This window comes from Bacillus carboniphilus (genome assembly GCF_020524035.2).
In the GTDB taxonomy this organism is placed as follows: Bacteria; Bacillota; Bacilli; order Bacillales; family JAIVKR01; genus Bacillus_CC.
Map to the genome: position 1 here is coordinate 2785001 of NZ_CP129013.1, position 57671 is coordinate 2842671.

Consider the following 57671-nt stretch of genomic DNA (forward strand, 5'->3'; position numbering starts at 1 on the left):
ACCGAAGTTCCTGATTCCACACTGCCAAGAAAAGCCTCTAACGAGGTGGGAGGTGCCCGTACCGCAAACCGACACAGGTAGGCGAGGAGAGAATCCTAAGGTGATCGAGAGAACTCTCGTTAAGGAACTCGGCAAAATGACCCCGTAACTTCGGGAGAAGGGGTGCTCTGGTAGGGTGCAAGCCCGAGAGAGCCGCAGTGAAAAGGCCCAGGCGACTGTTTAGCAAAAACACAGGTCTCTGCGAAGCCGTAAGGCGAAGTATAGGGGCTGACGCCTGCCCGGTGCTGGAAGGTTAAGGGGAGCGCTTAGCGTAAGCGAAGGTGTGAACCGAAGCCCCAGTAAACGGCGGCCGTAACTATAACGGTCCTAAGGTAGCGAAATTCCTTGTCGGGTAAGTTCCGACCCGCACGAAAGGCGCAACGATCTGGGCACTGTCTCAACGAGAGACTCGGTGAAATTATAGTACCTGTGAAGATGCAGGTTACCCGCGACAGGACGGAAAGACCCCGTGGAGCTTTACTGTAGCCTGATATTGAATGTTGGTACAGCTTGTACAGAATAGGTAGGAGCCATAGAAGCCGGAGCGCTAGCTTCGGTGGAGGCGTCTTTGGGATACTACCCTGGCTGTATTGACCTTCTAACCCGCACCCGTCATCCGGGTGGGAGACAGTGTCAGGTGGGCAGTTTGACTGGGGCGGTCGCCTCCTAAAAAGTAACGGAGGCGCCCAAAGGTTCCCTCAGAATGGTTGGAAATCATTCGTAGAGTGTAAAGGCACAAGGGAGGCGACTGCGAGACCTACAAGTCGAGCAGGGACGAAAGTCGGGCTTAGTGATCCGGTGGTTCCGCATGGAAGGGCCATCGCTCAACGGATAAAAGCTACCCCGGGGATAACAGGCTTATCTCCCCCAAGAGTCCACATCGACGGGGAGGTTTGGCACCTCGATGTCGGCTCATCGCATCCTGGGGCTGTAGTCGGTCCCAAGGGTTGGGCTGTTCGCCCATTAAAGCGGTACGCGAGCTGGGTTCAGAACGTCGTGAGACAGTTCGGTCCCTATCCGTCGTGGGCGCAGGAAATTTGAGAGGAGCTGTCCTTAGTACGAGAGGACCGGGATGGACGCACCGCTGGTGTACCAGTTGTCTTGCCAAAGGCATCGCTGGGTAGCTATGTGCGGAAGGGATAAGTGCTGAAAGCATCTAAGCATGAAGCCCCCCTCAAGATGAGATTTCCCATCTAGCAATAGAGTAAGATCCCTGAAAGATGATCAGGTTGATAGGTTCGAGGTGGACGTGTGGTGACACATGGAGCTGACGAATACTAATCGATCGAGGACTTAACCACACACATGCGATTCTTGTCACACTTCGTTATTTAGTTTTGAAAGAATGAATTTTCTTTTGAAAAAAACGCTTGATATTATCTTAAAAATAAGTATAATATATTTTGTCCCTCTAAAATGGGACAAGGGTTTTGAGAGGCAAATAGTTTGAGAAATCAACTGAGGAAACCGAGGAGCATACTCCAGTACGTGACGACGTTGACGAAAGAAGATGACAAAAAAAATGCGCCTATTCAAAAGAAACCTACATAAGAAATAAAAGGGTTTTGAGAAACAAGCAGTTTGAGGAATCAACTGAGGAAACCGAGGAGGTAACTCCAGTACGTGACGACGTTGACGAAAGAAGATGACAAAAAAATGTGCCGTTTATCAAAAGCCGTAAACCCTATGTTTGGTGACGATAGCAAAGAGGTCACACCCGTTCCCATGCCGAACACGGAAGTTAAGCTCTTTAGCGCCGATGGTAGTTGGGGGTCTCCCCCTGTGAGAGTAGGACGTTGCCAAGCATTGGAGGATTAGCTCAGCTGGGAGAGCACTTGCCTTACAAGCAAGGGGTCGGCGGTTCGATCCCGTCATCCTCCACCATTTAAAATGAAATTGTTATCTGATAATATTTAAAACAAAGACCGTAAGGTCTGGCTATATACGCCGGTGTAGCTCAACTGGTAGAGCACGACCGAATAGGCTTCATAGAGTAAGCTTCAGCATACCGACTGAACAACATCTTGAATAAACTAATAGAAGTCGGGATGACGTTTTAAGAAAGAAAAATCAAATAATAGTTCACTTTTTATACGCCGGTGTAGCTCAATTGGTAGAGCAACTGACTTGTAATCAGTAGGTTGGGGGTTCAAGTCCTCTTGCCGGCACCACGAGTTTTTTTAGAGCCATTAGCTCAGTTGGTAGAGCATCTGACTTTTAATCAGAGGGTCGAAGGTTCGAGTCCTTCATGGCTCACCATTTTGAATTTCGCGGGTGTGGCGGAACTGGCAGACGCGCTAGACTTAGGATCTAGTGTCCTTGTGACGTGGGGGTTCGACTCCCTTCACCCGCATTATGATACGCGGAAGTAGTTCAGTGGTAGAACACCACCTTGCCAAGGTGGGGGTCGCGGGTTCGAATCCCGTCTTCCGCTCCAAGATCATTCCCCATGCCGGGGTGGTGGAATTGGCAGACACACAGGACTTAAAATCCTGCGGTAGGTGACTACCGTGCCGGTTCAAGTCCGGCCCTCGGCACCATTTAGCGCCCGTAGCTCAATTGGATAGAGCGTTTGACTACGGATCAAAAGGTTAGGGGTTCGACTCCTCTCGGGCGCGCCATTAGCGGGAAGTAGCTCAGCTTGGTAGAGCACATGGTTTGGGACCATGGGGTCGCAGGTTCGAATCCTGTCTTCCCGACCATGATTAAATTATATAATGGGGCCTTAGCTCAGCTGGGAGAGCGCCTGCCTTGCACGCAGGAGGTCAGCGGTTCGATCCCGCTAGGCTCCACCAAAAATGATCTTTGAAAACTAAACAAACCAAAAGCGTCAAATTTTTTTGAAACAACCATGAGTTAGCAAACTCATAAAATGATCAGATTGAATCTGACACCATTTTATCGGAGAGTTTGATCCTGGCTCAGGACGAACGCTGGCGGCGTGCCTAATACATGCAAGTCGAGCGGACTTGATGGAAAGCTTGCTTTCCATCAAGTTAGCGGCGAACGGGTGAGTAACACGTGGGCAACCTGCCTGTAAGACGGGGATAACTCCGGGAAACCGGGGCTAATACCGGATAAACCTTAAGACTACCTAGTCTAAAGTTGAAAGGTGGCTTTTAGCTATCGCTTACAGATGGGCCGCGGCGCATTAGCTAGTTGGTGAGGTAACGGCTCACCAAGGCGACGATGCGTAGCCGACCTGAGAGGGTGATCGGCCACACTGGGACTGAGACACGGCCCAGACTCCTACGGGAGGCAGCAGTAGGGAATCTTCCGCAATGGACGAAAGTCTGACGGAGCAACGCCGCGTGAGTGAAGAAGGTTTTCGGATCGTAAAGCTCTGTTGTTAGGGAAGAACAAGTATCGTTCGAATAGGGCGGTACCTTGACGGTACCTAACCAGAAAGCCACGGCTAACTACGTGCCAGCAGCCGCGGTAATACGTAGGTGGCAAGCGTTGTCCGGAATTATTGGGCGTAAAGCGCGCGCAGGCGGTTCTTTAAGTCTGATGTGAAATCTCGCGGCTCAACCGCGAGCGGTCATTGGAAACTGGGGAACTTGAGTGCAGAAGAGGAGAGTGGAATTCCACGTGTAGCGGTGAAATGCGTAGAGATGTGGAGGAACACCAGTGGCGAAGGCGACTCTCTGGTCTGTAACTGACGCTGAGGCGCGAAAGCGTGGGGAGCGAACAGGATTAGATACCCTGGTAGTCCACGCCGTAAACGATGAGTGCTAAGTGTTAGAGGGTTTCCGCCCTTTAGTCTTTGCGACAAACGCATTAAGCACTCCGCCTGGGGAGTACGGTCGCAAGACTGAAACTCAAAGGAATTGACGGGGACCCGCACAAGCGGTGGAGCATGTGGTTTAATTCGAAGCAACGCGAAGAACCTTACCAGGTCTTGACATCCTTCGCTACTTCTAGAGATAGAAGGTTCCCTTTCGGGGGACGAAGTGACAGGTGGTGCATGGTTGTCGTCAGCTCGTGTCGTGAGATGTTGGGTTAAGTCCCGCAACGAGCGCAACCCTTGATCTTAGTTGCCAGCATTCAGTTGGGCACTCTAAGGTGACTGCCGGTGACAAACCGGAGGAAGGTGGGGATGACGTCAAATCATCATGCCCCTTATGACCTGGGCTACACACGTGCTACAATGGATGGAACAAAGGGCAGCGAAGCTGCAAAGTGAAGCCAATCCCAAAAATCCATTCTCAGTTCGGATTGTAGGCTGCAACTCGCCTACATGAAGCCGGAATCGCTAGTAATCGCGGATCAGCATGCCGCGGTGAATACGTTCCCGGGTCTTGTACACACCGCCCGTCACACCACGAGAGTTTGTAACACCCGAAGTCGGTAGGGTAACCCTTTTAGGGAGCCAGCCGCCTAAGGTGGGACAGATGATTGGGGTGAAGTCGTAACAAGGTAGCCGTATCGGAAGGTGCGGCTGGATCACCTCCTTTCTAAGGAAAACTGTCTCTTTCGAGACAAAAACGTAAGGACGCTTCTTGGTTTGTTTAGTTTTGAGAGATCATCTCTCAAACAGAAAGACTTCGTTCTTTGAAAATTAAATAACGAAATGACAAGACATCAAAATTGTGATTTATGACTTTTAAAGTCGATGTAATAAATTCTAACGGTTAAGTTAGAAAGAGCGCACGGTGGATGCCTTGGCACTAGGAGCCGATGAAGGACGGGACTAACGCCGAAACGCTTCGGGGGGAGCCTGTAAGTAAGCTTTGATCCGGAGATATCCGAATGGGGAAACCCCCTACTCGTAATGGAGTAGGATCCATATCTGAATACATAGGATATGGAAGGCACACCCGGGGAACTGAAACATCTAAGTACCCGGAGGAGAGGAAAGCAAATGCGATTTCCTGAGTAGCGGCGAGCGAAACGGAATTAGCCCAAACCAAGAGGTTTCCTCTTGGGGTTGTAGGACACTCTATACGGAGTTACAAAGGAATGAGATAGATGAAGAGGTCTGGAAAGGCCCATCAGAGAAGGTAACAATCCTGTAGTCAAAATCTCATTCTCTCCAGAGTGGATCCTGAGTACGGCGGGACACGAGGAATCCTGCCGGAAGCAGGGAGGACCATCTCCCAAGGCTAAATACTCCCTAGTGACCGATAGTGAACCAGTACCGTGAGGGAAAGGTGAAAAGCACCCCTGGCGGGGAGTGAAAGAGATCCTGAAACCGTGTGCTTACAAGTAGTCAGAGCCCGTTAACGGGTGATGGCGTGCCTTTTGTAGAATGAACCGGCGAGTTACGATCCTATGCAAGGTTAAGCTGATAAGGCGGAGCCGTAGCGAAAGCGAGTCTTAAGTAGGGCGAATAGAGTATAGGGTCGTAGACCCGAAACCAGGTGATCTACCCATGTCCAGGGTGAAGTTCAGGTAACACTGAATGGAGGCCCGAACCCACGCACGTTGAAAAGTGCGGGGATGAGGTGTGGGTAGCGGAGAAATTCCAATCGAACTTGGAGATAGCTGGTTCTCTCCGAAATAGCTTTAGGGCTAGCCTCAAGATGAGAGTTATGGAGGTAGAGCACTGATTGGACTAGGGGCCCTCATCGGGTTACCGAATTCAGTCAAACTCCGAATGCCAGAAACTTATTCTTGGGAGTCAGACTGCGAGTGATAAGATCCGTAGTCAAGAGGAAACAGCCCAGACCGCCAGCTAAGGTCCCAAAGTATACGTTAAGTGGAAAAGGATGTGGAGTTGCTTAGACAACCAGGATGTTGGCTTAGAAGCAGCCACCATTTAAAGAGTGCGTAATAGCTCACTGGTCGAGTGACTCTGCGCCGAAAATGTACCGGGGCTAAACGTATCACCGAAGGCGCGGACTGTTCCGTATGGAACAGTGGTAGGAGAGCGTTCTAAGGGCGGTGAAGCCAGACCGGAAGGACTGGTGGAGCGCTTAGAAGTGAGAATGCCGGTATGAGTAGCGAAAGAGGGGTAAGAATCCCTCCACCGAATGCCTAAGGTTTCCTGAGGAAGGCTCGTCCGCTCAGGGTTAGTCGGGACCTAAGCCGAGGCCGAAAGGCGTAGGCGATGGACAACAGGTTGATATTCCTGTACCACCTCCCCACCATTTGAGTGATGGGGGGACGCAGGAGGATAGGGTAAGCGCGGCACTGGATCGCCGCGTCCAAGCAGGTAGGCTGATGAGTAGGCAAATCCGCTCATCATGAAGGCTATTTGTGATGGCGAGGGAAATAGAGTACCGAAGTTCCTGATTCCACACTGCCAAGAAAAGCCTCTAACGAGGTGGGAGGTGCCCGTACCGCAAACCGACACAGGTAGGCGAGGAGAGAATCCTAAGGTGATCGAGAGAACTCTCGTTAAGGAACTCGGCAAAATGACCCCGTAACTTCGGGAGAAGGGGTGCTCTGGTAGGGTGCAAGCCCGAGAGAGCCGCAGTGAAAAGGCCCAGGCGACTGTTTAGCAAAAACACAGGTCTCTGCGAAGCCGTAAGGCGAAGTATAGGGGCTGACGCCTGCCCGGTGCTGGAAGGTTAAGGGGAGCGCTTAGCGTAAGCGAAGGTGTGAACCGAAGCCCCAGTAAACGGCGGCCGTAACTATAACGGTCCTAAGGTAGCGAAATTCCTTGTCGGGTAAGTTCCGACCCGCACGAAAGGCGCAACGATCTGGGCACTGTCTCAACGAGAGACTCGGTGAAATTATAGTACCTGTGAAGATGCAGGTTACCCGCGACAGGACGGAAAGACCCCGTGGAGCTTTACTGTAGCCTGATATTGAATGTTGGTACAGCTTGTACAGAATAGGTAGGAGCCATAGAAGCCGGAGCGCTAGCTTCGGTGGAGGCGTCTTTGGGATACTACCCTGGCTGTATTGACCTTCTAACCCGCACCCGTCATCCGGGTGGGAGACAGTGTCAGGTGGGCAGTTTGACTGGGGCGGTCGCCTCCTAAAAAGTAACGGAGGCGCCCAAAGGTTCCCTCAGAATGGTTGGAAATCATTCGTAGAGTGTAAAGGCACAAGGGAGTTGACTGCGAGACCTACAAGTCGAGCAGGGACGAAAGTCGGGCTTAGTGATCCGGTGGTTCCGCATGGAAGGGCCATCGCTCAACGGATAAAAGCTACCCCGGGGATAACAGGCTTATCTCCCCCAAGAGTCCACATCGACGGGGAGGTTTGGCACCTCGATGTCGGCTCATCGCATCCTGGGGCTGTAGTCGGTCCCAAGGGTTGGGCTGTTCGCCCATTAAAGCGGTACGCGAGCTGGGTTCAGAACGTCGTGAGACAGTTCGGTCCCTATCCGTCGTGGGCGCAGGAAATTTGAGAGGAGCTGTCCTTAGTACGAGAGGACCGGGATGGACGCACCGCTGGTGTACCAGTTGTCTTGCCAAAGGCATCGCTGGGTAGCTATGTGCGGAAGGGATAAGTGCTGAAAGCATCTAAGCATGAAGCCCCCCTCAAGATGAGATTTCCCATCTAGCAATAGAGTAAGATCCCTGAAAGATGATCAGGTTGATAGGTTCGAGGTGGACGTGTGGTGACACATGGAGCTGACGAATACTAATCGATCGAGGACTTAACCACACACATGCGATTCTTGTCACCCTTCGTTATTTAGTTTTGAAAGAATGAATTTTCTTTCAAACATAGCCTGGTAATAAGGGCAAAGAGGCCACACCCGTTCCCATGCCGAACACGGAAGTTAAGCTCTTTAGCGCCGATGGTAGTTGGGGGTCTCCCCCTGTGAGAGTAGGACGTTGCCAGGCAAAAATAAAAACCACTAATAACTTAACTGTTGTTAGTGGTTTTTTGTATTTATATTTTAAAGAAGTAAAAAATCTGTCCTTATTTGGAAGGTGCTTTCGAAGCACACGCCTCTAGGGTGGAGGTGGATCTATGTTGGCTACAGTACGTCGATGAAAAGGATGTTCTAGCATCAACGTTTCCACAGGACGTGTCTGTACTTAGCCCGAATTCCAATGTATGTGTCGCTAGACGGACTCATGCCTCTTTCTTGTATGGGGAACTTCATATTTATTTCACCTCAAAAAATTATCGCTATTAAAAAAGTAATGCTCCTACTATGTACAATTAATCTATTGTTTTATTTTCAGGGAAATAGAACTTAACAATCAAAATAAAACGATTGTTATAACAATGTTTAAGAGCAAAACAAGAAAGCAAAAGCTGACGATATAAAATAAGATAGAAAGGCGTTTCTTTAATATCTTCTTTTGTTGCTTATTAATAAATAGCTAGCCCTCCTCACTAAAAAAGAAATCCTTTTTCTTTAAGGATACATTTAAAACTAAGCCAAAACCGATCATTGTAGTAAGAATCGAACTTCCTCCATAACTCATTAGCGGAAGAGGAATTCCTGTTATTGGAATTAATCCAATGACCATCCCAATGTTTTGAAATACGTGGAACGAAATTAACGACATCATACCAATGCATATGAGTGACTCAAATAATTTGTCTTTGTTTTTTACAAAGATGAACACCATTCTAAAAATAATCAAAAAATATAATGAAATTAATAAGCTAGCACCTAAAAATCCAAACTCTTCTGCTACTATTGCGAAAATAAAATCAGTATGGGATTCTGGGACTTTGACTTGATTATTATCAAATCCAACCCCATTCATCATGCCTGAACCAACCGCTAAAATAGACTGCTTTAATTGATATCCAATACCTTGGGCATACGAAAAAGGATCTAACCAGGAATAAATTCGATTTAACTGATATTCATCAAAAACTTTTAGTAACAGCTGTGGATTAATCAGAAAGATACCTGTAAGTGAAGCAATAATAATTATTCCCGAGATAAAAATTAACAAGTCAATTCTCCAATTTATAGATAAAAAGATCATACCAAGAGTTATAATAACCATGACTAAAGACGTGCCAAAATCATTCTGTAAATAAGTTAAAGATATAGGTATTAATGATAGAACTCCGATTTTTAGCATGAGCTTATATTCGCTAGCTAAGATTGTCATTGAGTGGTTTTCTCTATGGCGTGCTATTACATAAGAGAGCATTAAGATTAAAAAGATTTTCATAAACTCTGATGGTTGAATCGATCCTATCCCTTTAATAACAAACCATGATTTTGCCCCATTCCTTACAGGAGCAATTGTATTAGGAGCTAATAAAACACTAATTAACATTAATATGCCAATTATATAGGCGATTGGTGTCAATTTCATAACTGCTTCAAAATCAAAATAAAAAATACACAATACAATGATTAGTCCAATAATGAACCAGGCTATTTGCTTCAATAAGTACTCATCTTTAATTAACGCATTTTGTTGAGCACTGTACATACATATACAGCTAAATATCATAAGTAAAAAGATATAAAAGAAAAGGTTATAATCAAAGTTATTTTTATGTTTAGTCAAATTAATCACCATAATATGTTTTGTAAATGCATTCTTCCCTATGTGATTGTATAACAAAGGTGAATAACATTAATTACAATATTGGAACAATCAATAATTTTTTACAAATGTATTCAAGTGAAGACTTTTAAGAATTTTGGATCTGAGTCAAATTTTCGGACACAAAAAAGTTAGTTCACTTTAATACCTATGCTCGAAGAAAACTTGTTTTATTTTGACGCTTGACAGGGTCCCTCCGCGGGCGTGATTCTGTTGCCGAGAAACCAGATGCTCCGACATCGGCATCGCCAAAGGAGGCTATCATGCCCGCTACTCCCTATAAAGCTTGATTCACACATGTTAGAGAGTCGCTATGCGCATGCCCGAATGCTGTCTTCTACTTCTTGTGGAGTTCGATACCCGATACTTCCATGGATTCTTTTTCGATTGTACCAGCCTTCAATATATTGAAATAAAGCCATGTTAGCCGATTGATAGTTCAGGTATTTAACTTGATGGACTTCTTCTTTTTTCAAAATGGCGTGAAATGATTCAATACAAGCATTATCATATGGGCAACCTTTACGGCTAAATGAATGTTTGATCCCCTTGGAACGGATGGATTCTGCAAATTCTTCACTTGTATATTGAGAGCCTAAATCCGAATGAAAGATGAGCTCCTTTTTAGGAGATTGCGTTTCATACGCATGATTCAGTGCTTTTATCACTAGGTCTGTCGTCATCGTTTTTGAAAAGGCATAACCTATGATTTTCTTAGAATGTAAATCCATCACTGAAGCTAAGTAGCACCAACCATCTTTAATCGTATGGATATACGTAATATCTCCCACCCATTTTTCATTAATCGTTGTGGTGGTAAAGTCTCGGTTTAATAAGTTTCCTTGTTCTGTTACTTGGTGCTGACTAGTATAAGGGCGATATTTCCTTTGTATAATGGAGCGGATTCCAACTTTTTTCATTAGCCTTTGAACTCTTTTTAGACTCACGGAAAATCCTTTTTTTTTTCGAGTTCCATATGAATTTTGGGTGCTCCGTACCGTTTTTTACTATCTGTATGAATTTCTATCATTTCTTTGGTTAGTTCCTTGTTCTCACGATCACGATTAGACTCTGTTTCATGTAGTGATTGATAATACGTACTTCTTGGAATATCTAAGACTTCACACAGTGCTTGTATAGGGTGTTGATCTTTATACTTTTCAATCGTAGCGGCTAACTCAGTTTTACTTACTTTTTCGCGAATATGGCCATAGCCTTTTTTAATATTTCATTCTCCTCCTGAAGGCGGCGCATTTGTTTTTTTAATTGGATTAAATCGTCCGTCGTAACGGTCGAACCATCTTCTAAATCGATTGGAGAGAATCGTTTAATCCATTTATAAATCGTTACTTCAGACACGCCATATTCGCTACTTAGATTGCTTACTGAGTTGCCAGAATGATAAAGATTAACCACCGTTTTTTTGAAGTCTTCATTGAATTTTTTATTAACACCTTGGTTACCCATCAAGGACACATCCTTTCGTTTTTTATTATAGTCAATAATTAGAAAGCTTAACTAAGGTGTGTCCATGAAACTATACTAGCATCCTTTGTTAAGACTAATTGTCGATAGAAATGATCATAATAAAAAAAGAGAAATAAAAATGTACATATAACCAGTGTTAATTAGTTGAAATTTTATTTGGAAGTGTCTATAGTAAAGATAAGGTCAAATATAGTCAAAGTCAATTGAAGGAGGGGGCTATGAGAAACATATCTGATATAATTGAACAATATTTGAAAAATGTTCTAGACACTAGTGGGAAAGAAATTGTTGAAATTAAGCGAAGTGAAATAGCGGAGCGTTTTCAATGTGTGCCCTCTCAAATCAATTATGTGATCAATACACGTTTTACTGTTGAAAAAGGGTATTTAGTTGAAAGTAAACGTGGTGTGGGGGAGGGTATATCCGTATTATTAAAGTGAAAGCACACGATCATGCCCACTTGCTATCACAACTTATTGACTTAATAGGTAACCATTTAACACAGGCAGCAGCTGAGAATATCATATTAAGAATGATTGAAGAAAAAGTGGTTACAGAAAGAGAAGCAAGACTTATGCTTAGCGTTATTGATCGATCTGTTCTATACTTGGGTATTCCTGAACGAGATGAGGCTTCGTTCTCGTATTATGAAGGCGATGCTTCATTCACTGAAATATAAATAAATGGGGTGATTTTAAATGGTTTGTCAAGAATGTAAAGAGAGACCTGCCACCTTGCATTTCACAAAAATTATAAACGGGGAGAAAACCGAAATCCACTTGTGTGAAAAGTGCGCACAAGAAAATTCTAATTTTTCCTCTATAAACAACAATGCGGGCTTTACGATTCACAATTTGCTTAGTGGTTTTTTGAACAATAACAATATGGAAATTAATCCTGTCTTTCAAGAAAAACAAGTAACAAAGTGTGAAAAGTGTAACTTAACCTTTGCACAGTTCCAAAAAGTCGGTCGTTTTGGATGTTCAAACTGCTACAAAACATTTGCGGATCAAATTCATCCAATGTTAAGAAGGGTTCATAGTGGCAATACTGTCCATGCAGGAAAGCTACCAAAAAGACTAGGTGGCAATTTAAAATTGAAGAAACAGTTAACATCCTTGAAAGAGCAGTTAAAACAGTTGATTTCAACAGAACAATTTGAAAAAGCTTCAGAAGTGAGAGATGAAATTCGTTCCCTAGAAGCAAGAATGAACAAGGGGGAATATTAAATGTCATTAAAAAAATTCATGAGTCAAGCAATGAGTGCCTGGATGAGTAACGAAGGACCTAACAGTGATATTGTGATGAGTAGCAGAATTAGATTAGCAAGGAATTTAGAGCCTTATAAGTTTCCAATCATTTCGAATGGAGACGGGGAGAAAGTAATAAATGATATTGAAGAAAAAATTGTTCCTAAACCCTTTCAAGGTAAAAAGTTAGAAATATTAAAAATGAGTGATTTAAAGCCAATTGAAAAAAAGGGTGCTGATGGAAAAACACTTAATTAGTCCTTATTTGATAGAAGACCATGCGCATAGCGCGTGTTTATTATCCGAAGAAGAAGAAATTAGCATCATGGTAAATGAAGAAGATCATATTCGTATTCAATGTCTTTTCCCAGGTTTTCAGTTACAAGAAGCATTAAACATGGCAAATGACTTAGATGATTGGATTGAAGAGGAAGTAGCCTATGCTTTTGATGAACAGAAAGGGTATTTAACGAGCTGCCCTACAAACGTAGGGACCGGTCTTAGAGCTTCTGTCATGATGCATCTTCCAGCGTTAGTCATGACAAAACAAATCAATCGAATTATTCCTGCTATCAACCAATTAGGGTTAGTTGTTAGAGGGATTTACGGAGAAGGAAGTCAAGCATTAGGAAATATCTTTCAAGTATCAAACCAATTAACGTTGGGGAAATCAGAGGAAGATATTGTAGATGACTTGAAAAGTGTAGTCGACCAATTAATTACACAAGAAAGATCAGCAAGAGAGGCTTTATATAAAACATCAAAACTACAGTTAGAAGATCGCATCTTTCGTTCATATGGTATTTTGGCAAATAGTCGTATTATTGAATCTAAAGAAACGGCCAATCGCTTATCAGATGTTAGACTAGGCATTGATTTAGGGATTATAAAAAATATGTCTAGAAATATAATGAATGAACTCATGGTGTTAACTCAACCAGGATTCTTGCGCAATATGCAGGAGGAACATTAACGTCTGATGAAAGAGATATAAGAAGAGCAACATTAATAAGAGAAAGATTAGCATTTGATAAAGAAATGGAGGATGATGAAAAATGATGTTTGGTAGATTTACTGAGCGAGCTCAAAAAGTATTAGCATTAGCGCAAGAGGAAGCTGTCCGTTTAGGTCATAATAATATTGGTACGGAACATGTATTATTAGGTTTAGTACGTGAAGGTGATGGCATTGCTGCAAAGGCACTAGACGCACTGGGTTTAAGCAATGAAAAGATTCAGTCAGAAGTTGAGAACTTAATTGGTAAAGGCGAGCAAGGGTCGCAAACCATTCACTATACACCTAGAGCTAAAAAAGTAATTGAGTTATCAATGGATGAGGCAAGAAAATTAGGTCACTCATATGTTGGTACTGAACATATTTTATTAGGACTTATTCGTGAAGGGGAAGGGGTAGCCTGCAAGAGTTTTGAACAATTTAGGAGTAAGTCTCAACAAAGCACGTCAACAAGTGTTACAACTTTTAGGGAGTAATGAGTCATCTAGTTCTCATCAAGGTGGCGCAATGAATAGTGCGAACACACCAACATTAGATAGTCTGGCAAGAGATTTGACCGTTATTGCAAGAGAGGGAACGCTTGATCCTGTTATTGGAAGAAGTAAAGAGATTCAGCGTGTAATAGAAGTGTTAAGTAGACGTACAAAAAATAACCCTGTTCTTATTGGAGAGCCAGGAGTAGGGAAAACAGCTATTGCAGAAGGGTTAGCACAACAAATTGTTCAAAACGAAGTCCCAGAAATTTTACGAGATAAGCGTGTAATGACACTTGATATGGGTACGGTCGTTGCAGGAACGAAGTATCGAGGAGAATTTGAAGATCGTTTGAAAAAAGTAATGGATGAAATTCGTCAAGCGGGCAACATTATTTTATTTATTGATGAACTTCATACCTTAATTGGAGCTGGGGGTGCAGAAGGAGCGATTGATGCATCTAACATTTTAAAACCAGCTTTAGCTAGAGGAGAGCTTCAATGCATCGGCGCAACGACTCTTGATGAATACCGTAAATATATAGAAAAGGATGCTGCGCTAGAGAGAAGGTTTCAACCAATCCAAGTAAATGAACCGACTGCGGAAGAAAGTATTCAAATATTAAATGGATTACGTGATCGTTATGAAGCACATCACCGAGTAACGATTACAGATGAAGCGATTGAAGCGGCTGTTAAGTTGTCAGATCGGTATATTTCTGATCGCTATTTGCCAGATAAAGCAATTGATCTCATTGATGAAGCTGGATCAAAAGTAAGGTTAAGATCTTTCACAACTCCACCAAACTTAAAAGAGCTTGAGCAAGATTTAGAAGAAGTGAGAAAAGAAAAAGATGCTGCCGTTCAAAGTCAAGAGTTCGAAAAAGCGGCATCACTTCGAGACTCTGAGCAACGTTTACGTGAAAAATTAGAAGCAACGAAAAAAACGTGGAAACAGAAGCAGGGACAAGAAAATAGTGAAGTGACAATTGATGATATTGCGATTGTCGTATCAAACTGGACGGGAGTACCTGTATCAAAACTTGCTCAAACCGAAACAGATAAATTATTGAAACTAGAGGAGATCCTTCATTCAAGAGTAATTGGTCAGGATGAAGCTGTAGAAGCTGTTTCAAAAGCAGTTCGCCGTGCACGAGCAGGTCTAAAAGATCCAAAACGTCCAATAGGATCGTTCATATTCCTTGGACCAACAGGAGTAGGTAAGACAGAGCTTGCTAGAGCCCTTGCCGAATCCATGTTTGGTGATGAAGATGCGATGATTCGAATTGATATGTCTGAATATATGGAGAAACATTCAACTTCTCGTCTTGTAGGGTCACCTCCAGGTTATGTTGGTCATGAAGAAGGAGGACAATTAACTGAAAAGGTGCGTAGAAAACCTTATTCAGTTGTGTTATTAGATGAAGTTGAAAAGGCACATCCGGATGTCTTTAATATTCTCTTGCAAGTTTTAGAAGATGGACGTTTAACAGATTCAAAAGGACGTTCGGTAGACTTTAGAAATACTATTGTAATTATGACATCCAATGTAGGAGCGAGTGAGCTGAAAAGAAATAAATATGTTGGATTTAACGTTCAAGATGACTCACAAAATTATAAAGATATGAAAGATAAGGTGATGGGAGAATTAAAACGTGCTTTCAGACCTGAATTCTTGAACAGAATAGACGAAATCATTGTCTTCCATTCACTTGAGAAAAAACACTTAAAGGAAATTACAACGTTAATGGTCGAGCAACTAGCGAAGAGATTGCTGGAACAAGACTTGCAAATTTCTTTAACAGATGAGGCGAAGGAAAAACTGTGTGAAGTTGGCTATGACGTTGAATACGGAGCAAGACCATTGCGTAGATCCATTCAGAAAAATGTCGAGGATCGTTTATCAGAAGAGCTACTAAAAGGGACAATTAAAAAAGGGAAACAAATTGTGATTGATATTGAAGGTGATGATTTTGTTGTGAAATCACCTGAGACAGTGAAGTGATTTTTTTTAAAAAAGTTAAGAGCTCTACCAACTTTGGTAGGGCTCTTTTAAAAATAATCGCTTGCGCTTTTCGTAAAAGTGCGTGTTCAAAAAGTAGGGGGAAAAGTGCCGAGAAGAACGAGGCGACTAGTTAAAGGATCACAGGCTAAGTTCAGCCACGTCGCGAGAGCAACGCCTGCGCTAGCCCGTCCTGGGCATCGAAGCACCACAGTGTACGTTAAGGAAAAGGATCACGAGCTAAAGGAGGAACGTCAACTAACAGCGGTCACGTCCTGTGACCAACGCTTGCGCTAGCACATCGTGTGCATTGCCATCCTAGGGACAACGCTCGTGCTAGCCAATCCTGGCGTCGGAGCTTGGAATAGCGAGACAACAAAGTTATTCGACAACAATTTTTCATGACTTTTTGAACAACCTCTAAAAGGTAAAAATGTATAAACTCTGTACTTAATGGGAAGGTGCTTTCATTGTTGTATAGCTTAAGACTCTACACCGGAGACGCCTAGAGGAATTAGGTTCACAGGACGTGGGTTTAATTAGTTGATGTTCCTTATACATGTGGTCATTAATCGTGCGCGTACGCTTTCTTAATAATTGTATGAATATTACAATGTGATAAAAATACAATATAATAGCCCACAATTTTCAAAGGTTTAGAAAACCTCTTTTTCCTCTCGTATAGTATAATCCTATACAATAACTCCAAATTCATATATTAATTAATATTGACCTTTAAAGAAATGAGGAACAACGGATGGCGAAGACGAAAGTTAAATTTATATGTCAATCATGTGGGTATGAATCTGCAAAATGGATGGGGAAATGTCCTGGTTGTGGGCAATGGAACTCAATGGTTGAAGAAAAAATAAAAACCAATAAAACGAATCGCGGGGTGTTTCAACATTCCGATAATATAAAGCTTAGTAAGCCTACCTCAATTATGACGATTGAAACAAAAGAAGAACCTAGAATTAATACAACCATAAATGAGTTAAATCGAGTTTTAGGTGGAGGGATTGTAAATGGATCACTCGTACTAATTGGCGGTGACCCAGGAATCGGGAAATCGACCTTATTACTTCAGGCATGTGCAAGACTTTCTGAAACGGAAAAAAAGGTACTTTATGTTTCAGGAGAAGAGTCTGTCAAACAAACTAAGCTTAGGGCCAATCGTTTATCGATAGCAACAAAAAACTTGTTTATTCTAGCAGAAACAGATTTAGAAAATATCACTAAAGTGATTCATGAAATGAATCCAGATTTTATTGTGATTGACTCCATTCAAACGATTTATCATAACCAAGTAACTTCAGCTCCAGGAAGTGTTTCACAAGTTCGAGAATGTACAGGCGAACTAATGAGAATTGCGAAAACGAACGGAGTTCCGATCTTTATCGTTGGACACGTGACGAAGGAAGGATCCATTGCAGGCCCAAGGCTTTTAGAACATATGGTGGATACAGTTTTATATTTTGAAGGAGAAAGGCATCATACTTTTCGTATTTTACGAGCAGTCAAGAACCGTTTTGGGTCAACAAATGAAATGGGTATTTTCGAAATGAAAGAAACGGGATTAGAGGAAGTTCTTAATCCTTCGGAAATTTTTCTCGAGGAGCGTTCACAAGGTGCAGCTGGTTCTGCCGTTGTGGCTTCAATGGAAGGTACTAGACCTGTATTAGTTGAAATTCAGGCATTAATCGCGCCCACTAGTTATGGTAACCCAAGAAGGATGGCGACGGGATTAGATCATAATCGAGTCTCTTTACTGATGGCTGTATTAGAAAAACGAGTAGGACTCTTACTACAAAATCAAGATGCTTATTTGAAAGTTGCCGGTGGAGTCAAACTGGATGAACCAGCAGTTGATTTAGCAGTTGCTATTAGTATCGCATCAAGCTTTAAAGATCTTCCTACAAGGTCTACAGATGTCTTTTTTGGTGAAGTAGGATTAACGGGTGAGATCAGGCGTGTATCTAGGGTTGAACAACGTGTGCAAGAAGCTGTGAAGCTAGGCTTTAAAAGAATTATTTTACCTAAGGCAAATATAGGAGGATGGACAAAACCAGCAGAGGTTGAAGTTATAGGAGTTGTTAATATTTCAGAAGCTCTATCCCATGCGCTAGGAGGATAGGAAATGACAAAAAAATCAATGAACTTGGAAGGCGTATTAAAGATGATCGCACCAGGTACACCTTTGAGAGAGGGAATTGATAATATTTTACGGGCTAATACGGGTGGGTTAATTGTGATTGGATACAAAGAATCGGTGAAAGGCATAGTGGAAGGAGGGTTTTATATTAACGCTCCTTTCTCACCGGCCTATATATACGAATTAGCCAAGATGGACGGTGCGCTAATATTAAATGATAGTGCAAGCAAAATACTGTTTGCAAATGTCCAATTAACTCCTAATGCTGCTGTTTCATCTAGTGAGACGGGAATGCGTCATCGAACGGCTGAGCGTGTTGCTAAACAAACAGGAGGTTTAGTTATTGCTGTATCACAAAGAAGAAATGTCATTACGTTATATTTTGGTGAACAGCGTTATGTACTCGGTGATTTAGGTGTTGTTTTAACCAAGGCCAATCAGGCTATTCAAACGATGGAGAAGTATCGATTACTCTTGATGGAGCCATCAGACACATAACGAGTCTTGAGTTTGACGGCCTTGTAACGTACGAAGAGGTGTTACAAGTTCTGCATAGAGTTGAAATGGTCTTGAAAATTAAATTAGAGATGAAACTATATATGCACGAGTTAGGCTGCGAGGGTAAGCTCATTAAAATGCAAATGGATGAGCTCTTACTAAATATTGAAAAAGAAGCTTCTTTAGTTGTGAAAGACTATAGTTTCGAAATGATCAATCAACCCCAGGAAGTTATCGAGCAACTACAACAATTATCCAATGCAGAGTTATTAGATGATACCGTTTTATTAAAGAAGCTTGGATATGACCAAGATATTAATAAAGAAGAAATGGTCATCCCTAGAGGGTACCGAATTTTAAGCAAAATACCTAGAATACCCTTTTCTGTAATGGATAATGTCGTTCGAACTTTTGGTAATTTAAAGAATATTAAGCGCTCATCTGTATCACAATTAGATGAGGTCGAAGGAATAGGGGCTGTTAGGGCGAAGAAAATAAAAGAAAGTTTAAAAAGGTTAGAACAACAGTATACAATAGATAGCAAATTTTAAAAAACAATGTATATTTGTGCTATAATAGGTGAACACTAATGATTGTTTTAGAAATACTCATAATGACTTGTCTACTGGTTGATGTGGAATTATTATTGAGATGTTCGTCGAAGTAAAAATGCTTTCATTATACCTTTTTTTGCAAATCAGTATCAATCAGGTTACAATTCATTAAAACATAATTTCACATCGTTTGTTTTTGGTAAATACGTTTATAATGATTAAGAGGAGGTGAAGGTATGCTTAAAAGAAGTATACAGGTGATTTTCTTATTATTAGGAGGTACTCTTGGAATCTTTTTTATCCCGCACTTATTACGTTTATTTAATTTAACAGACATACCTTTTATTAATACACCGTATGTGACTGCTATTTTAGGAGCTATTATATTTTATGCCTTAACCTTTTTATTTGTTGATCAAATTGTTCGATGGATCAATAGTATTGAGGAATTACTTGTTAAAAAACCAATAACCGATATTTTATTTGGTAGTTTAGGGTTAGTAATTGGACTCATCATTGCCTATTTATTAGGAATTCCGATAAAAGAACTACCGTACGCGCCATTTAATTCAATCATTCCGATCTTTTTAACCGTGTTATTAGGTTATTTAGGGTTTCAGATCGGTCATAAGAAAAAAGATGAATTACAAAATTTATTCTCGGTGCCTAATAAAAATCGAAACAAAAAAGATCTAGAAAACGAGGATGAACCATCTTCGAGTAATCGATTAAAAATATTAGATACTAGTGTGATAATTGATGGTCGTATTGCGGATATTTGTCAAACAGGCTTTTTAGAAGGGACGATTGTTATTCCGCAATTTGTTTTAGAAGAACTTCAGCATATTGCTGATAGCTCAGATGTCCTTAAAAGGAATAGGGGACGAAGAGGATTAGATGTCCTAAATCGAATTCAAAAAGAGTTAGCGAACAATGTAGAAATTTATGAAGGCGATTTTGAAGATATTCAAGAGGTTGATAGTAAATTAGTCAAACTAGGTAAAATTACATCGGGAATGGTGGTAACAAACGACTTTAATCTCAATAAAGTTTGCGACCTCCAAGGAGTTGCTGTTCTCAATATTAATGATTTAGCAAATGCGGTAAAGCCCGTAGTATTACCTGGAGAAGAGATGAATGTTCAAGTAATAAAAGATGGTAAAGAGCATAACCAAGGTGTGGCTTACCTAGATGATGGAACGATGATTGTTGTGGAGGAAGGAAGAGACTATATCGGACAGCAAATCGATGTTTTAGTCACAAGCGTTCTTCAAACATCTGCAGGTAGAATGATCTTTGCTAAACCGAAAATGTTGGAGAAAGCTTTATAAGGGGAATGCTGAATGAAGTATACTGTCGTTGTAGTAGCTGCAGGTAAAGGGACGAGAATGAAAGCAGAACAAAGCAAGCAATTGATCAAACTCAATTCAATTCCTATATTTATTCATACGCTAAATATTTTCGAGAATGACCCTAATTGTCAAAGGGTCATTCTCGTTATTAATGAAAAAGAAGAGAATGAAATTAGAAACAACCTATTAAAATTTAACATTAAAAAAGTTAAAGATTTAGTTCCTGGAGGAAAAGAGCGACAAGAGAGTGTTTATAAAGGCTTGCAGCTAGTTAATCCTGATTCAGTCGTTCTTATTCATGATGGGGCTAGACCTTTTGTGTCTATTAATAAACTTAAGGAGTTAGTAGTTAACGCTTCAGAAATAGGTGCCGCTACTTTAGCTGTCCGTGTGAAAGATACGGTAAAAAAGGTTGGAACAGAAGGTCATGTAGTTGAAACACTTGATCGATCATGCTTGTGGGCGGTTCATACTCCACAAGCTTTTACTCTCTCAAAAATACTTCACGCTCATCAATATGCTAGAGAAAAAAATATGATAGCAACAGATGATTGTAGCTTATTGGAATCAATCGGTGATAAAGTAGCTATCGTAGAAGATGATTATATGAATATAAAGATTACAACCCCGGAGGATCTTGTGTTTGCAAAGGCGATACTAGAATATAAAAGTAGCTGTCACACATGATTTTCATTTAATTCTTCCTGATATGTTTTAAATGGATTCGATGAGGGAAGAGAACTTTATTTATATTAAGAAAACAAGCATAAGGGACAGCATTTATATATACATATCCTGTTCATTGAAAAGAGAGGAGAAGATAAGGTGATGAGAATCGGACAAGGGTTTGATGTACATGAACTTGTAGAGGGGAAGACCTTTGATTATTGGAGCTGTAGAAATCCCATATGAAAAAGGCCTCATAGGTCACTCAGATGCTGATGTTTTATTACATACAGTGGCAGATGCATGTTTAGGTGCAATTGCAAAAGGAGATATAGGAAAGCACTTTCCAGATACAGATCCAGCGTTTAAAGATGCTGATTCTGCAAAGCTTCTTCAGCATGTGTGGTCTATTGTAAAAAACGAGGGCTATGTATTAACTAATATCGACTGTACAATTATTGCACAAAGACCGAAGATGGCACCATACATAGAAGAAATGAGAGTCAATATTGCGAAGTTGTTAGAAGCAAACATAGATCAAGTCAATGTCAAGGCTACGACAACGGAGAAATTGGGTTTTGCAGGGAGAGGCGAAGGGATCGCATCACAAGCTACTGTGTTGTTGCAAAAACGATAGGGAGCTTATATACTTTAGTAGACAAATTTAGCATTTGATTTATGAGGTTGTTCAAAAAAGTCCTAAAAAAATGTCGGTTGAATAACGTTGTTGGTTTGCTTTTCCGACACTCCGACGCCAGGATTGGCTAGCACGGGCGTTGTCCCTAAGATGGGGACGTTCTTAGCCCGTGAACCATACTGTACGTACACTGTGAGTGGTTCGATGCACAGGAGGTGCTAGCGTCAACGTTGCCACAGGACGTGGCGGTATTTAGTTGACGTTCCTTAAGTTCACCGCCTCGTTCTTCAGCGTCCTTTTTCCCCTACTTTTTGAACACGCACTTTATGCATTTATTATATATTTTTAAATACTTTTAGAAAAAGTGGAGGTGCCTAATCGTGGCGAAAGATATTAGAGTGCGCTATGCACCTAGTCCAACCGGCTATTTACATATTGGAAATGCAAGAACGGCTCTATTTAATTTCTTATTTGCAAGAAGTCAAAATGGGAAGTTTATCATCCGAATTGAAGATACAGACAAACAACGAAATATTGAGGGCGGAGTTGAAAGTCAACTTCAATATTTAAAGTGGTTAGGAATCGATTGGGATGAAAGTGTTGATTTAGGTGGTGAATATGGACCCTATCGTCAGTCAGAGCGCTTTGATTTATATAAAGAATATGCCGATCAATTATTAGAAGAGGACAGGGTCTATAAATGCTATTGTACTTCAGAAGAATTAGAACAAGAACGAGAGCAACAATTGGCAAAAGGGCAAATGCCTCGTTACTCTGGAAAGTGCAAACATTTAACAGCTGAAGAACAAGAAAAATTAGAACAAGCTGGTCGTAAAGCTAGTTTAAGGTTTAAGGTCCCTAGTGATAAAGTATATTCCTTTGTTGATATAGTAAAAGGAGATATTTCTTTTGAATCTAACGGAATCGGAGATTTTATTATCGTCAAAAATGATGGATCACCATTGTATAACTTTGTTGTAGCAATTGATGATCACTTAATGAAGATCTCTCATGTGTTAAGAGGAGATGATCATATCTCCAATACACCGAAGCAAATGATGATTTATGAAGCTTTAGGATGGGAGCCACCTCAGTTTGGTCATATGACGTTGATCGTTAATGAGAGTCGTAAAAAACTCAGTAAAAGAGATGCGAATATTATTCAGTTTATTGAACAGTATGCTGAATTAGGATATTTACCTGAAGCGATGTTTAACTTTATTACATTGTTAGGATGGTCGCCAGTAGGTGAAGAAGAACTCTTTAGTAAGCAACAATTAATTCAAATATTTGATCCTGAACGTTTATCTACATCTCCTGCTGTATTCGATCAGCAAAAACTTAGGTGGATGAATAACGAATATGTGAAACAGTTAGAATTAGATAGTCTTATGCAGTTAACCCTTCCTCATTTAGTGAAAGCGGGTAAGGTTAGTGAAACGATGTCAGATGAAGAGCAAGCATGGGTTTGTGATGTAATCAGCTTGTATCAAGAACAAATGAGTTACGGTGCAGAAATCGTTGAACTTACTGAGTTGTTTTTTAGAGGAGAGCTCACATTTACTGAAGAAGCAAAACAAGTTTTAGCGGAAGAACAAGTTCCAGAAGTTTTAACGACTTTTGTGAAAGAGTTAGAAACGATCGAGGAATTTAAAGCGGACTCCATTAAAAAAGCGATGAAATCTGTTCAAAAAACAACAGGTAACAAAGGGAAGAAATTGTTTATGCCAATCCGGGTAGCTTCAACCGGTCAAACACATGGTCCTGAATTACCTAAAGCGATTGAACTATTAGGCGAAGAAAAGATAAAAGAACGAATTCATCAAGCATTATCGTTAACAAATGTGTAAAAGTGTAATATGATATTATTAGCAAATCATATATGAAAGCGTAGAAGAGGATAAGTAAGGGAACCATTGTCTAAATACAGAGAAAAACCTCGTTGCTGAGAGGGGTTTTAATGACAGTTCCTTGAAATGCACCTTGGAGCCCTCTATTGAAATGGGAGTAAATAGAGGTGGTTTAGCCTACCATTATGAAGGGAAAAGTTTTGAAGAAAAGTTATTTACTTCTTCTAAAACAGAGTGGGACCGTGCGAAAGCACCTCTGTCTAAATGCAGAGGTGCTTTTTATATGGGGAAATTAATAGGGGAGAGTTTAATTCTGTCTCAAGTGTTTTCTTCATCTGTTTTCAAGCTCATCCTTCTCTAAAGATGCGCATCCGACGTACAGGAGGTGCTAGCATCATGGTTGCCCACAGGACGTGCGATGAACAGGAAGTTTTAGCGCAGGAGTTGCCACAGGACGTGGCTGAAGTTATTAGCCTGCGTTCACAATCAGTCGTCGCTAAACGGCCGCATCCGCTTTTCTTATTGTCTAGCTCCAGCGCCCAGCGACTGGTGTTGCTTTCGACGCACAGGAAGTGCTAGCATCAACGTTGCCCACAGGACGTGGGAGTCTTTAGTTGATGTTCCATGTCTCTACGATAAGTCAACGGAGACGCCTCCAGGAGGGAGGTGGATCTACGTTGCCACAGGACGTGGCTGAACTTAGTAGATCCTCCGCTTTCGGGCTTTCGTGTTTCCTTTATCTCATGCGGCGATGAACAGGAGGTTCTAGCGCAGGCGTTGCCACAGGACGTGGCTGAAGTTATTAGCCTGCGTTCACAATCAGTCGTCGCTAAACGGCCGCATCCGCTTTTCTTATAAATTGATAATGCTATATGGAGGGGTATCCCGATGTTTAGACTGTTAAAAGAAGATGTTGATGTGGTTTTTGAACAAGATCCATCAGCAAGAAGCTATCTAGAGGTTATACTGACATATTCAGGTCTTCATGCGATTTGGTCTCATCGAATTGCCCATGCTTTTTATAAAAGACGTTTTTTCTTTTTAGCAAGGCTAATTTCACAATTAAGTCGGTTTTTCACTGGGATTGAAATTCATCCTGGAGCAAAAATAGGAAAAGGTTTTTTTTATTGACCATGGTATGGGGGTCGTAATTGGTGAAACATGCGAAATTGGCAATTATGTTACCTTGTACCAAGGGGTTACTTTAGGGGGGACAGGGAAAGAGAAGGGTAAAAGACATCCAACGTTAAAGGATTACTCATTAATTGCTGCTGGTGCGAAAGTACTAGGGTTCAATAACGATTGGCGAAAATTCAAAAGTGGGTGCTGGCTCTGTCGTTTTACACGATGTCCCAGAGAACTCTACCGTTGTCGGAATACCTGGTAAGGTGGTTGTGAAAGATGGAGAAAGAGTTTCCAAAGACTTAAATCATACAGATTTACCTGACCCGATCCATGATTATTTGGAAGATTTGGAGAAACAAATAAAACAACTAAAGAAGCAAATGAACGAGAAAGAACAAGGAGGTCGCGAATGATGCTCAAGGTTTTTAATACATTAACGAGAATAAAGGAACCTTTTGAACCAATAGAAGCTAATAAGGTGAAAATGTATGTATGTGGTCCAACCGTATATAATTATATTCATATTGGAAATGCTCGTCCTGTAATCGTATATGACACAGTAAGGAAATATTTAAAGTTTCGTGGCTATGATGTTACGTATGTTTCTAATTTTACGGATGTAGATGACAAGTTAATTAAAGCTGCAAATGAATTGAAAGAAGATGTACCTACTATTGCAGAAAAATTTATTGAAGCCTTCTTAGAAGATGTTTCTGCGCTTGGATGTGACAAGGCAGACAGTCACCCTAGAGTAACAGAAAATATTGACATTATCATTGAGTTTATAAAAGAGCTCATTTCTAAAGGTTATGCTTATCATTCAGATGGGGATGTATATTATAGGACTAAAGAGTTTAATGACTATGGTAAATTATCTCATCAACCAACAGATGAACTTAAGCTTGGCACTAGAATTGAAGTAGGGGAAAAGAAACATGACCCATTAGACTTTGTTTTGTGGAAAGCAGCTAAGCCGAATGAAATTTCTTGGGATAGTCCTTGGGGAGAAGGTCGTCCTGGTTGGCACATTGAATGCTCAGCCATGGCGAAAAAGTACCTAGGGGAAACGATTGATATTCATGCAGGAGGACAAGATTTAATCTTCCCACATCATGAAAACGAGATTGCCCAATCCGAAGCGTTGACGGGTAAACCATTCTCTAAATATTGGTTGCACAACGGATATGTTAATATAAATAATGAGAAGATGTCGAAATCACTTGGGAATTTTTTGACCGTGCATGAAATGGTTCAAAGGCATAACCCAGAAGTGATCCGCTTTTTAATGTTGTCCGTTCATTATCGTCACCCCATTAATTTTTCTGATGATCTGCTAGGTCAAGCAGAGAATGGATTGGAAAGGTTAAAAACGAGTTATACAAATTTAATGCATAGATTAAAAAGCAGTACAAATTTAACAAATGACGATCAACAGTGGTTAGATAAAATTACAAAAGAGAAAGAACGTTTTATTCAAGAGATGGATGATGACTTTAATACGGCGAATGCCATTTCTGTTTTATTTGACCTTACGAAGCAAGCGAATTATTATTTGGAAAAAGGTCATACGTCTGAAAAGGTCATCCAAGCATTCTTGGATCTTTATAAGCAGTTGTTTGCCGTTCTTGGATTAACGATTGCAGAAGGACAGTTACTAGATGAGGAAATAGAGGGATTAATTCAAAAAAGAATTGAAGCTAGGAAAAATAGGGAGTTTGCCTTAGCTGATGAAATTAGAGATCTTTTGAAGGAGAAAGAAATTATTTTGGAAGACACTCCGCAAGGAACACGATGGAAAAGAGGCTAAACAGTATGAACATAGAAGCTTTTGAAGTCAAAGATGTCAACCAGTTAAATGGCTTGGCGCTAGCTTATATAGGTGATGCTGTTTATGAAATGTATGTGCGGAATTTCTTACTTTCTTTAGGAAAAGTAAAGCCAAATGAATTACATCGTATGTCCAAACAATTTGTGTCGGGTCAATCTCAAGCCGATATTTTATTTCATCTAATTAATAACAATTTCTTTACTGAACAAGAAATGATGGTGATTAGACGAGGTAGGAATGCTAAATCAGGAACGAAGCCTAAAAACTTAGATGTTCAAACTTATCGGCACAGTACAGCATTTGAAGCGATAGTAGGTTATCATTATTTAAATAAAAATGAACAAAGACTGAATGAGTTGATGCATCGTGTCATTGAGTTAATCTCTATAGAAAGGGGGATTTTCAAATGAAGAAAGAGTTTATTATAGGAAAAAATCCAATTATCGAAGCGTTAAAAACGGATCGGGATATTAACCGTATTTGGTTAGGAGAACATACGAATAAAGGTCAGGCGAAGCAACTTTTACAATTAGCAAAGGAAAAAGGGATTATTGTTCAGCAAGTTCCTAAAAAGAAGCTTGATCAAATGGTAGATGGTAATCATCAAGGGGTCATTGCACAGGTTGCAGCTTATCAATATGCTTCGTTAGACGATTTGTTTGAAATAGCTGAAAAGAGAGGTGAGTCTCCGTTTTTCCTGTTACTGGATGAAATAGAAGACCCTCATAATTTAGGATCAATCATGAGGACTGCTGATGCGGTAGGGGCACATGGTATCATTATTCCTAAAAGAAGGGCAGTAGGATTAACCTATTCCGTTTCCAAAGCTTCAACAGGAGCAATCGAGTATATACCTGTTGTGAGAGTCACTAATATAGCGAACACCATTGATGAACTGAAAGAGAAAGGGTTATGGATTGTAGGTACAGATGCGAAAGCTACTGACGACTACCGGGATATAGACGGAAATATGTCTATAGGTCTAGTGATTGGAAGTGAAGGAAAGGGAATGGGTCGGTTAATAAAAAATAAGTGTGACTTTCTCATTAATATTCCTATGATTGGAAAGGTCACTTCCTTAAATGCCTCAGTTGCAGCAAGTATTCTTATGTTCGAGGTTTTTCGTAAAAGAAATCCCCTAAGGCAGTAGAGTTCCATGGATATTCTTTTAGTGGATGGTTACAATATCATAGGTGCATGGCCGGAGTTAGAGGCATTAAAAAAACATAGTTTGGCGGATGCTAGAAGCAAGTTAATAGAAAAAATGTCAGAGTACTGTGCATACACAGGGATGAAGGTCATTATCGTTTTCGATGCACATATGGTGAAGGGTTTAGATAAAAAAAAGAAGCAAGCAGGGGTTGAAATTATTTACACAAAAGAGATGGAAACCGCTGATGAGCGAATTGAAAAGCTTGCCCAATCTCTACAAAATATTCGAACGAAAGTGTATGTAGCAACCTCTGACTATACTGAACAATGGACCATTTTTTCAAAAGGAGCTTTGAGGAAGTCAGCAAGAGAACTTTTGATAGAAATGGAGTCAATAGAAAAACGTATTGAGAAAAAAGTAAAGAAAACGCAACAAGAACGTTTTAATTCTAAGATTAAATTATCTGACGATGTAGCAGAAATGTTCGAAAAGTGGAGAAGAGGAGATAAATAGAATCTAGATAAAGTTAAATAATAACAGATTTTATTTAAATCAATTTATGTAATCTACTTTACTTTTTTTAAAAGTTAAGAAGGCATGAAAAACGTTTATTATTTAGCTTTCTTTTTTATTATTGTCCAGCTCCAGCGCCAAACGACTCGTAAGTTTTTCGACGCACAGGAAATGCTAGCATCATCGTTGCCCAGAGGACGTGGGCGCTTTTAGATGATGTTCATATGTTTGTTATCGTCGTTAAACGGGCGCTTATGCTTTTCTTACTTAGATTTCAATTGTTATAAATATAGGTTGTTGACGTTTTCCAAAAAAGTGCAGTATAATATTTCTAACTATTGCTTTATTGCGGTCGGGGGGATCGGTGTGAGCACATACGACAACAAAGGAAAATACGTAGTGGAATTAAATAAATTAAACGACGAACAAATCATTGAAATGGTTCATTTAGGAAACAGTGATGCATTGGATTTTTTAATAACGAAATACAAAAATTTTGTGAGAGCGAAAGCGCGATCGTATTTTTTAATTGGTGCTGATCGGGAAGATATTGTTCAAGAAGGAATGATAGGTCTTTATAAAGCCATCCGAGATTTTAGAGAGGACAAGCTTACATCATTTAAGGCTTTTGCAGAATTGTGTATTACCCGCCAAATTATCACTGCGATTAAAACCGCAACCCGTCAGAAACATATTCCTCTTAACTCGTACGTGTCACTAGATAAACCCATTTATGATGAAGAATCTGATCGAACATTAATGGATATCATATCAGGTGCTAAAGTCATGGATCCAGAAGAATTAATTATTAATCAGGAAGAATTCGATGATATTGAATTGAAAATGGGAGAATTACTTTCAGATTTAGAAAGGAAAGTGCTTGCTCTTTATTTAGATGGTCAGTCATATCAAGAAATTTCCAAACAATTAAATCGACATGTAAAGTCAATTGATAACGCTCTTCAGCGTGTGAAACGAAAATTAGAACGTTATTTAGAAATTCGTGAAATTACTAGTTGAGCTCAATTGAAAGTGTGCATGCACTTTTCTATTGTCTAGCTCCAGCGCCCAACGACTTGTAAGTTTTTCGACGCACAGGAAGTGCTAGCATCATCGTTGCCCACAGGACGTGCGATGAACAGGAAGTTTTAGCATCAACGTTAGCCACAGGACGTGGCTGACCTTAGTTGATGATCCTTTGTGTAGATGATGTTCCATCTCTTTGATAAGTCAACATCGAAGCCTGCGGCTATTCGTGTTTCCTTTATCTCATGCGGGGGTCTCAAGCCCCTTCGTCGTTAGTCGGGCTCTTGCGCTTTTCTTAAATACCATTGAAACCATATTGACATATTTTTCGACAATGTGATACATTTTTATTGATATAAAAACGGATGGTGTGTATATGCGTAAGAAAGTGATTTTAGCTTGTACAGCTTGTGGAAGCCGAAACTATTCAACAAATAAAAATGTAACAACAACTTTAGAACGCTTAGAAGCAAACAAGTACTGCGATAAATGTAAGTCTCACATGCTACACCGTGAAACAAAATAACAAAGGGCAAACTCTTCTTGGAGGTACGTAAAATGCAACGATTAGTTAATTTTTTTCGCGGTGTGAGTCGCGAAATGAAAAAAGTAAGCTGGCCAAAAGGTAAAGAACTTACACGCTATACGATCACGGTTATTACAACGGTGACATTTGTGGCTGTTTTCTTTGCGTTGATTGATACAGGTATTTCTGAACTTATTCGACTTATCCTTGAATAAACTAAGTAATTTCGTGCTATAATGAGTCATATCGAGATTCTCATGTGAAACCCGTTTAACGGGTTTTTTCAATGCTCAAGAAACTGAAGGTGACCTAGTCGTTATTCAAAATGTTGAGAACAGACTTGTGTTAATAATAGAGTAATTTAAAGTGATCTTCTTAGCTATAAGCCTAACCTTAACTAAGACTTTCGGATCATGCGGGGAGGGAAGGACAAACGTCCACCATTATGGAAAAGAATTGGTATGTGGTCCATACGTATTCTGGTTATGAAAATAAAGTAAAAACCAATCTAGAAAAAAGAGTAGAGTCGATGGGAATGCAAGATAAAATATTTCGTGTAGTAGTCCCTGAAGAAGAAGAGACAGAAATTAAAAATGGGAAGCAAAAGGTTAGCAAGAAAAAAGTGTTTCCTGGATATGTTATTGTTGAGATTGTGATGACGGATGACTCTTGGTATGTGGTGCGTAATACACCAGGTGTAACAGGGTTTGTAGGCTCAGCTGGTTCAGGTTCTAAGCCAACTCCATTATTACCAGAAGAGGTAGATCGTATATTAAAACGAATGGGAATGAATGAACAGAATATAGATGTTGATTTTGAAGTAGGAGAAAACGTAAAAGTGACAGAGGGTCCTTTTGCAAACTTCGAGGGAACGGTTGAAGAGATAGAATTAGATAAAAACAAAGTGAAAGTACTTGTTAATATGTTCGGTCGTGACACCCCTGTGGAGCTTGATTTTAACCAGGTTACAAAATTGTAATTTAAAACTTGAAAAAAACAATAGAAAGTGGTAACATTTCATAAGTCAGTATGTCTCTATTATATGAGACAGTTATATTGAAATGATTCTGATATTTTTAGAAGTTGTTCAAAAAGGATGAAAAAAATCTCTGTCGAATAACTTTGTTGTCTGGCTTCTTTACTCCTCATGTACTAAGAAACGTACACTGTGGTGCTCGAATCTCAGACGCCTCGTTCTTCTCGGATCTTTTTCCCTTATTGTTGAACACGTACTTTTATACAGAATGAACTGCTTATGAGTGGGAGGGGAATAACCCTATTACCACATCACGGACTTAAGGAGGTGTGTCTCGTGGCTAAAAAAGTAATTAAAGTTGTAAAACTTCAAATCCCTGCTGGTAAAGCTAATCCAGCACCACCAGTTGGTCCTGCATTAGGTCAAGCAGGTGTGAATATTATGGGATTCTGTAAAGAGTTCAACGCTCGCACAGCTGATCAAGCTGGTTTAATCATCCCTGTTGAAATTACGGTATTTGAAGACCGTTCATTTACATTTATCACAAAAACTCCACCTGCAGCTGTTTTACTAAAAAAAGCAGCAGGAATTGAGTCAGGTTCTGGAGAACCTAATCGTAATAAAGTGGCGACACTTAAACGTGATAAAGTGCGTGAAATTGCCGAAACTAAGATGCCTGATTTGAACGCTGCGGATGTTGAAGCAGCGATGCGCATGGTTGAAGGTACTGCACGTAGCATGGGTATTGTTATCGAAGACTAATTTTCGTTGTAATAGGTTGCGGGTTTAATCGTATTTAACTTCGCAACCTTTATTCGTGGGAGGTATATCCGTTACAACCACATAAGGAGGAAATAAACATGGCAAAAAGAGGTAAGAAATATGTTGAAGCGGCTAAATTAATTGATCGCTCAAAAGCATATGATGTAAAAGAAGCAATTGAACTTGTGAAAAAGACATCTACTACTAAGTTTGACGCTACTGTAGAAGTTGCGTTTCGTTTAGGGGTTGACCCTCGTAAAAACGATCAACAAATTCGTGGTGCTGTAGTTTTACCTAATGGTACAGGAAAAACTCAACGTGTTTTAGTTTTTGCTAAAGGCGATAAACTAAAAGAAGCAGAAGCAGCAGGCGCAGATTTTGTTGGTGACTCTGAGTATATTAATAAAATCCAACAAGGTTGGTTTGACTTTGATGTAATCGTTGCTACACCTGATATGATGGGTGAAGTTGGTAAGCTTGGTCGTGTGTTAGGACCTAAAGGTTTAATGCCAAACCCAAAAACAGGTACAGTAACTTTTGAAATAGAGAAAGCTGTTAAAGAAATCAAAGCTGGTAAGGTTGAGTACAGAGTAGATAAACAAGCGAATATCCATGTTCCAATTGGTAAAATTTCCTTTGAAGAAGGAAAGCTTGTTGAAAACTTTGAAACCATTTTTGATACAATCGAAAAAGCAAAACCGGCTGCAGCTAAAGGAACTTACATGAAAAACATTACGGTAACATCTACGATGGGACCTGGTGTTAAAGTGGATTCTTCTACTTTTGCAGCTAAATAAATCCAGTTGACGAAATAAACTTGAACAGATATAATATTTCTTGTTGAAAAAATAATTTAAATTACTTTACCGTAGACAGTAGGTGCTTTAAAGCTTAATTTCCTACCGAGGTGTGTATCGATATATTTAGCGTTTTCGCTTGTTCGAATATACCAACCTCTATGTCTATGTGGGCATAGAGGTTTTTTGCGCCATAAACGGTATAAGTATTCTAATTTACCCTTATGGGAGGTGTAAAGATGAGCAGTGCAATTGAAACAAAGAAAGTGATTGTTGAAGATATCGCAACAAAATTCCGTGAAAGCAAATCAGTTGTCGTTGTAGATTACAGAGGTTTAACTGTTGCAGAAGTGACGGAGTTGCGTAAAAACTTACGTGATGCAGGTGTAGAGTTCAAAGTGTTTAAAAACACAATGACTCGTAGAGCTGTAGAACAAGTTGAATTGACAGAACTAAATGATGTTTTGACTGGACCCAACGCGATTGCGTTTAGTGCTGAAGATGTTGTTGCTCCAGCTAAAATTATTAACAACTTCGCAAAAGATCATGAAGCGCTAGAAATTAAAGCTGGTGTGATTGAAGGAAATGTTGCGTCAGTTGAAGATGTTAAGGCTCTTGCTGAACTTCCTTCAAGAGATGGTTTATTATCAATGCTTCTATCTGTCCTTCAACTCCAATACGAAATCTTGCTCTTGCGACAAAAGCTGTTGCAGATCAAAAAGAAGAACAAGGTGCATAATTCAATGGATATTAGTTGCTTAAGTGGACGAAAATTAATTCAATTTTCATAATGAAAACAAGGAGGAAAAACAAATGACTAAAGAACAAATTATTGAAGCAGTTAAAGAAATGACTGTTTTAGAACTTAACGATTTAGTAAAAGCAATTGAAGAAGAATTTGGTGTAACTGCTGCTGCTCCTGTAGCAATGGCTGGTGGAGCTGCTGGTGGCGAAGCTGCTGCTGAGCAAACAGAATTCGATCTAATTCTTGAAGGTGCTGGCGGACAGAAAATTAAAGTAATTAAAGTTGTTCGTGAAATCACTGGTTTAGGCTTAAAAGAAGCAAAAGAACTTGTTGATAACACTCCAAAACCTATTAAAGAAGGTATTGCTAAAGAAGAAGCAGAAGAACTTAAAGCGAAACTTGAAGAAGTTGGTGCTTCTGTAGAAGTTAAGTAATTCTTAATAAATAAAAGCTCGCTGTATTTCATATGGCGAGCTTTTCTACATTATGACATTATAGGGGTTACATATCGCTTGCTATTTAGTGAAGGGAGACGTTTCTTTGACGGATCACTATTATTCCAGTAATCCAAACGCTAAAAGTGATAAAAGTATTTGGAATTACACCTTGTTGGGTCATTCTTTTGAATTTCATTCTGATGCAGGAGTTTTCTCAAAAAAAGAGGTTGATTTTGGATCAAAACTTTTGATTGAAACATTTTCCGTACCGCAAGTTGAGGGGGATATTTTAGATGTTGGCTGTGGCTATGGTCCTATCGGTCTATCTATTGCCAAGCTGTGCCCTAAAAGGAAACTGTATATGGTTGATGTTAACGAAAGAGCTGTAAGTCTTGCGAAAGAGAATGCATTGAAAAACAAGGTTGATAATGTTGAGATTATTCAAAGTGATTTATATGAATTGGTTGAAAGTCAACAATTTGCAGCTATATTATCCAACCCTCCAATAAGAGCTGGTAAAAAGGTTACTTATACGATCTATGAAGAAAGTGTTGATCATCTTCTTCCAGGAGGAGAACTTTGGATTGTTATTCAGAAGAAACAAGGAGCGCCATCTGTTATGAAAAAATTAGAACAACTCTTCTGTGATGTGTCGGTAGTGGCGAGAAAAAAAAGGCTATTTTATCATCTGTGCAAAAAAGGATTGACGTAGATGGTGAAGCTATGATAGCATTAAAAAATGCCAATATATTAAAGTCGGAAAGTGTGTTTGTTTATCTTGACAATGTATAAAAGATATGCATTAGGATAAACTAGTGAAATATGTAGTGTTTACTTGGTTTTGCAAAGGAAAAACCATTTTTTCTATGTTCTTAATTATTTCTTATTTAGGTAAGAAATAATCCTAGTTTATGATAGATCTGTGCTGTATTTTTAGCGCAGTTTAATAAAATGTAAATAGTATTTAATGTTACTATATAACGATTAATTATTATTTACAAGAAAATATTACGTAGGATTTGAGGGGTGAATCAGTTGACAGGTCAACTTGTTCAATATGGACGACACCGCCATCGCAGAAGCTATGCGCGTATTAGCGAAGTTTTAGAATTACCAAATCTTATCGAAATTCAAACCTCTTCTTATCAGTGGTTTCTTGATGAGGGTCTTAGAGAAATGTTCCAAGATATTTCACCTATTGAGGATTTCACTGGTAACCTCTCGCTAGAATTCATTGATTATAGCTTAGGTGAACCTAAATACTCCGTCGAGGAATCAAAAGAAAGAGATGTCACCTATGCGGCTCCACTACGAGTTAAGGTTCGACTTATCAATAAGGAAACTGGAGAAGTAAAGGACCAGGATGTTTTCATGGGAGACTTCCCATTAATGACAGATACAGGGACATTTGTCATTAACGGTGCTGAACGTGTAATTGTCTCTCAATTAGTTCGTTCACCAAGTGTTTACTATAGTAAAAAAATTGATAAAAATGGTAAGAGGGGCTTCACAGCTACCGTTATCCCTAATCGTGGTGCTTGGTTAGAATATGAAACGGATGCAAAAGATGTCGTTCATGTACGTATAGATCGAACGCGCAAACTACCAGTGACGGTTTTATTGAGAGCGTTAGGGTTCAATACGGACCAAGAAATAATTGATTTACTAGGTGAGAATGAATACTTAAGAAACACATTGGATAAAGATAACACGGAAACAACAGAAAAGGCTTTATTAGAAATATATGAACGCCTCCGCCCAGGAGAACCACCGACAGTTGACAACGCTAAGAGTCTACTTGAATCTCGTTTTTTTGATCCAAAAAGATATGATTTAGCTAATGTTGGTCGTTATAAGATTAACAAGAAGCTTCATATAAAAAATAGACTTTTTAATCAACGTATTGCTCAATCGTTAGTTGATCCTGAAACGGGAGAAATAATTGTAGAAAAAGATACGGTTATTGATCGACGAATATTAGACAAGATCTTAGACCGTATAGAAAATGGAGTGGGCTTTAAATCTTTCCAACCTAATGGTGGAGTGATTGAAGAAGAAGTCACGCTTCAATCTATTAATATTTACGCACCGAATGATCCGGATGGTGAGCAAACCATTACTCTACTAGGAAATGCTAATGTTGAAGAAGGGGTTAAAAACATTGATCCCGCTGATATTCTATCGTCTATTAGTTATTTCTTTAACTTATTGCATGGGGTAGGCGATGTCGATGACATTGATCATCTTGGGAAATAGACGACTTCGTTCAGTTGGAGAACTCTTGCAGAACCAGTTTAGAATCGGATTATCAAGAATGGAGAGAGTTGTTCGAGAACGTATGTCCATTCAGGACACGAACACAATTACTCCGCAGCAGTTAATTAACATTCGCCCAGTCATTGCGTCCATTAAAGAATTTTTTGGAAGTTCGCAGCTTTCGCAATTTATGGATCAAACAAACCCTCTTGCGGAATTGACCCATAAAAGAAGATTGTCTGCACTTGGACCTGGTGGGTTAACTCGTGAACGTGCTGGCTTTGAAGTTCGTGATGTTCACTATTCTCACTATGGACGTATGTGTCCAATTGAAACACCTGAGGGACCAAATATCGGCTTGATTAACTCACTATCATCCTATGCAAAAGTGAATAAATTCGGTTTTATCGAAACACCATACCGTCGCGTTGACCCTGAAACTGGACGCGTTACAGATCGAATTGATTATTTAACAGCTGATGAACAAGATAACTATGTTGTGGCCCAAGCAAATGCGAGACTAGGTGAAGATGGAGAATTTATTGATGACAAGGTCGTTTCAAGATTTAGAGAGGAAAACATCGTAGCAAATGCAGATCGAATTGATTACATGGATGTCTCTCCAATGCAAGTTGTTTCTGCTGCAACAGCGTGCATTCCTTTCTTGGAAAATGATGACTCGAACCGTGCGTTAATGGGAGCAAACATGCAACGTCAAGCTGTTCCTCTTTTAAACCCTGAGTCACCTATTGTAGGGACAGGAATGGAACATATGTCTGCTAAAGACTCGGGAAGCTGCTGTTATTTGCCGCCATGACGGTGTGGTTGAGAGAGTAGAAGCTCACCAAGTTTTAGTGCGTCGTTATAAAGAAGTAGATGGACAAAAGGTTAAGGGGGACCTTGATCGTTATAATATGCAAAAATTTATCCGCTCTAACCAGGGGACTTGTTATAACCAAAGACCAATTGTATCTGTGAACGATGAGGTCGTAAAAGGTGAAATCCTAGCAGATGGTCCATCTATGGAATTGGGAGAACTTGGCTTAGGTAGAAATGTCATGGTTGGATTTATGACGTGGGATGGATATAACTATGAAGATGCGATCATTATGAGTCAACGTTTAGTTAAAGATGACGTTTACACATCGATCCATATTGAAGAGTATGAATCAGAATCCCGTGATACAAAGTTAGGTCCAGAAGAGATTACAAGAGACATTCCAAACGTAGGTGAAGATGCGCTTCGCAATTTAGATGACCGTGGGATTATCCGAGTTGGTGCTGAGGTAAAAGACGGTGACCTATTAGTTGGTAAGGTTACGCCAAAGGGTGTTACAGAATTAACAGCTGAAGAACGTTTATTACATGCTATCTTTGGGGAAAAGGCAAGAGAAGTAAGAGACACTTCATTACGTGTCCCTCATGGTGGAGAAGGGATTATCCTTGATGTGAAAGTTTTCAATCGCGAAGATGGGGATGAATTACCACCAGGGGTTAACCAATTAGTTAGAGTTTATATCGTTCAGAAGAGAAAGATTTCTGAAGGGGATAAAATGGCTGGACGTCACGGTAATAAAGGTGTTATTTCTCGTATATTACCTGAGGAAGACATGCCGTTTTTACCAGACGGAACACCGATCGATATCATGTTAAATCCTCTGGGCGTTCCATCACGTATGAATATTGGTCAGGTTTTAGAGCTTCATTTAGGTATGGCCGCAAGACAATTAGGGATCCATGTAGCTACTCCTGTTTTTGATGGTGCTCGTGAAGAAGACGTATGGGCGACATTGGAAGAGGCAGGTATGGCTAGAGACGGGAAGACCGTCTTATATGATGGTCGTACTGGAGAACCATTCGATAATCGTGTATCGGTTGGAATTATGTACATGATCAAACTTGCACACATGGTAGATGATAAGTTGCATGCACGTTCAACAGGACCATATTCACTTGTTACACAACAGCCACTGGGAGGTAAAGCTCAGTTCGGTGGACAACGTTTTGGTGAGATGGAAGTTTGGGCTCTTGAAGCATACGGTGCAGCTTATACTTTGCAAGAAATATTGACTGTAAAATCCGATGATGTTGTCGGGCGCGTAAAAACGTACGAAGCTATTGTCAAAGGAGACAACGTTCCAGAACCAGGAGTACCTGAGTCCTTTAAGGTTCTTATTAAAGAATTACAAAGTTTAGGAATGGACGTTAAGATTCTCTCTGGAGACGAAAAAGAAATAGAGATGAGAGATTTAGAGGAAGATGATTCAAACCATGACGATGGTCTCTCTTTAGAAAATGAGGAACCTGAGGAATTGGAAAAGGATGTTGTAACAAAGGAATAGGTTTAAGTTTCTAAGGCAAGTTAAAACCGGAAGATTAAAAGGGAGGTAGGCCCCTTGCTAGATGTAAATAACTTTGAGTATATGAACATCGGTCTCGCATCACCTGATAAAATTCGTTCATGGTCCCATGGTGAAGTAAAAAAACCAGAAACAATTAACTATCGTACATTAAAACCTGAAAAAGACGGTCTGTTTTGTGAGCGTATCTTTGGTCCAACAAAGGATTGGGAATGTCATTGCGGGAAATATAAACGGGTTCGGTATAAGGGTGTCGTTTGTGATAGATGTGGTGTAGAAGTGACAAGAGCAAAGGTTCGCAGGGAAAGAATGGGGCACATTGAGTTAGCTGCTCCTGTCTCTCACATATGGTATTTCAAAGGAATACCTAGTCGAATGGGACTTGTTTTAGATATGTCTCCTCGAGCGTTAGAAGAAGTCATTTACTTTGCGTCATATGTCGTTACAGACATTGGTGATACACCTCTTGAGAAAAAACAGCTATTGTCTGAAAAAGAATATCGAACATACCGTGAAAAGTATGGAACGACATTCCAAGCATCTATGGGTGCAGAGGCTATAAAAAAATTATTGCAAGACATTGACCTTGAAAAAGAGGTTGATGTTTTAAAAGAAGATTTAAAGACCTCACAAGGACAAAGAAGAACTAGAGCAATTAAAAGATTAGAAGTTATTGAGTCGTTTCGTGGCTCGAGCAATGACCCTGACTGGATGATATTGGATGTATTGCCAGTTATACCACCAGAGCTCCGTCCTATGGTGCAATTAGATGGAGGTAGATTTGCGACTTCTGACTTAAATGATCTATATCGAAGGGTAATTAACCGAAATAATCGTCTAAAACGATTGTTAGATTTGGGTGCTCCAAGCATCATTGTTCAAAATGAGAAGAGGATGCTTCAAGAAGCTGTAGATGCCTTAATAGATAACGGTCGTCGTGGAAGACCTGTGACAGGACCGGGTAACCGACCATTAAAATCTCTTTCACATATGTTAAAGGGTAAACAAGGTCGTTTCCGTCAAAATCTTTTAGGGAAACGTGTTGATTATTCAGGGCGTTCAGTTATTGTTGTAGGTCCTAACCTTAAGATGTATCAATGTGGTTTACCGAAAGAAATGGCGTTAGAATTGTTTAAACCATTTGTAATGAGAGAACTAGTATCAAAACAGCTAGCTCATAACATTAAAAGTGCAAAGCGTAAAATAGAACGATTACATTCAGAAGTATGGGATGTCTTAGAAGAAGTCATTAAAGAACATCCTGTGTTGCTAAACCGTGCACCTACGCTTCATAGATTAGGGATACAGGCGTTTGAACCTACATTAGTAGAAGGAAGAGCGATTCGCCTACACCCACTTGTATGTACCGCTTATAATGCTGACTTTGATGGTGACCAAATGGCGGTTCACGTACCATTAGCTGCAGAAGCACAAGCAGAGGCTCGAATTTTGATGCTTGCAGCTCAAAACATCTTGAACCCAAAAGATGGAAAACCTGTTGTTACACCGTCTCAAGATATGGTATTAGGTAACTACTACTTAACACTTGAACGTGCTGGAGCGATTGGTGAAGGAATGGTTTTTAAAAACAGTGATGAAGCCCTTATTGCATACCAAAATGGGTATGTTCACTTACATTCTCGAATTGCAATTGCTGCTTCATCTTTACAAAATCAAACATTTACAGAAGAGCAAAACAAACAGTTGCTTGTAACAACTGTCGGAAAGCTTATTTTCAATGAAATTCTTCCTGAATCGTTCCCTTACATGAATGAACCGACGACGGGGAATATTGCTGAAAAGACGCCAGAGAAATATTTTGTTGATCCGACAACAAATGTGAAGGAATTTATTGCTGAACAAGAGACGGTTTTACCATTTAAAAAAGGTATTTTAGGTAAGATTATTGCTCAAGTATTTAAGCAGTTCCATATTACCGAAACATCTAAAATGTTAGATCGCTTAAAAGACTTAGGATTTAAATATTCAACAAAAGCAGGTATTACAGTAGGGGTTTCAGATATTATTGTTCTTGCAGAAAAACAAGAAATTATTGATGAACTCAGAAAAAAGTTGATAATATCCATAAACAGTTTAAAAGAGGTTTGATCACGGAAGATGAAAGATATGACCGAGTCATCTCGATTTGGAGTTCTGCTAAAGATAGAATCCAAAGCAAGCTGATGAAATCGTTAGATCGTACAAATCCAATCTTTATGATGAGTGATTCAGGTGCTCGTGGTAACGCATCTAACTTCACACAGCTCGCGGGTATGCGCGGATTGATGGCCAACCCGGGCTGGACGAATCATTGAGTTACCAATTAAATCAAGCTTCCGAGAAGGCTTAACAGTGTTGGAGTACTTTATCTCAACTCATGGTGCTCGTAAAGGTCTTGCAGATACAGCTTTAAAAACAGCGGATTCGGGTTATTTAACAAGACGTCTTGTTGATGTTGCTCAAGATGTAATTATCCGCGAAGAAGACTGTGGAACAGATCGAGGTCTTCTAGCTAAATCAATAAAAGAAGGCAATGAAATCATTGAAAAGCTTGAAGAAAGAATTGTTGGTAGACATGCTAGAAGAACAATCTATCATCCAGAAACGGGAGAAGTCGTTGCAGAGGAAAACGATCTTATTACTGAAGATCTAACTACACAAATCATTGACTTAGGTATTGAAGAAGTCTGGATTCGTTCTGCGTTTACTTGTAATACGCGTCATGGAGTATGTAAAAAATGCTACGGGCGTAACTTAGCAACTGGAACGGAAGTTGAAGTAGGAGAAGCTGTAGGAATTATAGCTGCTCAATCAATTGGTGAACCAGGTACACAGTTGACGATGCGTACGTTCCATACAGGTGGAGTTGCTGGGGATGATATCACCCAAGGTTTACCTCGTATTCAAGAATTGTTTGAAGCCCGTAATCCGAAAGGGCAAGCGGTTATCTCTGAAATTGATGGTGTTATAGCTGATATCAATGAAGTTCGAGATAAGCAACAAGAAATTGTTATTCAAAATGCAGTAGAAACTAGATCGTACACCGCTCCTTTTAATGCTCGTTTAAAGCTAACTAAAGGTGATGAAGTAAAGCGTGGGCAAGAGATTACAGAAGGTTCTGTTGATCCTAAAGAACTATTAAAGGTAACAGATATTACCGCTGTTCAGGAATACCTCTTGAGAGAAGTTCAAAAGGTTTACCGTATGCAAGGTGTTGAAATTGGTGATAAACACGTAGAGGTAATGGTCAGACAAATGCTGAAAAAAGTGAGAGTAATTGATCCGGGTGATACAGATGTACTTCCAGGTACTCTTTTAGATATCCATCAATTTACCGATGCGAATAGAAAAGTCCTTCTAAAAGGCGAACAGCCTGCGACAGGAAAACCTGTATTGTTAGGAATCACAAAAGCATCGCTTGAAACAGAATCATTCTTATCAGCTGCTTCATTCCAAGAAACAACACGTGTACTAACAGACGCTGCGATTAAGGGTAAACGTGATGAATTATTAGGATTAAAAGAAAATGTAATTATTGGTAAACTTGTACCCGCTGGTACAGGGATGCAACGCTATCGTAAAGCAATGCCAGTAAAAACGGATATTGAAACTGAAGATACTGTTACCGTCGACTAACAGTGGCCCTAAAAAGAGATGGATTGTTTACATGTTATCAATAGAAAGTACCATAACTTGTTGACATCCATCTCTATGGGTGATATTATATTCAAGGTGCTCAATGTAACACCTGTTACTTTGGAGGATATGCTGTGTCTTATGAAAAAGTATCACAGGCAAAAAGAATAATTATTGGTACAAAGCAAACAGTAAAAGCCTTAAAAAATAACCATGTAATAGAGTTAGTTATTGCAAGCGATGCAGATCCAAGGATTACTGTGAAAGTAGTCGAACTAGCGAAGCAGCATAACATCCCTATATCAAAGGTTTCTTCAATGAAAAAGCTTGGTAAAGCTTGTGGAATTGAAGTGGGTGCTTCTACTGTGGCAATATTAAAGTAAAATCTGTTTTTGTAGATTAAACTACAAAAACTTTGTTTTTGCTTAATTATGAACCACCTGGATGTGTGGGACTAAACAACAAGAAGGGAGGATCTTTTTAATGCCTACTATTAATCAATTAGTACGTAAGGGTCGTGTAACTAAACTTAAAAAATCTGACTCTCCTGCGTTAAACAAAGGTTATAACAGCTTCAAAAAAGCTCAAACGAATCTTTCATCACCGCAAAAACGTGGCGTTTGTACTCGTGTAGGAACAATGACTCCGAAAAAGCCAAACTCAGCGTTACGTAAATATGCTCGTGTTCGTTTAACAAACGGAATTGAAGTGACTGCATATATTCCTGGAATCGGCCATAACCTACAAGAGCATAGTGTTGTTCTTATTCGTGGAGGACGAGTAAAAGACTTACCAGGGGTACGTTATCATATTGTTCGTGGTGCGTTAGATACTGCGGGCGTTGATGGACGTATGCAAGGTCGTTCAAAATATGGTACGAAGAGACCGAAAAAAAGCAAGTAATAGATTAGATTAAAAGAAAGGAGGAAACTATTATGCCTCGTAAAGGTCCAGTTGCAAAAAGAGATGTATTACCAGATCCGATTTACAACTCAAAATTAGTAACTCGTTTAATTAACAAAATTATGATCGATGGAAAGCGCGGTAAAGCACAGACCATCCTTTATAATGCACTAGAGCTTGTTAAAGAACGTACAGGAAATGATCCGATGGAAGTGTTTGAACAAGCACTTAAAAACATCATGCCTGTTCTTGAAGTTAAAGCTCGTCGTGTAGGTGGATCTAACTATCAAGTACCTGTAGAAGTCCGTCCGGAGCGTCGTACAACTTTAGGTCTTCGTTGGTTAGTAAACTACTCTCGCCTTCGTGGTGAAAAAACGATGGAAGAAAGACTAGCAAATGAAATTATGGATGTTGCTAACAACACTGGTGCATCTGTTAAGAAACGTGAAGATACGCATAAGATGGCTGAAGCAAACAAAGCATTTGCTCACTATCGCTGGTAATAACAACTTCGTGTTCAAAAAGCTCAATCACCGTTACATGATTATTGGTCATGTTTAGAATTGATCTTTTTGAACACTTTATTAAAAAAACCTTATAGAAAGGAGAAATACATCCTATGGCAAGAGAGTTCTCCTTAGAAAAGACTCGAAATATCGGTATCATGGCTCATATTGATGCTGGTAAAACAACAACAACAGAACGAGTATTATTTTACACTGGTCGTATCCATAAAATTGGTGAAACTCATGAAGGGGCTTCACAAATGGACTGGATGGCACAAGAGCAGGAGCGTGGGATTACAATCACATCAGCTGCAACAACTGCTCAATGGAAGGGCCACCGTATTAATATCATTGATACGCCTGGACACGTAGACTTTACAGTGGAGGTAGAACGTTCCCTTCGTGTATTAGATGGCGCAGTTGCTGTTTTAGATGCACAATCCGGAGTTGAACCTCAAACTGAAACCGTTTGGCGTCAGGCTACTACATATGGCGTTCCACGTGTAGTTTTTATTAATAAAATGGATAAAATCGGTGCTGACTTCCTTTATTCAACAGGTACATTGAAAGACCGCTTACAAGCTAATGCACACCCTATTCAATTACCAATCGGCGCTGAGGACCAATTTGAAGGTATTATCGACCTAGTAGAAATGAAAGCTTATTTCTATGAGGATGACCTAGGAACACGTGCTGATGCTCGTGACATTCCTGAAGATTACAAAGAGTTAGCTGAAGAGTATCACGGCAAGCTTATTGAAGCAGTTGCTGAACTTGATGAAGAGTTAATGATGAAATATCTTGAAGGAGAAGAAATCACAGTTGATGAATTGAAAGCTGGTATCCGTAAAGGTACTTGTGATGTGGAATTCTATCCAGTAATTTGTGGTTCTGCTTTCAAAAACAAAGGTGTACAATTGATGATCGATACAGTTATTGACTACCTTCCTTCTCCAATTGATGTAAAAGATATTAAAGGAACAATTCCTGATACAGACGAAGAAGTGACTCGTCCTTCATCGGATGATGCACCGTTTTCTGCATTAGCTTTTAAAGTAATGACAGATCCGTATGTAGGAAAACTTACTTTCTTCAGAGTATACTCTGGTACATTAAGTTCTGGATCCTATGTAGTCAACTCAACTAAAGGAAAGCGTGAACGCGTTGGACGTATTCTTCAAATGCATGCGAATTCAAGAGAAGAGATTCCAGTTGTTTACTCTGGTGATATAGCTGCAGCAGTTGGTTTGAAAGAGACAACGACAGGTGACACTTTATGTGATGAGAAAAACCTAGTTATCCTTGAATCAATGGAATTCCCAGAACCTGTTATTCACGTTGCGATTGAACCAAAATCAAAAGCAGACCAAGACAAAATGGGTATCGCCTTAGGAAAGTTAGCTGAGGAAGATCCAACATTCCGTACGCACACTGACCATGAAACAGGTCAAACCATTATTGCTGGTATGGGTGAGCTTCATTTAGATATCATCGTTGACCGTATGAAACGTGAATTTAAAGTTGAGGCTAATGTAGGCGCTCCTCAAGTTGCTTACCGTGAGACTTTCCGCCAGTCAGCACAAGTTGAAGGAAAGTTTGTTCGTCAATCTGGTGGACGTGGACAGTTTGGTCACGTTTGGATTGAGTTCTCTCCAAACGATGAAGGTGAAGGCTTCGAATTTGAAAATGCAATTGTTGGAGGGGTTGTACCTCGAGAATACATCCCAGCAGTTCAAGCGGGTCTTGAAGATGCATTAGATAATGGAGTTCTTGCTGGATATCCTTTAATTGATATTAAAGCTAAACTATATGATGGGTCTTACCATGATGTAGACTCTAACGAAATGGCGTTTAAGATTGCGGCATCCATGGCGTTGAAAAATGCTGTATCTAAGTGTAAACCTGTATTACTTGAGCCTATCATGAAGGTTGAAGTTGTTATTCCAGAGGAATATATGGGTGACATTATGGGTGATGTGACATCAAGACGTGGTCGTGTAGAAGGTATGGAAGCTAGAGGAAATGCGCAGGTAGTTCGTGCAATGGTACCTCTTGCTGAAATGTTTGGATACGCAACTGCATTACGTTCTAACACTCAAGGTCGTGGTGTATTCACAATGTTCTTTGACCACTATGAAGAAGTGCCAAAGAGTGTTTCTGAAGAAATTATTAAAAAAAATAAAGGTGAATAATTGATTTCATCCTTTTATTCAAGTATAACTACTATTGAGTAAATAGAAAGAAAGAGCTTGCTTTTCCTTTCTATTACCCTATAAATTATGATCATTTAAGGAGGATTTTTAGAATGGCTAAAGAAAAATTCGATCGTTCCAAAACACATGCCAATATCGGTACAATTGGACACGTTGACCATGGTAAAACTACATTAACTGCAGCAATCACTACAGTACTTCATAAGAAATCAGGTTCAGGTACAGCAATGGCTTATGACCAAATTGATGGTGCTCCAGAAGAGCGCGAGCGTGGAATTACAATTTCTACAGCTCACGTTGAGTATGAAACTGACTCTCGTCACTATGCACACGTTGACTGCCCAGGACATGCTGACTACGTTAAAAACATGATCACTGGTGCTGCTCAAATGGACGGAGCTATCCTAGTTGTATCTGCAGCTGATGGCCCAATGCCACAAACTCGTGAACACATTCTTTTATCTCGTCAAGTAGGTGTACCATACATCGTTGTATTCTTAAACAAATGTGATATGGTTGATGACGAAGAGCTTCTTGAATTAGTAGAAATGGAAGTTCGTGATCTACTTTCTGAGTATGATTTCCCTGGTGACGATGTACCAGTAATCAAAGGTTCAGCTCTTAAAGCTCTTGAAGGAGATGCTGATTGGGAAGCGAAAATCTTTGAACTTATGGATGCTGTAGATGACTACATCCCAACTCCAGAACGTGATACTGAAAAACCATTCATGATGCCTGTTGAGGACGTATTCTCTATTACAGGTCGTGGTACAGTTGCGACTGGTCGTGTTGAACGCGGTCAAGTAAAAGTTGGAGATGAAATTGAAATCATCGGACTTGCAGAAGAGCCTTCAAAAACAACTGTAACAGGTGTAGAAATGTTCCGTAAGCTTCTTGATTATGCTGAAGCTGGAGACAACATCGGTGCTTTATTACGTGGTGTTTCTCGTGAAGATATCAACCGTGGACAAGTACTTGCTAAACCAGGTACAATCACTCCACACACGAAGTTCAAAGCGGAAGTTTATGTTCTTTCTAAAGAAGAAGGTGGCCGTCATACTCCATTCTTCACAAACTACCGCCCACAGTTCTACTTCCGTACAACTGACGTAACTGGAATCGTAAACCTTCCTGAAGGTGTAGAAATGGTTATGCCTGGAGATAACGTTGAAATGTCAATCGACCTTATCTCTCCAATCGCGATCGAAGAAGGAACTAAGTTCTCTATTCGTGAAGGTGGACGTACAGTAGGTGCTGGAGTAGTAGCAACTATTACTGAATAATATATGCATTAAAAAAAACGTACTCTTTGAAAAGGGTACGTTTTTTTATGGCTTTTTTACAGAGTAAGAAAGTATAAAAAATCTGTCCTTATTCGGAGGGTGCTATTATTTTTGTCTAGCTCCAGCGCCAGCGAAGGGTAGCGCTTTCGAAGCACACGATGTGCAAGCATCATCGTTGCCTACACGACGTGGCTGAACTTAGTAGATCCTCCGCTTTCGGGCTTTTCGTGTTTCCTTTATCTGATACGGCGATGCCCAGGACGGGCTAGCGTCAACGTTAGTTCGCGCGTCGTGACTGTACTTAGTTGACGTTCCTTTCCCCCTTCGTTGCTAAACGGACGCTTGCGTTTTTCTTATCATTAATATTTACACAAGTGAAGAAATGTTGCCTCATTATAAATTGGAAAAATAAGATTCTTGTATAGTGGTTGAAATTATCACGAAGTCATAATATACTAGGTTCCGTCATCATTATGAAAAGATTTAAGATTTTCTTGCACCAACGAATAAATTTATGTATAATATTTAATGTTGGTCTTAGACTGCGATGACGTGAGAGGTTGCTGATACACCCGGCCGCTTTGCCATGGCGGAGGTTCAGGAAATTCTCACTGAGAATTGTCTATCATAAATAGGCGTAAAGGAGGGAAAATAATGGCAAAACAAAAGATTCGTATTCGTTTAAAAGCATATGATCACAGAATCCTTGATCAATCTGCAGAAAAGATTGTTGAAACAGCAAAACGTTCAGGTGCAAGCGTATCAGGGCCAATCCCGTTACCAACTGAAAAATCTGTTTACACAATCCTACGTGCGGTGCACAAATATAAAGATTCTCGCGAACAGTTTGAAATGCGTACACATAAACGTCTAATAGATATTGTTAATCCAACACCACAGACGGTTGATGCATTAATGCGTCTTGACTTACCATCAGGTGTGGACATTGAAATCAAATTATAATTATTAATATGAAAGAATATTTAGGAGGTGTGACTCATGACCAAAGGAATCTTAGGTAGAAAAATAGGAATGACTCAAGTATTTGCTGAAAACGGCGACTTAATCCCTGTGACGGTAATTGAAGCTACTCCAAACGTCGTTCTTCAAAAGAAGAATACTGATACAGATGGCTACGATGCTGTTCAATTAGGTTTTGAAGATAAACGTGAAAAGCTATCAAACAAACCTGAACAAGGCCACGTTGCAAAAGCAAATACTGCACCTAAGCGCTTCATTCGTGAGATCCGTGAAGCTACTGGTGAGTTTGAACTTGGTCAAGAAGTCAAAGTTGATATTTTCTCAGATGGAGAAATTGTAGATGTAACAGGTGTTTCTAAAGGTAAAGGGTTCCAAGGTGCGATCAAGCGTCATAATCAATCTAGAGGACCTATGTCACACGGTTCCCGTTATCACCGTCGCCCAGGATCAATGGGTCCGACTGCACCAAACCGTGTATTTAAATCTAAAGCACTCCCAGGACGTATGGGTGGAGAAAGAGTCTCTATTCAAAACCTTGAGATCGTTAAAGTGGATGCAGAACGTAATCTTCTATTAATTAAAGGAAACGTTCCAGGGCCTAAAAAATCTTTAGTTGAAGTGAGATCTGCAACTAAAGCTAACTAATTTCATAGGAAAGGAGGAAAACAATAATGCTAAAAGTTGCATTATATAACCAAAGCGGTTCTGAAATCGGTGAAGTTGAATTAAATGATTCAGTATTTGGTGTGGAACCAAATGAATCGGTATTGTACGAAGCGATCATTATGCAAAGAGCTTCTCTACGACAAGGAACACATAAAGTTAAAAACCGTTCAGAAGTGAAAGGTGGAGGTCGTAAGCCATGGCGTCAAAAGGGTACAGGACGTGCTCGTCAAGGTTCTATTAGATCCCCACAATGGCGTGGTGGTGGTACTGTATTTGGTCCAACTCCTCGTTCATATTCATATAAGCTTCCTAAGAAAGTTCGTCGTCTAGCAATTAAATCTGCACTTTCTACAAAGGTAAATGAAAATAGCCTAGTAGTTCTTGAAGATTTAACTTTTGCTGCACCTAAGACGAAAGAAATGAAAACAGTCCTTAACAGCCTTTCAGTAGAAAAGAAAGCACTTATTGTGACTGCAGACTTCAATGAGGCTGTTTCATTATCTGCACGTAATATTCCTGGTGTTACGGTTGTAACGACAGAGGGTATTAATGTTTTAGATGTCATTAATCATGACAAATTACTAATGACTAAAGCTGCTGTTGAAAAAGTAGGGGAGGTGCTTTCATAATGAAGGACTTACGTGATATCATTAAGCGCCCCGTTATTACAGAACGTTCAAGTGATCTAATGGCTGATAGATCTTATACTTTTGAAGTGGATGTTAAAGCGAACAAAACTGAAGTTAAAGATGCGATTGAATCCATCTTTGGTGTAAAAGTTGAGAGAGTAAACATCATGAACTATAAAGGTAAGGCTAAAAGAGTAGGACGCTATACAGGTTTTACTAACAAACGTAAAAAAGCGATTGTTAAGCTTACTGAAGATAGCAAAGAACTAGAATTATTTGAAGTTTAATAATTAAAAAAGGAGGGAAAAAGGATGGCGATTAAAAAGTATAAACCAACCTCAAATGGTCGTCGTGGAATGACGGTTTCAGACTTTGCTGAAATCACTACCGACAAACCAGAAAAATCGTTACTTTCACCGCTTTATAAAAAAGCAGGTCGTAACAACCAAGGAAAAATTACTGTACGTCATCAAGGTGGCGGACATAAACGCCAATATCGTATCATCGATTTCAAGCGTGATAAAGATGGTATACCAGGCCGCGTTGCTACAATCGAATACGATCCAAACCGCTCAGCAAACATTGCATTAGTTCATTATGCTGATGGGGAGAAACGCTATATTTTAGCTCCAAAAAACATAACTGTTGGAACGGAAATTATGTCTGGTGTTGAATCAGATATTAAAGTGGGTAATGCATTACCGCTTGCGAATATCCCGGTCGGAACAGTTATTCACAACATTGAGTTAAAACCAGGAAAAGGCGGACAGCTTGTACGTTCAGCTGGAACATCTGCACAAGTACTAGGTAAAGAAGGTAAATATGTTCTTGTACGTTTGAACTCAGGTGAAGTTCGTATGATTCTTGCAACATGCCGTGCTACTATCGGTCAAGTTGGTAACGAACAGCATGAACTTATTAATATAGGTAAAGCTGGACGTTCTCGTTGGTTAGGCAAGCGCCCAACTGTTCGTGGTTCTGTTATGAACCCTAACGATCACCCACACGGTGGTGGTGAAGGACGTGCGCCAATCGGACGTAAATCACCAATGTCTCCATGGGGTAAACCAACACTTGGATATAAGACACGTAAGAAGAGCAAAGGATCAGATAAGTTCATCGTACGTCGTCGTAAAAAATAACCGTGTTGTTCTACGGTTCAAAAGGGCCGTAGCGCAATCACGAAGGGAGGTACAAACATGGGTCGTAGCCTAAAAAAAGGACCATTCGTAGATGATCATCTTATGAATAAGATTGAAAAACTAAACGAAACAGATAAAAAACAAGTAGTGAAAACTTGGTCTCGTCGTTCAACAATCTTCCCAAATTTTATCGGTCATACTGTTGCTGTATATGATGGACGTAAACATGTACCGGTTTATATTACAGAAGATATGGTAGGACACAAGTTAGGTGAATTTGCACCTAGCCGTACGTATAAAGGTCATGCAAATGACGATAAAAAAACTAGACGTTAATGAGAGGAGGCATATACATGCAAGCTAAAGCTGTCGCAAGAACAGTAAGAATTGCTCCTCGTAAAGCTCGTATTGTAATTGATTTGATTCGAGGTAAGCAAGTAGGTGAAGCTATCGCTATTTTGCGTCATACTCCAAAAGCAGCTTCTCCAATTATTGAAAAAGTTTTAAATTCTGCTATTGCAAATGCTGAACATAATTACGAAATGGACGTAAACACATTAGTGATTAATGAAGCTTTTGTTGATGAAGGACCAACACTAAAACGTTTCCGTCCTCGTGCAATGGGTAGAGCTAGCCAAATAAACAAACGTACTAGCCACATTACAATCGTGGTATCTGAAAAGAAGGAGGGATAATACGTGGGTCAAAAAGTTAATCCAGTCGGTCTTCGTATAGGTGTCATTCGTGATTGGGATTCTAGATGGTATGCTGGAAAAGACTATGCAGATCTTCTCCATGAAGACATCAAAATTCGTGAATATATCAATAAACGTTTACATGACGCTTCAGTATCTCGCGTTGAGATCGAGCGTGCGGCTAACCGCGTAAACATCTCAATTCATACTGCTAAACCAGGAATGGTTATTGGTAAAGGCGGTACAGAAGTTGAAGCTCTTCGTAAAGCTTTAAATAAATTAACCGGAAAAAGAGTTCATATCAACATTCTTGAAGTTAAGAAAGCGGATATGGATGCTAAACTAGTAGCAGAGAACATTGCTCGTCAACTTGAGAATCGTGCTTCTTTCCGTCGTGTACAAAAGCAAGCAATCCAACGTGCTATGCGTTCTGGTGCTAAAGGAATCAAAACGATGGTATCTGGTCGTCTTGGTGGAGCTGATATTGCTCGTGCTGAGTACTATAGTGAAGGAACAGTACCATTACACACTCTTCGTGCTGACATCGATTACGGAACAGCAGAAGCTGATACAACTTACGGTAAATTAGGAATCAAAGTATGGATCTATCGTGGTGAGGTTCTTCCTACTAAGAAGGAAACTAAGGAAGGAGGAAAATAATAATGTTATTACCTAAACGTGTAAAATACCGTCGTGAACATCGTGGTAAAATGCGTGGTCGTGCTAAAGGTGGAACAGAAGTTCATTTCGGTGAATATGGCCTTCAATCACTTGAAGCATCATGGATTACAAACCGTCAAATTGAAGCGGCTCGTATTGCAATGACTCGTTACATGAAACGTGGCGGTAAAGTATGGATTAAAATTTTCCCATCTAAACCTTACACTGCGAAACCATTAGAAGTTCGAATGGGTTCTGGTAAAGGAGCTCCTGAAGGTTGGGTAGCTGTCGTTAAACCTGGGAAAATTCTTTTTGAAATATCAGGTGTATCAGAAGAAGTTGCAAGAGAAGCGTTACGTCTTGCATCACATAAATTACCTGTAAAAACTAAGTTCGTAAAACGTGAAGAAATTGGTGGTGAATCAAATGAAGGCTAATGAGATCCGAGATCTAACCACTGCCGAAATTGAACAAAATGTAAAAACTCTTAAAGAGGAATTATTTAACCTAAGATTCCAACTTGCTACAGGTCAGCTAGAAAATACAGCTCGCATTCGTGAAGTTCGTAAATCGATTGCTCGAATGAAAACGATTATTCATCAACGCGAAATGGCTGCAAAATAATATGATATTGAGAGGAGGTTTGCCTCATGAGTGAACGCAATCAGCGTAAAGTTTATACTGGACGTGTTGTCTCTGACAAAATGGATAAAACCATCACGGTACTAGTAGAAACGTATAAAAAACACCCATTATATGGCAAGCGCGTAAAGTACTCTAAGAAATTTAAAGCTCATGATGAAAACAACCAAGCGAAAATTGGAGATGTTGTTCGCATCATGGAAACACGTCCACTTTCAGCCACTAAGCGATTTCGTTTAGTAGAAGTTATTGAAGAGGCTGTTATTATCTAATAAATAGTTCGGGTAGTAAGTCCGAAAGGAGGTAATGGGACATGATTCAACAAGAATCACGTTTGAAAGTTGCGGATAACTCTGGTGCTCGTGAAATTTTAACGATTAAAGTCCTTGGTGGCTCTGGTCGTAAAACAGCAAACATCGGAGATGTTATTGTTGGTACGGTGAAACAAGCAACACCAGGAGGCGTTGTTAAAAAGGGTGACGTCGTAAAAGCAGTTATTGTACGTACTAAGAGTGGAGCGCGTCGTACAGACGGTTCTTACATTAAATTTGACGAAAATGCTTGCGTCGTTATTCGTGATGATAAGAGTCCACGAGGTACTCGTATCTTTGGACCAGTTGCTCGTGAACTTCGTGAAAACAACTTCATGAAGATTGTATCACTTGCTCCAGAAGTACTTTAATATAACTAAACCTTTACTAAGGAGGTGCAACTAGGATGCATGTGAAAAAAGGAGATAAAGTAATGGTGATCTCTGGTAAGGATAAAGGAAAACAAGGTCGAATCCTTGAAGCTTATCCTAAAAAGGATCGCGTGCTTGTTGAAGGTGTGAATATCGTCAAGAAACATTCAAAACCATCTCAAGCAAATCCACAGGGTGGAATTTTAACTCAAGAATCACCAATTCATGTATCAAATGTCATGCCGTTAGATCCTAAATCAGGCGAGGTTACTCGCGTTGGATATAAAGTCGAGGGTGGCAAAAAAGTGCGTGTTGCTAAAAAATCTGGTGAAAAATTAGATAAATAGGAAGGGAGGTCTACATTTTGAACCGCCTTAAAGATAAGTATCAAAAAGACATTACACCTGCTCTAATGAGCAAGTTTGAATATAAATCAGTGATGCAAGTTCCGAAAATCGAAAAGATTGTAATCAATATGGGTGTTGGTGATGCTGTGCAAAACTCAAAAGCTCTTGATAGCGCAGTGGAAGAACTAACGCTAATAGCTGGTCAAAAACCATTGATTACTAAAGCGAAAAAGTCAATTGCAGGTTTCCGCTTGCGTGAAGGGATGCCAATTGGTGCAAAAGTAACGCTTCGTGGAGAGCGTATGTATGAATTCTTTGACAAACTAATTGCTGTTGCTTTACCTCGTGTACGTGACTTTAGAGGGATTTCTAAGAAATCTTTTGACGGTCGTGGTAACTACACATTAGGTGTTAAAGAACAATTGATCTTCCCTGAAATTGATTACGATAAAGTAACGAAAGTACGCGGTATGGATATTGTAATTGTAACTACTGCAAATTCAGACGAAGAAGCTCGTGAATTGCTAACTCAATTCGGCATGCCGTTTCAAAAATAATCGCTAAGGGAGGCGACATTGTGGCTAAAAAATCAATGATAGCGAAACAAAAGCGCGAGCAAAAGTTTAAAGTGCGCGAGTATACACGTTGTGAGCGTTGTGGTCGTCCACATTCAGTTATTCGTAAGTTTAAGCTTTGCCGTATTTGTTTCCGTGAACTAGCATATAAAGGTCAAATACCAGGCGTTAAGAAAGCTAGCTGGTAAAGGCTTATAAAAAGGAAGGAGGTCAAAAGTTATGGTTATGACAGATCCAATTGCTGATTTACTAACTCGCATCCGTAATGCGAACATGGTACGTCATGAGAAGTTAGAACTTCCTGCTTCAAAAATTAAGCATGAAATTGCTCAAATCTTAAAGCGTGAAGGTTTTATCCGTGATGTAGAATTTATTGAGGATAACAAACAAGGTATGCTTCGTATCTTCTTAAAATACGGTGCAAATAATGAACGTGTAATTACAGGTATTAAACGTATTAGTAAACCAGGTCTTCGCGTTTATGCAAAAGCTGACGAAGTTCCTCGCGTTTTAAACGGATTAGGTATTGCTATTGTTTCTACATCTCAAGGTGTTTTAACTGATAAAGAAGCTCGTGCAAAACAAGCTGGTGGAGAAGTATTAGCGTACGTTTGGTAATAAGTTGACATGAATGGAGGTGTAATGAATGTCTCGTATAGGTAAAAAGTTACTAGAGATTCCTTCTGGCGTAACCATTACAATTAGTGCTGAAAATGCAGTAACAGTAAAAGGACCAAAAGGTGAATTATCTCGTAAGTTTAGTCCAGATATGGAAATCAAGATTGAAGATAACGTATTAACGGTCAGCCGTCCAAGTGACCATAAAGAACATCGTGCTCTTCATGGAACAACTCGTAGTATTATTGGAAACATGGTTGATGGTGTTTCTAAAGGGTTTGAAAAAAGTCTTGAATTAATCGGGGTTGGATACCGCGCATCTAAATCAGGTAAAAATCTTGTTTTAAATGTTGGTTATTCACATCCAGTTGAAATCGTACCTGAAGAAGGAATTGAAATTGACGTTCCTTCGCAAACAAAGGTTGTTGTAAAAGGTACAGATAAAGAACGTGTAGGAGCGATCGCTTCTAACATTCGTGCGGTACGTCCTCCAGAGCCTTATAAAGGTAAAGGGATTCGTTACGAAGGCGAGTATGTTCGTCGCAAAGAAGGTAAAACTGCTAAGTAATATCGTTAAACGGTAGGAAAGGAGTGACGTAGATGATTACTAAGGCAAGTAAAAATGTTGTTCGTAAAAAAAGACATGCACGTGTTCGTTCTAACCTATCAGGAACAGCAACGCGTCCTCGTTTAAATGTTTTTCGTTCAAATAAACACATATACGCACAAGTGATTGATGATATGAATCAAGTAACACTTGCTAGCGCTTCAACACTTGATAAAGATTTAGCATTGGATTCTAAAGGGAACATTGATGCTGCTGTTAAAGTTGGCGAGCTTGTTGCTAAACGTGCTCTTGATAAAGGAGTCGAAACGGTTATCTTTGATCGTGGTGGATATCTTTATCATGGACGTGTAAAAGCATTAGCGGATGCAGCTCGTGAAGCTGGATTGAAATTCTAATTAAAAGGAGGGAAACTAACTTGAAACGCATAGATCCGAGTAAACTAGAACTTGAAGAACGAGTAGTTACCGTCAACCGTGTTGCGAAAGTAGTAAAAGGTGGTCGTCGTTTCCGTTTTGCTGCTTTAGTCGTAGTAGGTGATAAAAACGGTCATGTAAGGTTTTGGTACTGGTAAAGCACAAGAAGTACCAGAAGCGATTCGTAAAGCTATCGAAGATGCTAAGAAAAACTTAGTTACTGTACCAATGGTAAATACAACAATTCCTCATGAGATTATTGGAGTATATGGTGCAGGGAATATCTTATTAAAACCTGCTTCTGCCGGTACCGGAGTTATCGCTGGTGGTCCAGTACGTGCGGTACTAGAACTTGCTGGAGTTCATGATATTCTTTCTAAGTCATTAGGCTCAAATACACCTATAAATATGATTCGTGCTACAATCGAAGGTCTTAAGCATTTGAAAAAAGCTGAAGATGTTGCAAAACTTCGTGGTAAAACTGTAGAAGAACTGTTAGGATAAGGAGGGATTTAACATGGCAAAAAAAATAGCAATTACCCTCACTCGCAGTGTCATTGGTCGTCCAGAAAATCAACGTGTGACTGTTAAAACACTTGGTCTTAACAAACTGAACCAAACTGTTATACATGAAGATAATGCTGCAATTCGTGGTATGGTCAATAAGGTATCACACTTAGTGAAGGTTGAAGAACAGTAAGACCGTAACAATTCTTAAGGAGGTGTCTCATAAATGAAACTTCATGAACTAAAACCAACAGAGGGTTCACGTAAAGAACGTAATCGTGTCGGTCGTGGTACTGGGTCTGGTAATGGTAAAACATCTGGAAGAGGTCATAAGGGTCAAAAAGCTCGTTCGGGTGGAGGCGTTCGCCCAGGTTTTGAAGGTGGTCAGCTTCCTCTATTCAAACGTTTACCAAAACGTGGTTTTACAAACATTAACAGAAAAGAGTATGCCATCGTCAATATCGAAACATTAAATCGTTTCAATGATGGAGATGAAATTACTCCAGAGCTTCTTTTAGAAGTAGGTTTAGTTAGCAAACTAAATGCTGGGATAAAGGTTCTTGGTAACGGTAAGCTTGAAAAGAAACTTTCTGTCAAAGCCAATAAGTTTTCAGCTTCTGCTAAAGAAGCTATAGAAAGTGCTGGCGGCACAACAGAGGTGATTTAATGTTTAAAACAATCTCCAATTTTATGCGCGTGGGTGATATACGAAATAAAATCATATTCACCCTTTTAATGTTAGTCGTGTTTCGTATTGGTACATTTATTCCTGTACCGCACGTAAATGCCGATGTTTTGAAAATGCAAGATGATGTGAGTGTTTTTGGAGTTCTGAATACTTTTGGTGGAGGAGCTCTTCAAAACTTTTCATTGTTTGCTATGGGAATTATGCCTTACATTACCGCTTCAATTATTATTCAATTGTTGCAAATGGATGTAGTACCTAAGCTCACTGAATGGTCAAAACAGGGAGAAGTAGGAAGACGTAAGATCGCTCAGTTAACTCGTTACGGTACGATCATACTAGGTTTTATCCAAGCGTTAGGAATGTCCTACGGTTTTAATACAATGGTAGGTGGGATGCTGATCGAAGATCCTGGTATTACTACCTACTTGATTATTGCTCTAGTTCTTACGGCTGGTACGGCGTTCTTAATGTGGTTAGGTGAACAAATCACTTCCAAAGGTGTAGGGAATGGAATCTCTATTATCATCTTTGCAGGAATCGTGTCTGCTATTCCTACTACAGTAAACCAGTATTTTAGTCAGCAATTTGTTGATGCTGGTGATCAATTGTTCATACGAATTGTTACTGTACTACTCATCGTATTAGCAATCATTGCAGTAACTGTCGCAGTCATCTTTGTGCAACAAGCACTTAGAAAAATTCCAATTCAATATTCAAAACGAGCAGGTGGAAATGCACAAGTAGGAAACCATTCTACTCACTTACCTTTAAAAGTGAATGCAGCAGGAGTTATTCCGGTAATCTTTGCGGTATCCTTTATTATCACACCTCAAACGATTGCTTCATTCTTCGGTTCAAATGATGTTACAGACTTTATTAGAAATACATTTGATTATACACAACCGATTGGAATGATCATCTATGTTGCTTTAATTATTGCTTTTACGTATTTTTACACGTTTGTTCAAGTTAACCCTGAGCAAATGGCTGATAATTTAAAGAAACAAGGTGGATATATTCCAGGTATCAGACCAGGGAAAAATACACAAGAGTTTGTAACGAAAGTCTTGTATCGTCTTACATTTGTAGGAGCAATCTTCCTTGCAGTGATTTCTATTCTTCCTGTGTTTTTCATTAACTTTGCGGGTCTCCCACAAAGTGCACAGATCGGTGGAACGAGTTTACTGATTGTCGTCGGTGTTGCTTTAGAGACGATGAAACAACTTGAAAGTCAACTTGTGAAACGTCATTATAAAGGCTTTATGAAAGGTTGAGGTTATGGGGCATGTCCCATTCCCTCTACTAGAGTTTGGGGGGAGGTAAGCAAATGAATTTGTTAGTAATGGGCCCACCAGGTGCTGGTAAAGGGACTCAGGCAGAGAAAATTGTTGAAAAGTATAACATCCC

Annotated in this window: 49 protein-coding genes, 9 tRNA genes, 5 rRNA genes, 11 pseudogenes and 2 other annotated features (2 of these 76 running past the window's edge); of the genes and pseudogenes, 72 read left to right on the forward strand and 2 right to left on the reverse strand. The window is 39.8% G+C overall.

Annotated features, from left to right (window positions below; translation table 11 throughout):
- The 14 genes from LC087_RS14210 to rrf (LC087_RS14275) all read left to right on the forward strand — a co-directional run.
- Positions 1-1340 (forward strand): 23S ribosomal RNA (locus LC087_RS14210) (it extends 1587 nt beyond the left edge of the window).
- Positions 1341-1728: 388 nt separating this feature from the next.
- Positions 1729-1844, forward strand: a 5S ribosomal RNA gene (gene rrf, locus LC087_RS14215).
- A gap of 3 nt (positions 1845-1847) precedes the next feature.
- Positions 1848-1923: transfer RNA gene (locus LC087_RS14220), tRNA-Val, on the forward strand.
- A gap of 211 nt (positions 1924-2134) precedes the next feature.
- Positions 2135-2210, forward strand: a tRNA-Thr gene (locus LC087_RS14225).
- 12 nt (positions 2211-2222) lie between these two features.
- A tRNA-Lys gene (locus tag LC087_RS14230) sits at positions 2223-2298 on the forward strand.
- 11 nt (positions 2299-2309) lie between these two features.
- Positions 2310-2392: transfer RNA gene (locus tag LC087_RS14235), tRNA-Leu, on the forward strand.
- Positions 2393-2401: 9 nt separating this feature from the next.
- Positions 2402-2476: transfer RNA gene (locus tag LC087_RS14240), tRNA-Gly, on the forward strand.
- Positions 2477-2490: 14 nt separating this feature from the next.
- Positions 2491-2579: transfer RNA gene (locus LC087_RS14245), tRNA-Leu, on the forward strand.
- A gap of 4 nt (positions 2580-2583) precedes the next feature.
- A tRNA-Arg gene (locus LC087_RS14250) sits at positions 2584-2660 on the forward strand.
- 4 nt (positions 2661-2664) lie between these two features.
- Positions 2665-2741: transfer RNA gene (locus LC087_RS14255), tRNA-Pro, on the forward strand.
- A 17-nt stretch (positions 2742-2758) separates the two neighbouring features.
- Positions 2759-2834: transfer RNA gene (locus LC087_RS14260), tRNA-Ala, on the forward strand.
- Between the two features lie 103 nt (positions 2835-2937).
- A 16S ribosomal RNA gene (locus LC087_RS14265) occupies positions 2938-4496 on the forward strand.
- Between the two features lie 175 nt (positions 4497-4671).
- Positions 4672-7602 (forward strand): 23S ribosomal RNA (locus LC087_RS14270).
- A 66-nt stretch (positions 7603-7668) separates the two neighbouring features.
- A 5S ribosomal RNA gene (gene rrf, locus LC087_RS14275) occupies positions 7669-7784 on the forward strand.
- The 16S, 23S and 5S rRNA genes sit together here with 9 tRNA genes alongside, the layout of an rRNA operon.
- 489 nt (positions 7785-8273) lie before the next feature.
- Here rrf (LC087_RS14275) and LC087_RS14280 read toward each other — a convergent pair.
- Together LC087_RS14280 and LC087_RS14285 are read right to left on the reverse strand one after the other, a co-directional pair.
- Positions 8274-9431, reverse strand: coding sequence for an FtsW/RodA/SpoVE family cell cycle protein (locus LC087_RS14280; protein ID WP_226543471.1), 1158 nt, complete (start codon positions 9429-9431; stop codon positions 8274-8276).
- Between the two features lie 350 nt (positions 9432-9781).
- Positions 9782-10937: pseudogene (locus LC087_RS14285) on the reverse strand (IS3 family transposase).
- A gap of 239 nt (positions 10938-11176) precedes the next feature.
- Between LC087_RS14285 and LC087_RS14290 the strand changes: the two are divergent.
- The 58 genes and pseudogenes from LC087_RS14290 to LC087_RS14570 form a co-directional block, all read left to right on the forward strand.
- Positions 11177-11398 (forward strand): CtsR family transcriptional regulator, encoded by a 222-nt coding sequence (locus LC087_RS14290; RefSeq protein WP_306019665.1) that lies wholly within the window; start codon positions 11177-11179, stop codon positions 11396-11398.
- A complete protein-coding gene (locus LC087_RS14295) occupies positions 11395-11637 on the forward strand; it encodes a hypothetical protein (RefSeq protein ID WP_306019666.1) in 243 nt (80 codons plus the stop codon). The genes LC087_RS14290 and LC087_RS14295 overlap by 4 nt, the downstream gene beginning before the upstream one ends.
- Before the next feature lie 19 nt (positions 11638-11656).
- On the forward strand, positions 11657-12187 hold the full coding sequence (locus LC087_RS14300) for a protein-arginine kinase activator protein McsA (RefSeq protein ID WP_306019667.1): 531 nt from the start codon (positions 11657-11659) through the stop codon (positions 12185-12187).
- Positions 12188-12305, forward strand: a pseudogene (locus tag LC087_RS19755) (ATP--guanido phosphotransferase); the annotation flags it as partial.
- Positions 12306-12397: 92 nt separating this feature from the next.
- Positions 12398-13267: pseudogene (locus LC087_RS14305) on the forward strand (protein arginine kinase); the annotation flags it as partial.
- Positions 13264-15700, forward strand: a pseudogene (clpC, locus tag LC087_RS14310) (ATP-dependent protease ATP-binding subunit ClpC). The pseudogenes LC087_RS14305 and clpC, both read left to right, overlap by 4 nt.
- A gap of 754 nt (positions 15701-16454) precedes the next feature.
- Positions 16455-17831: a DNA repair protein RadA gene (gene radA, locus LC087_RS14315; RefSeq protein WP_226541686.1), complete on the forward strand. Its 1377-nt coding sequence runs from the start codon at positions 16455-16457 to the stop codon at positions 17829-17831.
- A 3-nt stretch (positions 17832-17834) separates the two neighbouring features.
- A pseudogene (disA, locus tag LC087_RS14320) lies at positions 17835-18898 on the forward strand (DNA integrity scanning diadenylate cyclase DisA).
- A 239-nt stretch (positions 18899-19137) separates the two neighbouring features.
- On the forward strand, positions 19138-20232 hold the full coding sequence (locus LC087_RS14325; protein WP_226541690.1) for a PIN/TRAM domain-containing protein: 1095 nt from the start codon (positions 19138-19140) through the stop codon (positions 20230-20232).
- A gap of 12 nt (positions 20233-20244) precedes the next feature.
- A complete protein-coding gene (gene ispD / locus LC087_RS14330) occupies positions 20245-20940 on the forward strand; it encodes a 2-C-methyl-D-erythritol 4-phosphate cytidylyltransferase (RefSeq protein WP_226541692.1) in 696 nt (231 codons plus the stop codon).
- 138 nt (positions 20941-21078) lie between these two features.
- Positions 21079-21556 (forward strand): annotated as a pseudogene (gene ispF / locus LC087_RS14335) (2-C-methyl-D-erythritol 2,4-cyclodiphosphate synthase).
- A 380-nt stretch (positions 21557-21936) separates the two neighbouring features.
- Positions 21937-23406, forward strand: coding sequence for a glutamate--tRNA ligase (gltX, locus tag LC087_RS14340; protein WP_226541696.1), 1470 nt, complete (start codon positions 21937-21939; stop codon positions 23404-23406).
- Between the two features lie 32 nt (positions 23407-23438).
- Positions 23439-23667, forward strand: a binding site (T-box leader).
- A gap of 627 nt (positions 23668-24294) precedes the next feature.
- Positions 24295-24944: pseudogene (gene cysE / locus LC087_RS14345) on the forward strand (serine O-acetyltransferase).
- Positions 24941-26338, forward strand: a complete 1398-nt coding sequence (gene cysS / locus LC087_RS14350; protein WP_226541701.1) for a cysteine--tRNA ligase — start codon at positions 24941-24943, stop codon at positions 26336-26338. The pseudogene cysE and the gene cysS overlap by 4 nt, the downstream one beginning before the upstream one ends.
- A gap of 5 nt (positions 26339-26343) precedes the next feature.
- A complete protein-coding gene (locus LC087_RS14355) occupies positions 26344-26769 on the forward strand; it encodes a Mini-ribonuclease 3 (RefSeq protein ID WP_226541703.1) in 426 nt (141 codons plus the stop codon).
- Positions 26766-27509: a 23S rRNA (guanosine(2251)-2'-O)-methyltransferase RlmB gene (rlmB, locus tag LC087_RS14360; protein WP_226541706.1), complete on the forward strand. Its 744-nt coding sequence runs from the start codon at positions 26766-26768 to the stop codon at positions 27507-27509. The genes LC087_RS14355 and rlmB overlap by 4 nt, the downstream gene beginning before the upstream one ends.
- 6 nt (positions 27510-27515) lie before the next feature.
- A complete protein-coding gene (locus LC087_RS14365; protein ID WP_226541709.1) occupies positions 27516-28025 on the forward strand; it encodes an NYN domain-containing protein in 510 nt (169 codons plus the stop codon).
- 366 nt (positions 28026-28391) lie between these two features.
- Positions 28392-29045: an RNA polymerase sporulation sigma factor SigH gene (gene sigH, locus LC087_RS14370; RefSeq protein ID WP_226541711.1), complete on the forward strand. Its 654-nt coding sequence runs from the start codon at positions 28392-28394 to the stop codon at positions 29043-29045.
- Between the two features lie 382 nt (positions 29046-29427).
- On the forward strand, positions 29428-29577 hold the full coding sequence (gene rpmG / locus LC087_RS14375) for a 50S ribosomal protein L33 (protein WP_226541712.1): 150 nt from the start codon (positions 29428-29430) through the stop codon (positions 29575-29577).
- Between the two features lie 32 nt (positions 29578-29609).
- Positions 29610-29792 (forward strand): preprotein translocase subunit SecE, encoded by a 183-nt coding sequence (gene secE, locus LC087_RS14380; RefSeq protein WP_226541713.1) that lies wholly within the window; start codon positions 29610-29612, stop codon positions 29790-29792.
- Between the two features lie 230 nt (positions 29793-30022).
- On the forward strand, positions 30023-30556 hold the full coding sequence (gene nusG / locus LC087_RS14385) for a transcription termination/antitermination protein NusG (RefSeq protein ID WP_226541714.1): 534 nt from the start codon (positions 30023-30025) through the stop codon (positions 30554-30556).
- A 333-nt stretch (positions 30557-30889) separates the two neighbouring features.
- Positions 30890-31315 (forward strand): 50S ribosomal protein L11, encoded by a 426-nt coding sequence (rplK, locus tag LC087_RS14390; RefSeq protein WP_226541715.1) that lies wholly within the window; start codon positions 30890-30892, stop codon positions 31313-31315.
- A 98-nt stretch (positions 31316-31413) separates the two neighbouring features.
- Positions 31414-32112 (forward strand): 50S ribosomal protein L1, encoded by a 699-nt coding sequence (rplA, locus tag LC087_RS14395; protein WP_226541716.1) that lies wholly within the window; start codon positions 31414-31416, stop codon positions 32110-32112.
- Between the two features lie 51 nt (positions 32113-32163).
- Positions 32164-32309 (forward strand) — a sequence feature (ribosomal protein L10 leader region).
- 42 nt (positions 32310-32351) lie between these two features.
- Positions 32352-32851 (forward strand): annotated as a pseudogene (gene rplJ, locus LC087_RS14400) (50S ribosomal protein L10).
- A 74-nt stretch (positions 32852-32925) separates the two neighbouring features.
- Positions 32926-33291, forward strand: a complete 366-nt coding sequence (gene rplL, locus LC087_RS14405; protein ID WP_226541720.1) for a 50S ribosomal protein L7/L12 — start codon at positions 32926-32928, stop codon at positions 33289-33291.
- A gap of 106 nt (positions 33292-33397) precedes the next feature.
- Positions 33398-34001, forward strand: a pseudogene (locus tag LC087_RS14410) (class I SAM-dependent methyltransferase).
- 328 nt (positions 34002-34329) lie between these two features.
- Positions 34330-37892, forward strand: a pseudogene (gene rpoB, locus LC087_RS14415) (DNA-directed RNA polymerase subunit beta).
- Positions 37893-37946: 54 nt separating this feature from the next.
- Positions 37947-40019 carry a DNA-directed RNA polymerase subunit beta' gene (gene rpoC / locus LC087_RS14420; RefSeq protein WP_306019669.1) on the forward strand — a complete coding sequence of 691 codons (2073 nt, stop codon included), beginning with the start codon at positions 37947-37949 and terminating at the stop codon, positions 40017-40019.
- On the forward strand, positions 40016-40225 hold the full coding sequence (locus LC087_RS14425; protein WP_306019670.1) for a hypothetical protein: 210 nt from the start codon (positions 40016-40018) through the stop codon (positions 40223-40225). The genes rpoC and LC087_RS14425 overlap by 4 nt, the downstream gene beginning before the upstream one ends.
- 37 nt (positions 40226-40262) lie before the next feature.
- Complete coding sequence (locus LC087_RS14430; RefSeq protein WP_306019671.1) at positions 40263-41546, forward strand: DNA-directed RNA polymerase subunit beta'; 1284 nt, start codon at positions 40263-40265, stop codon at positions 41544-41546.
- 134 nt (positions 41547-41680) lie between these two features.
- A complete protein-coding gene (locus LC087_RS14435) occupies positions 41681-41929 on the forward strand; it encodes a 50S ribosomal protein L7ae-like protein (RefSeq protein WP_226541729.1) in 249 nt (82 codons plus the stop codon).
- Between the two features lie 100 nt (positions 41930-42029).
- A complete protein-coding gene (gene rpsL / locus LC087_RS14440; protein ID WP_226541731.1) occupies positions 42030-42449 on the forward strand; it encodes a 30S ribosomal protein S12 in 420 nt (139 codons plus the stop codon).
- A gap of 32 nt (positions 42450-42481) precedes the next feature.
- Positions 42482-42952 (forward strand): 30S ribosomal protein S7, encoded by a 471-nt coding sequence (rpsG, locus tag LC087_RS14445; RefSeq protein ID WP_306019672.1) that lies wholly within the window; start codon positions 42482-42484, stop codon positions 42950-42952.
- 116 nt (positions 42953-43068) lie between these two features.
- Entirely contained in the window at positions 43069-45147 is a 2079-nt protein-coding gene (fusA, locus tag LC087_RS14450) for an elongation factor G (protein ID WP_226541736.1), read from the forward strand.
- A gap of 113 nt (positions 45148-45260) precedes the next feature.
- Positions 45261-46451 carry an elongation factor Tu gene (tuf, locus tag LC087_RS14455; protein ID WP_226541738.1) on the forward strand — a complete coding sequence of 397 codons (1191 nt, stop codon included), beginning with the start codon at positions 45261-45263 and terminating at the stop codon, positions 46449-46451.
- A 654-nt stretch (positions 46452-47105) separates the two neighbouring features.
- Positions 47106-47414: a 30S ribosomal protein S10 gene (gene rpsJ, locus LC087_RS14460; protein ID WP_003156464.1), complete on the forward strand. Its 309-nt coding sequence runs from the start codon at positions 47106-47108 to the stop codon at positions 47412-47414.
- 36 nt (positions 47415-47450) lie between these two features.
- Positions 47451-48077, forward strand: a complete 627-nt coding sequence (rplC, locus tag LC087_RS14465) for a 50S ribosomal protein L3 (RefSeq protein WP_226541740.1) — start codon at positions 47451-47453, stop codon at positions 48075-48077.
- Positions 48078-48103: 26 nt separating this feature from the next.
- Positions 48104-48727 (forward strand): 50S ribosomal protein L4, encoded by a 624-nt coding sequence (gene rplD / locus LC087_RS14470; protein ID WP_226541742.1) that lies wholly within the window; start codon positions 48104-48106, stop codon positions 48725-48727.
- The gene (gene rplW / locus LC087_RS14475) at positions 48727-49014 is read left to right on the forward strand and encodes a 50S ribosomal protein L23 (RefSeq protein WP_226541744.1); all 288 of its coding nucleotides are present in this window, start codon (positions 48727-48729) and stop codon (positions 49012-49014) included. Before rplD ends, rplW begins: the two co-directional genes overlap by 1 nt.
- Positions 49015-49038: 24 nt before the next feature.
- Positions 49039-49869, forward strand: a complete 831-nt coding sequence (rplB, locus tag LC087_RS14480) for a 50S ribosomal protein L2 (protein ID WP_226541746.1) — start codon at positions 49039-49041, stop codon at positions 49867-49869.
- A 57-nt stretch (positions 49870-49926) separates the two neighbouring features.
- A complete protein-coding gene (rpsS, locus tag LC087_RS14485) occupies positions 49927-50205 on the forward strand; it encodes a 30S ribosomal protein S19 (RefSeq protein ID WP_226541748.1) in 279 nt (92 codons plus the stop codon).
- Between the two features lie 17 nt (positions 50206-50222).
- Positions 50223-50564, forward strand: a complete 342-nt coding sequence (gene rplV, locus LC087_RS14490) for a 50S ribosomal protein L22 (protein ID WP_226541750.1) — start codon at positions 50223-50225, stop codon at positions 50562-50564.
- A 3-nt stretch (positions 50565-50567) separates the two neighbouring features.
- Entirely contained in the window at positions 50568-51224 is a 657-nt protein-coding gene (gene rpsC, locus LC087_RS14495) for a 30S ribosomal protein S3 (RefSeq protein WP_226541751.1), read from the forward strand.
- Between the two features lie 2 nt (positions 51225-51226).
- On the forward strand, positions 51227-51661 hold the full coding sequence (gene rplP, locus LC087_RS14500; protein ID WP_226541753.1) for a 50S ribosomal protein L16: 435 nt from the start codon (positions 51227-51229) through the stop codon (positions 51659-51661).
- Positions 51651-51848 (forward strand): 50S ribosomal protein L29, encoded by a 198-nt coding sequence (gene rpmC / locus LC087_RS14505; RefSeq protein WP_226541755.1) that lies wholly within the window; start codon positions 51651-51653, stop codon positions 51846-51848. The genes rplP and rpmC overlap by 11 nt, the downstream gene beginning before the upstream one ends.
- A 26-nt stretch (positions 51849-51874) precedes the next feature.
- Entirely contained in the window at positions 51875-52138 is a 264-nt protein-coding gene (rpsQ, locus tag LC087_RS14510) for a 30S ribosomal protein S17 (RefSeq protein WP_226541757.1), read from the forward strand.
- Between the two features lie 41 nt (positions 52139-52179).
- A complete protein-coding gene (gene rplN / locus LC087_RS14515; RefSeq protein ID WP_226541758.1) occupies positions 52180-52548 on the forward strand; it encodes a 50S ribosomal protein L14 in 369 nt (122 codons plus the stop codon).
- A gap of 35 nt (positions 52549-52583) precedes the next feature.
- Positions 52584-52895: a 50S ribosomal protein L24 gene (gene rplX / locus LC087_RS14520; protein ID WP_226541759.1), complete on the forward strand. Its 312-nt coding sequence runs from the start codon at positions 52584-52586 to the stop codon at positions 52893-52895.
- A 17-nt stretch (positions 52896-52912) separates the two neighbouring features.
- The gene (rplE, locus tag LC087_RS14525; protein WP_226541760.1) at positions 52913-53452 is read left to right on the forward strand and encodes a 50S ribosomal protein L5; all 540 of its coding nucleotides are present in this window, start codon (positions 52913-52915) and stop codon (positions 53450-53452) included.
- Between the two features lie 20 nt (positions 53453-53472).
- The gene (locus LC087_RS14530; protein WP_226541761.1) at positions 53473-53658 is read left to right on the forward strand and encodes a type Z 30S ribosomal protein S14; all 186 of its coding nucleotides are present in this window, start codon (positions 53473-53475) and stop codon (positions 53656-53658) included.
- Between the two features lie 31 nt (positions 53659-53689).
- On the forward strand, positions 53690-54088 hold the full coding sequence (gene rpsH, locus LC087_RS14535) for a 30S ribosomal protein S8 (RefSeq protein ID WP_226541762.1): 399 nt from the start codon (positions 53690-53692) through the stop codon (positions 54086-54088).
- Positions 54089-54116: 28 nt separating this feature from the next.
- Entirely contained in the window at positions 54117-54656 is a 540-nt protein-coding gene (rplF, locus tag LC087_RS14540; protein ID WP_226541763.1) for a 50S ribosomal protein L6, read from the forward strand.
- A 32-nt stretch (positions 54657-54688) separates the two neighbouring features.
- On the forward strand, positions 54689-55051 hold the full coding sequence (gene rplR / locus LC087_RS14545) for a 50S ribosomal protein L18 (protein ID WP_226541765.1): 363 nt from the start codon (positions 54689-54691) through the stop codon (positions 55049-55051).
- A gap of 20 nt (positions 55052-55071) precedes the next feature.
- Positions 55072-55573: pseudogene (rpsE, locus tag LC087_RS14550) on the forward strand (30S ribosomal protein S5).
- 13 nt (positions 55574-55586) lie between these two features.
- Complete coding sequence (rpmD, locus tag LC087_RS14555) at positions 55587-55769, forward strand: 50S ribosomal protein L30 (protein WP_226541769.1); 183 nt, start codon at positions 55587-55589, stop codon at positions 55767-55769.
- A gap of 33 nt (positions 55770-55802) precedes the next feature.
- Complete coding sequence (rplO, locus tag LC087_RS14560) at positions 55803-56243, forward strand: 50S ribosomal protein L15 (protein WP_226541771.1); 441 nt, start codon at positions 55803-55805, stop codon at positions 56241-56243.
- Positions 56243-57538 carry a preprotein translocase subunit SecY gene (secY, locus tag LC087_RS14565; protein ID WP_226541773.1) on the forward strand — a complete coding sequence of 432 codons (1296 nt, stop codon included), beginning with the start codon at positions 56243-56245 and terminating at the stop codon, positions 57536-57538. Before rplO ends, secY begins: the two co-directional genes overlap by 1 nt.
- Positions 57539-57591: 53 nt before the next feature.
- Positions 57592-57671, forward strand: partial view of an adenylate kinase gene (locus tag LC087_RS14570; RefSeq protein ID WP_226541775.1) — the 5' end (the start) only. The gene runs 574 nt beyond the window's last position; 80 of the gene's 654 nt are visible here — the first part of the coding sequence; the start codon lies at positions 57592-57594; its stop codon lies off the right edge, out of view.

Coding starts and splice junctions, on each gene's coding strand:
- cysS (WP_226541701.1), top strand. CDS start 24,941: ATGATGCTCAAGGTTTTTAATACATTAACGAGAATAAAGGAACCTTTT.
- rpsL (WP_226541731.1), top strand. CDS start 42,030: ATGCCTACTATTAATCAATTAGTACGTAAGGGTCGTGTAACTAAACTT.
- rpmD (WP_226541769.1), top strand. CDS start 55,587: ATGGCAAAAAAAATAGCAATTACCCTCACTCGCAGTGTCATTGGTCGT.
- rplB (WP_226541746.1), top strand. CDS start 49,039: ATGGCGATTAAAAAGTATAAACCAACCTCAAATGGTCGTCGTGGAATG.
- rplL (WP_226541720.1), top strand. CDS start 32,926: ATGACTAAAGAACAAATTATTGAAGCAGTTAAAGAAATGACTGTTTTA.
- rplW (WP_226541744.1), top strand. CDS start 48,727: ATGAAGGACTTACGTGATATCATTAAGCGCCCCGTTATTACAGAACGT.
- rplR (WP_226541765.1), top strand. CDS start 54,689: ATGATTACTAAGGCAAGTAAAAATGTTGTTCGTAAAAAAAGACATGCA.
- secE (WP_226541713.1), top strand. CDS start 29,610: ATGCAACGATTAGTTAATTTTTTTCGCGGTGTGAGTCGCGAAATGAAA.
- secY (WP_226541773.1), top strand. CDS start 56,243: ATGTTTAAAACAATCTCCAATTTTATGCGCGTGGGTGATATACGAAAT.
- radA (WP_226541686.1), top strand. CDS start 16,455: ATGGCGAAGACGAAAGTTAAATTTATATGTCAATCATGTGGGTATGAA.
- fusA (WP_226541736.1), top strand. CDS start 43,069: ATGGCAAGAGAGTTCTCCTTAGAAAAGACTCGAAATATCGGTATCATG.
- rplX (WP_226541759.1), top strand. CDS start 52,584: ATGCATGTGAAAAAAGGAGATAAAGTAATGGTGATCTCTGGTAAGGAT.
- rplP (WP_226541753.1), top strand. CDS start 51,227: ATGTTATTACCTAAACGTGTAAAATACCGTCGTGAACATCGTGGTAAA.
- nusG (WP_226541714.1), top strand. CDS start 30,023: ATGGAAAAGAATTGGTATGTGGTCCATACGTATTCTGGTTATGAAAAT.
- rplN (WP_226541758.1), top strand. CDS start 52,180: ATGATTCAACAAGAATCACGTTTGAAAGTTGCGGATAACTCTGGTGCT.
- rplA (WP_226541716.1), top strand. CDS start 31,414: ATGGCAAAAAGAGGTAAGAAATATGTTGAAGCGGCTAAATTAATTGAT.
- rplO (WP_226541771.1), top strand. CDS start 55,803: ATGAAACTTCATGAACTAAAACCAACAGAGGGTTCACGTAAAGAACGT.
- LC087_RS14325 (WP_226541690.1), top strand. CDS start 19,138: ATGCTTAAAAGAAGTATACAGGTGATTTTCTTATTATTAGGAGGTACT.
- LC087_RS14365 (WP_226541709.1), top strand. CDS start 27,516: ATGGATATTCTTTTAGTGGATGGTTACAATATCATAGGTGCATGGCCG.
- rpsJ (WP_003156464.1), top strand. CDS start 47,106: ATGGCAAAACAAAAGATTCGTATTCGTTTAAAAGCATATGATCACAGA.
- rlmB (WP_226541706.1), top strand. CDS start 26,766: ATGAAGAAAGAGTTTATTATAGGAAAAAATCCAATTATCGAAGCGTTA.
- ispD (WP_226541692.1), top strand. CDS start 20,245: ATGAAGTATACTGTCGTTGTAGTAGCTGCAGGTAAAGGGACGAGAATG.
- rplF (WP_226541763.1), top strand. CDS start 54,117: ATGTCTCGTATAGGTAAAAAGTTACTAGAGATTCCTTCTGGCGTAACC.
- tuf (WP_226541738.1), top strand. CDS start 45,261: ATGGCTAAAGAAAAATTCGATCGTTCCAAAACACATGCCAATATCGGT.
- rpsS (WP_226541748.1), top strand. CDS start 49,927: ATGGGTCGTAGCCTAAAAAAAGGACCATTCGTAGATGATCATCTTATG.
- rpmG (WP_226541712.1), top strand. CDS start 29,428: ATGCGTAAGAAAGTGATTTTAGCTTGTACAGCTTGTGGAAGCCGAAAC.
- rpsG (WP_306019672.1), top strand. CDS start 42,482: ATGCCTCGTAAAGGTCCAGTTGCAAAAAGAGATGTATTACCAGATCCG.
- LC087_RS14355 (WP_226541703.1), top strand. CDS start 26,344: ATGAACATAGAAGCTTTTGAAGTCAAAGATGTCAACCAGTTAAATGGC.
- rpsQ (WP_226541757.1), top strand. CDS start 51,875: ATGAGTGAACGCAATCAGCGTAAAGTTTATACTGGACGTGTTGTCTCT.
- rpmC (WP_226541755.1), top strand. CDS start 51,651: ATGAAGGCTAATGAGATCCGAGATCTAACCACTGCCGAAATTGAACAA.
- rplC (WP_226541740.1), top strand. CDS start 47,451: ATGACCAAAGGAATCTTAGGTAGAAAAATAGGAATGACTCAAGTATTT.
- LC087_RS14300 (WP_306019667.1), top strand. CDS start 11,657: ATGGTTTGTCAAGAATGTAAAGAGAGACCTGCCACCTTGCATTTCACA.
- rpsH (WP_226541762.1), top strand. CDS start 53,690: ATGGTTATGACAGATCCAATTGCTGATTTACTAACTCGCATCCGTAAT.
- rplD (WP_226541742.1), top strand. CDS start 48,104: ATGCTAAAAGTTGCATTATATAACCAAAGCGGTTCTGAAATCGGTGAA.
- LC087_RS14290 (WP_306019665.1), top strand. CDS start 11,177: ATGAGAAACATATCTGATATAATTGAACAATATTTGAAAAATGTTCTA.
- rplV (WP_226541750.1), top strand. CDS start 50,223: ATGCAAGCTAAAGCTGTCGCAAGAACAGTAAGAATTGCTCCTCGTAAA.